At 65.6% G+C, this 54,483-nt stretch carries 60 protein-coding genes (2 of these 60 running past the window's edge); 7 read left to right on the plus strand and 53 right to left on the minus strand.

Translation table 11 applies throughout. The annotated features are described in order from the left end of the window. From AC1DLO_RS00505 to AC1DLO_RS00535, 7 genes are all read right to left on the minus strand, one after another. A protein-coding gene (locus tag AC1DLO_RS00505; RefSeq protein ID WP_476914374.1) for an AAA family ATPase crosses the window boundary here: on the minus strand, positions 1–623 show its 5' portion. 2,671 nt of this gene lie to the left of the window's left edge; only the first 623 of its 3,294 coding nucleotides appear in the window; it begins with the start codon at positions 621–623; its stop codon lies beyond the left edge, outside the window. A gap of 328 nt (positions 624–951) precedes the next feature. Further along, on the minus strand, positions 952–1,161 hold the full coding sequence (locus AC1DLO_RS00510; RefSeq protein WP_476888396.1) for a hypothetical protein: 210 nt from the start codon (positions 1,159–1,161) through the stop codon (positions 952–954). A gap of 106 nt (positions 1,162–1,267) precedes the next feature. Further along, complete coding sequence (locus AC1DLO_RS00515) at positions 1,268–3,202, minus strand: AAA family ATPase (RefSeq protein WP_476888397.1); 1,935 nt, start codon at positions 3,200–3,202, stop codon at positions 1,268–1,270. A gap of 149 nt (positions 3,203–3,351) precedes the next feature. Further along, complete coding sequence (locus AC1DLO_RS00520) at positions 3,352–5,043, minus strand: hypothetical protein (protein WP_476888398.1); 1,692 nt, start codon at positions 5,041–5,043, stop codon at positions 3,352–3,354. A 103-nt stretch (positions 5,044–5,146) separates the two neighbouring features. Beyond that, positions 5,147–6,391 (minus strand): AAA family ATPase, encoded by a 1,245-nt coding sequence (locus tag AC1DLO_RS00525; protein ID WP_476888399.1) that lies wholly within the window; start codon positions 6,389–6,391, stop codon positions 5,147–5,149. Positions 6,392–6,610: 219 nt separating this feature from the next. Continuing rightward, positions 6,611–7,642, minus strand: a complete 1,032-nt coding sequence (locus AC1DLO_RS00530; RefSeq protein ID WP_476888400.1) for a hypothetical protein — start codon at positions 7,640–7,642, stop codon at positions 6,611–6,613. Between the two features lie 137 nt (positions 7,643–7,779). Beyond that, positions 7,780–8,736 (minus strand): hypothetical protein, encoded by a 957-nt coding sequence (locus AC1DLO_RS00535; protein WP_476888401.1) that lies wholly within the window; start codon positions 8,734–8,736, stop codon positions 7,780–7,782. Positions 8,737–8,907: 171 nt separating this feature from the next. Here AC1DLO_RS00535 and AC1DLO_RS00540 point away from each other — a divergent pair, with 171 nt between their 5' ends. After that, complete coding sequence (locus AC1DLO_RS00540; RefSeq protein ID WP_197521577.1) at positions 8,908–9,465, plus strand: LysM peptidoglycan-binding domain-containing protein; 558 nt, start codon at positions 8,908–8,910, stop codon at positions 9,463–9,465. A gap of 70 nt (positions 9,466–9,535) precedes the next feature. Here AC1DLO_RS00540 and AC1DLO_RS00545 read toward each other — a convergent pair whose 3' ends face one another. The 7 genes from AC1DLO_RS00545 to AC1DLO_RS00575 form a co-directional block, all read right to left on the minus strand. Next, positions 9,536–9,877 (minus strand): hypothetical protein, encoded by a 342-nt coding sequence (locus AC1DLO_RS00545; protein WP_476888402.1) that lies wholly within the window; start codon positions 9,875–9,877, stop codon positions 9,536–9,538. Next, complete coding sequence (locus tag AC1DLO_RS00550; protein ID WP_476888403.1) at positions 9,870–10,172, minus strand: hypothetical protein; 303 nt, start codon at positions 10,170–10,172, stop codon at positions 9,870–9,872. The genes AC1DLO_RS00545 and AC1DLO_RS00550 overlap by 8 nt, the downstream gene beginning before the upstream one ends. Before the next feature lie 217 nt (positions 10,173–10,389). Next, positions 10,390–10,917, minus strand: a complete 528-nt coding sequence (locus AC1DLO_RS00555) for a hypothetical protein (protein WP_476888404.1) — start codon at positions 10,915–10,917, stop codon at positions 10,390–10,392. Between the two features lie 167 nt (positions 10,918–11,084). Further along, positions 11,085–11,492, minus strand: coding sequence for a hypothetical protein (locus AC1DLO_RS00560; RefSeq protein WP_142938874.1), 408 nt, complete (start codon positions 11,490–11,492; stop codon positions 11,085–11,087). A 140-nt stretch (positions 11,493–11,632) separates the two neighbouring features. Then, positions 11,633–12,271 (minus strand): hypothetical protein, encoded by a 639-nt coding sequence (locus tag AC1DLO_RS00565; protein WP_476888405.1) that lies wholly within the window; start codon positions 12,269–12,271, stop codon positions 11,633–11,635. After that, entirely contained in the window at positions 12,268–13,389 is a 1,122-nt protein-coding gene (locus AC1DLO_RS00570; RefSeq protein WP_476888406.1) for a hypothetical protein, read from the minus strand. Before AC1DLO_RS00570 ends, AC1DLO_RS00565 begins: the two co-directional genes overlap by 4 nt. Next, complete coding sequence (locus AC1DLO_RS00575) at positions 13,389–13,946, minus strand: hypothetical protein (protein ID WP_476888407.1); 558 nt, start codon at positions 13,944–13,946, stop codon at positions 13,389–13,391. Before AC1DLO_RS00575 ends, AC1DLO_RS00570 begins: the two co-directional genes overlap by 1 nt. Before the next feature lie 265 nt (positions 13,947–14,211). Here AC1DLO_RS00575 and AC1DLO_RS00580 point away from each other — a divergent pair, with 265 nt between their 5' ends. Together AC1DLO_RS00580 and AC1DLO_RS00585 are read left to right on the plus strand one after the other, a co-directional pair. Then, a complete protein-coding gene (locus tag AC1DLO_RS00580) occupies positions 14,212–14,760 on the plus strand; it encodes an SDR family oxidoreductase (RefSeq protein WP_476888408.1) in 549 nt (182 codons plus the stop codon). A 2-nt stretch (positions 14,761–14,762) separates the two neighbouring features. Beyond that, positions 14,763–15,848: a hypothetical protein gene (locus AC1DLO_RS00585; protein WP_142938871.1), complete on the plus strand. Its 1,086-nt coding sequence runs from the start codon at positions 14,763–14,765 to the stop codon at positions 15,846–15,848. On the opposite strand, the gene AC1DLO_RS00590 is transcribed toward AC1DLO_RS00585, so the two are convergent. From AC1DLO_RS00590 to AC1DLO_RS00730, 29 genes are all read right to left on the minus strand, one after another. Beyond that, entirely contained in the window at positions 15,845–16,534 is a 690-nt protein-coding gene (locus AC1DLO_RS00590) for a class I SAM-dependent methyltransferase (protein ID WP_476888409.1), read from the minus strand. The genes AC1DLO_RS00585 and AC1DLO_RS00590 overlap by 4 nt on opposite strands. A gap of 160 nt (positions 16,535–16,694) precedes the next feature. Next, a complete protein-coding gene (locus AC1DLO_RS00595) occupies positions 16,695–17,042 on the minus strand; it encodes a hypothetical protein (RefSeq protein ID WP_133830752.1) in 348 nt (115 codons plus the stop codon). Positions 17,043–17,070: 28 nt separating this feature from the next. Then, positions 17,071–17,439, minus strand: a complete 369-nt coding sequence (locus AC1DLO_RS00600; protein ID WP_476914375.1) for a hypothetical protein — start codon at positions 17,437–17,439, stop codon at positions 17,071–17,073. Positions 17,440–17,541: 102 nt separating this feature from the next. Continuing rightward, the gene (locus AC1DLO_RS00605; RefSeq protein ID WP_476888410.1) at positions 17,542–18,843 is read right to left on the minus strand and encodes a replication-associated recombination protein A; all 1,302 of its coding nucleotides are present in this window, start codon (positions 18,841–18,843) and stop codon (positions 17,542–17,544) included. Between the two features lie 3 nt (positions 18,844–18,846). Further along, positions 18,847–19,299, minus strand: a complete 453-nt coding sequence (locus tag AC1DLO_RS00610; protein ID WP_476888411.1) for a hypothetical protein — start codon at positions 19,297–19,299, stop codon at positions 18,847–18,849. A gap of 29 nt (positions 19,300–19,328) precedes the next feature. Continuing rightward, positions 19,329–19,643, minus strand: coding sequence for a hypothetical protein (locus AC1DLO_RS00615; protein ID WP_142938868.1), 315 nt, complete (start codon positions 19,641–19,643; stop codon positions 19,329–19,331). Positions 19,644–19,672: 29 nt separating this feature from the next. Beyond that, positions 19,673–20,083 (minus strand): WhiB family transcriptional regulator, encoded by a 411-nt coding sequence (locus tag AC1DLO_RS00620; protein ID WP_142133561.1) that lies wholly within the window; start codon positions 20,081–20,083, stop codon positions 19,673–19,675. A gap of 202 nt (positions 20,084–20,285) precedes the next feature. After that, positions 20,286–20,630, minus strand: a complete 345-nt coding sequence (locus AC1DLO_RS00625) for a hypothetical protein (RefSeq protein WP_476888412.1) — start codon at positions 20,628–20,630, stop codon at positions 20,286–20,288. Beyond that, the gene (locus AC1DLO_RS00630) at positions 20,627–21,157 is read right to left on the minus strand and encodes a hypothetical protein (RefSeq protein WP_156783997.1); all 531 of its coding nucleotides are present in this window, start codon (positions 21,155–21,157) and stop codon (positions 20,627–20,629) included. Before AC1DLO_RS00630 ends, AC1DLO_RS00625 begins: the two co-directional genes overlap by 4 nt. Continuing rightward, positions 21,112–21,453 (minus strand): glutaredoxin family protein, encoded by a 342-nt coding sequence (locus AC1DLO_RS00635; protein WP_476888413.1) that lies wholly within the window; start codon positions 21,451–21,453, stop codon positions 21,112–21,114. The genes AC1DLO_RS00630 and AC1DLO_RS00635 overlap by 46 nt, the downstream gene beginning before the upstream one ends. A 59-nt stretch (positions 21,454–21,512) precedes the next feature. Beyond that, positions 21,513–22,043: a hypothetical protein gene (locus tag AC1DLO_RS00640; RefSeq protein WP_476888414.1), complete on the minus strand. Its 531-nt coding sequence runs from the start codon at positions 22,041–22,043 to the stop codon at positions 21,513–21,515. A gap of 146 nt (positions 22,044–22,189) precedes the next feature. Beyond that, positions 22,190–22,459, minus strand: a complete 270-nt coding sequence (locus AC1DLO_RS00645; RefSeq protein ID WP_277798881.1) for a hypothetical protein — start codon at positions 22,457–22,459, stop codon at positions 22,190–22,192. Beyond that, positions 22,456–22,656 carry a hypothetical protein gene (locus AC1DLO_RS00650; RefSeq protein ID WP_056387535.1) on the minus strand — a complete coding sequence of 67 codons (201 nt, stop codon included), beginning with the start codon at positions 22,654–22,656 and terminating at the stop codon, positions 22,456–22,458. Before AC1DLO_RS00650 ends, AC1DLO_RS00645 begins: the two co-directional genes overlap by 4 nt. After that, positions 22,653–22,970: a hypothetical protein gene (locus AC1DLO_RS00655; protein ID WP_476888415.1), complete on the minus strand. Its 318-nt coding sequence runs from the start codon at positions 22,968–22,970 to the stop codon at positions 22,653–22,655. Before AC1DLO_RS00655 ends, AC1DLO_RS00650 begins: the two co-directional genes overlap by 4 nt. A gap of 104 nt (positions 22,971–23,074) precedes the next feature. After that, positions 23,075–23,593 (minus strand): hypothetical protein, encoded by a 519-nt coding sequence (locus AC1DLO_RS00660; protein ID WP_476888416.1) that lies wholly within the window; start codon positions 23,591–23,593, stop codon positions 23,075–23,077. Positions 23,594–23,682: 89 nt separating this feature from the next. Beyond that, positions 23,683–23,928 carry a hypothetical protein gene (locus AC1DLO_RS00665; RefSeq protein ID WP_476888417.1) on the minus strand — a complete coding sequence of 82 codons (246 nt, stop codon included), beginning with the start codon at positions 23,926–23,928 and terminating at the stop codon, positions 23,683–23,685. 49 nt (positions 23,929–23,977) lie between these two features. Further along, positions 23,978–24,151, minus strand: a complete 174-nt coding sequence (locus AC1DLO_RS00670; RefSeq protein ID WP_476888418.1) for a hypothetical protein — start codon at positions 24,149–24,151, stop codon at positions 23,978–23,980. 202 nt (positions 24,152–24,353) lie between these two features. Beyond that, the gene (locus tag AC1DLO_RS00675) at positions 24,354–25,430 is read right to left on the minus strand and encodes an HD domain-containing protein (RefSeq protein WP_476888419.1); all 1,077 of its coding nucleotides are present in this window, start codon (positions 25,428–25,430) and stop codon (positions 24,354–24,356) included. Positions 25,431–25,527: 97 nt separating this feature from the next. Then, positions 25,528–27,396 carry an SNF2-related protein gene (locus AC1DLO_RS00680; RefSeq protein ID WP_476888420.1) on the minus strand — a complete coding sequence of 623 codons (1,869 nt, stop codon included), beginning with the start codon at positions 27,394–27,396 and terminating at the stop codon, positions 25,528–25,530. Positions 27,397–27,435: 39 nt separating this feature from the next. Then, complete coding sequence (locus tag AC1DLO_RS00685) at positions 27,436–28,266, minus strand: hypothetical protein (protein WP_476914376.1); 831 nt, start codon at positions 28,264–28,266, stop codon at positions 27,436–27,438. Then, on the minus strand, positions 28,263–28,682 hold the full coding sequence (locus AC1DLO_RS00690; RefSeq protein WP_056387550.1) for a dATP/dGTP diphosphohydrolase domain-containing protein: 420 nt from the start codon (positions 28,680–28,682) through the stop codon (positions 28,263–28,265). Before AC1DLO_RS00690 ends, AC1DLO_RS00685 begins: the two co-directional genes overlap by 4 nt. After that, positions 28,679–29,008, minus strand: coding sequence for a VRR-NUC domain-containing protein (locus tag AC1DLO_RS00695; RefSeq protein WP_071416422.1), 330 nt, complete (start codon positions 29,006–29,008; stop codon positions 28,679–28,681). The genes AC1DLO_RS00690 and AC1DLO_RS00695 overlap by 4 nt, the downstream gene beginning before the upstream one ends. Positions 29,009–29,014: 6 nt before the next feature. Further along, a complete protein-coding gene (locus AC1DLO_RS00700; protein ID WP_476888422.1) occupies positions 29,015–29,464 on the minus strand; it encodes a hypothetical protein in 450 nt (149 codons plus the stop codon). 163 nt (positions 29,465–29,627) lie between these two features. Beyond that, the gene (locus AC1DLO_RS00705; RefSeq protein ID WP_476888423.1) at positions 29,628–32,852 is read right to left on the minus strand and encodes a hypothetical protein; all 3,225 of its coding nucleotides are present in this window, start codon (positions 32,850–32,852) and stop codon (positions 29,628–29,630) included. A gap of 297 nt (positions 32,853–33,149) precedes the next feature. Further along, positions 33,150–33,386 (minus strand): hypothetical protein, encoded by a 237-nt coding sequence (locus AC1DLO_RS00710; RefSeq protein ID WP_056387559.1) that lies wholly within the window; start codon positions 33,384–33,386, stop codon positions 33,150–33,152. A gap of 7 nt (positions 33,387–33,393) precedes the next feature. Then, complete coding sequence (locus AC1DLO_RS00715; RefSeq protein WP_476914377.1) at positions 33,394–35,322, minus strand: DNA primase family protein; 1,929 nt, start codon at positions 35,320–35,322, stop codon at positions 33,394–33,396. Positions 35,323–36,453: 1,131 nt separating this feature from the next. Next, on the minus strand, positions 36,454–36,864 hold the full coding sequence (locus tag AC1DLO_RS00720) for a hypothetical protein (RefSeq protein ID WP_142938857.1): 411 nt from the start codon (positions 36,862–36,864) through the stop codon (positions 36,454–36,456). Positions 36,865–37,035: 171 nt separating this feature from the next. Then, entirely contained in the window at positions 37,036–37,860 is an 825-nt protein-coding gene (locus tag AC1DLO_RS00725; protein ID WP_476888425.1) for a lysostaphin resistance A-like protein, read from the minus strand. A 19-nt stretch (positions 37,861–37,879) separates the two neighbouring features. After that, positions 37,880–39,805 carry a DHH family phosphoesterase gene (locus tag AC1DLO_RS00730; protein ID WP_476914378.1) on the minus strand — a complete coding sequence of 642 codons (1,926 nt, stop codon included), beginning with the start codon at positions 39,803–39,805 and terminating at the stop codon, positions 37,880–37,882. Between the two features lie 207 nt (positions 39,806–40,012). Here AC1DLO_RS00730 and AC1DLO_RS00735 point away from each other — a divergent pair, with 207 nt between their 5' ends. Then, positions 40,013–40,348, plus strand: coding sequence for a histone-like nucleoid-structuring protein Lsr2 (locus AC1DLO_RS00735; protein ID WP_476888427.1), 336 nt, complete (start codon positions 40,013–40,015; stop codon positions 40,346–40,348). Between the two features lie 124 nt (positions 40,349–40,472). On the opposite strand, the gene AC1DLO_RS00740 is transcribed toward AC1DLO_RS00735, so the two are convergent. Continuing rightward, positions 40,473–40,961: an SLOG family protein gene (locus AC1DLO_RS00740; RefSeq protein WP_476888428.1), complete on the minus strand. Its 489-nt coding sequence runs from the start codon at positions 40,959–40,961 to the stop codon at positions 40,473–40,475. Positions 40,962–41,129: 168 nt separating this feature from the next. Continuing rightward, positions 41,130–41,462, minus strand: a complete 333-nt coding sequence (locus AC1DLO_RS00745) for a hypothetical protein (protein ID WP_257370997.1) — start codon at positions 41,460–41,462, stop codon at positions 41,130–41,132. A gap of 2,121 nt (positions 41,463–43,583) precedes the next feature. Here AC1DLO_RS00745 and AC1DLO_RS00750 point away from each other — a divergent pair. From AC1DLO_RS00750 to AC1DLO_RS00760, 3 genes are read left to right on the plus strand one after another with little or no spacing between them, the layout of a single operon-like run. Further along, positions 43,584–44,051: a hypothetical protein gene (locus AC1DLO_RS00750; RefSeq protein WP_476888429.1), complete on the plus strand. Its 468-nt coding sequence runs from the start codon at positions 43,584–43,586 to the stop codon at positions 44,049–44,051. Positions 44,052–44,103: 52 nt separating this feature from the next. Continuing rightward, positions 44,104–45,417 (plus strand): hypothetical protein, encoded by a 1,314-nt coding sequence (locus AC1DLO_RS00755; protein ID WP_476888430.1) that lies wholly within the window; start codon positions 44,104–44,106, stop codon positions 45,415–45,417. Beyond that, positions 45,414–45,845: a hypothetical protein gene (locus tag AC1DLO_RS00760; RefSeq protein WP_476888431.1), complete on the plus strand. Its 432-nt coding sequence runs from the start codon at positions 45,414–45,416 to the stop codon at positions 45,843–45,845. The genes AC1DLO_RS00755 and AC1DLO_RS00760 overlap by 4 nt, the downstream gene beginning before the upstream one ends. Positions 45,846–46,254: 409 nt before the next feature. Here the strand turns inward: AC1DLO_RS00760 and AC1DLO_RS00765 are convergent, their stop codons facing one another. From AC1DLO_RS00765 to AC1DLO_RS00800, 8 genes are all read right to left on the minus strand, one after another. Beyond that, complete coding sequence (locus AC1DLO_RS00765; protein ID WP_476888432.1) at positions 46,255–47,928, minus strand: thiamine pyrophosphate-binding protein; 1,674 nt, start codon at positions 47,926–47,928, stop codon at positions 46,255–46,257. A gap of 226 nt (positions 47,929–48,154) precedes the next feature. Beyond that, entirely contained in the window at positions 48,155–48,628 is a 474-nt protein-coding gene (locus tag AC1DLO_RS00770) for a VOC family protein (RefSeq protein WP_476888433.1), read from the minus strand. A 3-nt stretch (positions 48,629–48,631) separates the two neighbouring features. Beyond that, the gene (locus AC1DLO_RS00775) at positions 48,632–50,038 is read right to left on the minus strand and encodes an FAD-binding oxidoreductase (protein WP_476888434.1); all 1,407 of its coding nucleotides are present in this window, start codon (positions 50,036–50,038) and stop codon (positions 48,632–48,634) included. Next, complete coding sequence (locus tag AC1DLO_RS00780) at positions 50,035–50,931, minus strand: fumarylacetoacetate hydrolase family protein (protein ID WP_476888435.1); 897 nt, start codon at positions 50,929–50,931, stop codon at positions 50,035–50,037. The genes AC1DLO_RS00775 and AC1DLO_RS00780 overlap by 4 nt, the downstream gene beginning before the upstream one ends. Before the next feature lie 108 nt (positions 50,932–51,039). Next, complete coding sequence (locus tag AC1DLO_RS00785; protein ID WP_476888436.1) at positions 51,040–51,870, minus strand: ABC transporter ATP-binding protein; 831 nt, start codon at positions 51,868–51,870, stop codon at positions 51,040–51,042. 41 nt (positions 51,871–51,911) lie between these two features. Next, the gene (locus AC1DLO_RS00790) at positions 51,912–52,781 is read right to left on the minus strand and encodes an ABC transporter permease (RefSeq protein WP_476888437.1); all 870 of its coding nucleotides are present in this window, start codon (positions 52,779–52,781) and stop codon (positions 51,912–51,914) included. Between the two features lie 10 nt (positions 52,782–52,791). Beyond that, positions 52,792–53,529, minus strand: coding sequence for an ABC transporter permease (locus AC1DLO_RS00795; protein ID WP_476888438.1), 738 nt, complete (start codon positions 53,527–53,529; stop codon positions 52,792–52,794). A gap of 96 nt (positions 53,530–53,625) precedes the next feature. Further along, positions 53,626–54,483, minus strand: partial view of an ABC transporter substrate-binding protein gene (locus AC1DLO_RS00800; RefSeq protein ID WP_476888756.1) — the 3' portion only. 111 nt of this gene lie beyond the right edge of the window; the window shows 858 of its 969 coding nt (coding positions 112–969); its start codon lies off the right edge, out of view — the gene reads right to left on this strand; its stop codon occupies positions 53,626–53,628.

Raw genomic sequence — 54,483 nt, forward strand, 5'->3', positions numbered from 1 at the left:
AGGTTGGTGGCACTCAACCCTGCGGCCGAGAGCACATCCTCGATGACGTCGCGGGCATTCTCTGCGGGGCTGGTGTCCCACTGCAGGAACACCGCCGCGTCGTGGTTGCCGTAGCCGATGGAGCGGGACACCGATACGGCGCGCTCGGGCTCGGCCAAGCCCTGCTTGAGGAAGTAGAGCTCCAGGCGGTACTGGATCACCAGGTCACGGCGGATCTTGTCGCCGGACTTGTCCTCGTACACGGTCAGGGCCTGGGGGGTCATGTCGAAGTGCACGTCCCAGGAGTTGGTCGGCGTGGCGATGTCGAGTTCGAAGCGGTCATCGACATGCGGTACCGGCAGCGTGAACGACCCGCCCGAGAGCAGGGAGCGGCGCGTGATCGGGGCCAGCGGCACCAGCGCGGTGGTGATGTCGTGGTGGGTCGAGCTCTGCTTGACCTCGATGTCGCGGTCAACCGCGTAGGCGGTGTTGGTCGCAGTGTTGATCGGCCGCAGGCTCTCATTGAGCAGGCCGGTCTTCTTGCCGGACCCGGTCAGGCGCGAGGAGAAGAACTTCGGGTCGACGGTCTTCTGGGCAGCGACGGCGGCTGCGGAAAGGTCGATGTCGTCAAGCAGAATAGGCATGGTGTCGTCTTTCTTCGAACGAATCAGTAGGCGGGTCGAGAGGATTTATCGAATGGAAGCCGTATAGACCATTCTTACAGGATGCGAATGGTCAGTCGAATGCTCGTAGACGAGCGCTTGGGTCACGGGAGCGGGCATGAGAGCGGGAGGGCTCGCCTCTGGCGACGAGCCCTCCCGCGCTCCTCTCAACCCACCCGTCAGGGGCCGTGAGGCCCCTGAATCCGGGCGCGGCGGCGTCAGCCCCGCGGACCCGGACACCGCGCGCTACCCAGGCGCGCGGCGGTCAATCGCAGGCTCACCTCTTGGGTAGGCCCGGCGGGAAGCACCTTCAGTCGGCGTTCCAGGGATTGGCCTTGGTGACGGACCCGGAGGGGTCCACCTCGACAAGGCCGAGCATGAGTGCGAGATCACGGCAGTCGGCCGCGTCCGCGGAGTGGGCGGAGACCAGCAGCCGTGCGTCGTCGCAGATCTGCTCGCTCCTGTCTTCGGGCTGTGCCGTACGGACCGTGCCGACGGCGGTGGTGGTCGTGGTGGTCATGGCAGTGACGTCCTTCTTCCTGTGTTCGAAAGCGGTGCGCGCACGCACGAGCGCCCCCACCCCGGGTATCCGGGACAGGGGCGCTCGAACGCAGTGTGGTGCCGGATCAATCGACGGCCAGCGCCTCCGGCTCGTCGGAAACGGCGGCTGCGGGTGGGATGAACGCAGCCGACGCAGCCTGGGCGGCGAGCAGCCGGTCCTCGATCCACACACGCACGGCCTTGCCGGCCGGACGCGCACCCTGGGAGTCGACGTAGGTTTCCTCGGCGACGGCACGCAGCTCGTCGTCGGGGATCGACGCGGGCAGCGTCTGGCCCAGGCGGGGCCTGGCGTCCAGGATCCGTTCGCGCTGGCGGGTGTACTCCGCCGCGAGGATCTCCCGGTAGGCCTGCTCGTCGACCGGGTTGAAACCCACGACGAGTGAGAACCGCCCGAGCAGCTCTGCGTCGAAGAACTGAGCCAGCTCCTTGGTCAGGGACCGGTGGGAGACCGCCGGCGGGGCCGAGCCGAAGCCGACCGGCTTGCGGTTCAGGGCTTCCCGCGCGGCGTTGGTCGTGCAGATCACCAGCGCCTTGGAGAAGTCCAGCACCTTGCCGTGGGCGTTGCGGATGTAGCCCTCGTCGAAGGCCGAGAGAAACAGCCGCTGCACGGCTTTGTCCGCCTTCTCGAACTCGTCGAGCAGGATCACCCGGTGGGGGTTGGACTCGAGCGTGTCGAACGGCAGCTCGCGGTTGGAGTCCGAGCCCACGTAGCCGGGAGGTGCCCCGACGATCTTCGCGGTGTCCGAGGGAGTGTGGAACTCCGTCATGTTTAGGATGATCGGCTCGGTGCCGGTCATCTGCTCCGCAATGATCTTCGCGGTCTCGGTCTTGCCCACGCCCGAGGCTCCGGCGAGCATCCAGGTTGTCGGGGTCGACGTCGGGAACAGGTCCAGCTCCTCACGGGCCAGGCGGTCCACGAGCTTCTCGAGCACGTCGTCCTGTCCGCGCAGGCGGCCCAGCAGGGTCGCCCGGAGGGTTGCGACGTCGAACTCCGGGCGCTGGGCGTTTCCGGTCATCAGACGCTTGGCCACGTCCAGGACGCGCTTCGTAGTCAGCGGCACCTGCGGGATCGACCGCAGGGTGTTCACGAGTGCAGTGTCTCCGGCTGCCTCGGCCTGGACGATGAGCTTCTTCTGCTCCAGCACACGGTCGGCCATCGCCCGGTCCAGCAGCGTGATGGCGCTGTCGGGCCGGTGCTGCCCGGCACGGGAGTTCTCCTCCGCGATCCGGACCGTCTCCGCCAGGACGTCGTCGGAGACCGCGATCTGGTGGCGGTAGTGCGCCACCAGGCCCGGACGGACGCTGCCGAGCACCGTGAGGGTTTGCTCGACGGTCAGTTCGTCGACGATGAGCGGGGTGAAGCGCCGCGCGAAGGCAGGGTCGTCGTCGAAGGCCCGGGACTCCGTGGAGGTGGTGGCACCGATGACGCGCATGTCGCCGCGGGCCAGGGCAGGCTTGAGCACCTGCGAGACCTTTCGCAGCACCGAGTCGGTGTGGGAGGTGGATCCACCGGTGATTTGGTGGATCTCGTCCATGAACAGGATGACCTTGTTCTTGGGGTCTGAGGCGAAGTCGATGACGGCCTGGACCTTCTCCTCCAACTGCCCGACGATGCCGGAGCCGGCGACGAGATTGGTGATGGGCAGCTCATAGACGGTGAAGCCCTTGAGCTGATCGGGGATGAGGGTGTCGCCCAGGGCGATCCGGCGGGCGATGTCCTCGACGATCCGGGTCTTACCAACGCCTGCGGAGCCCTTCAGGAGCACGTTCGGCTTGTTCCGGCTGATCAGGACGGAGAGGACCTGCTCGATGAGCGCGTCGCGGAACATCGTCGGGTCGGCGTTCTTGAACTTCTCGTTGTAGTCGACGAGGAGCCCCTTGACGGCGTCGTCGGACTGGCTGCCCTGGTTGGGCATAGCGCCCATGGGCGGGAAGCTCGGAGGCGTGCCGCCGCTGTTCGTGTCGTCGTCGGAGCCCGACGTGAAGTTGTTGAGGCCCATCGCGGGGTCCCTCCTTCGGTGGGGTTCGCCGGGCGGTGCGCTGGGTGGGCGCGCCGGGATGCCTGGCAGGGTTACGGGTAGGTCTGAGGGAGGAGGAGACGCCGGCCGGTTCGGCCGGTCGGCGTCTCCTCCATGGCTGGAGGGGAGGGTCAGAGGACCATGCCCAGCAGCTTCTGCCGGATGCTCGGGTCGATGTGCTGCATGCCGTTTGCGTACGCCTCGGCGGAGCGGACCATGTACTTCCAGTCCATGGCCGAGCACGGGGCGTAGTAGAGGTTCGCCGGGTGCTCCTCGCGCCTGGACGGCGGAGGCCACTCGAAGTCGGTGATCATCAGCGACAGCTGGCGCTTGCGCTTCGGCGAGGCGTTGATGTAGTCCCAGATCTGCTTGAACTCCGTGCCGCCGGTGACCTTGGGCACTTTCCGGAACTCATTCCAGATCTGCCGCGTCGACTTGTTCTCTACTTTCAGCAACGTTTCCTGGGAGAGGATGTGGCTGAACGAGTTGAAATACAGGTTGACGTTGAGCTTCTTGGCGATCTTGATCAGCATCAGCACCGCCTCCTGGTAGTTCTCCTCGGAGATCGAACCGGAGGTGTCGATGTAGATGTGCAGGTCTGGCATGTACTGCACCGAGGTGATCCGGCCGGGCTTGTTGAAGTCGTCCGGGTTGCGTCGGTTGGCCTTGAGGAAGGTCGTCTTCGTGGTCCGGTAGATGTTTTGCGACTTGTTGACCTTGCCCATGCGCTTGAGCACCCGGGTGATGTCCTTGAACAGGTCCAGCTTCGTGGGCGGGGCCTTGCGGAACTTTACCTGGGCCGAACGCGAGCCGGGCTGGCCCGGCTGCTGCCGTGCGCCCATGGCGGCAGCCCTGGCAGCTGCCCGCGGGAGCGAGGTCAGCTTGGACAGAGCGGCGTTGGAGACGACTTTCACGGGCGAGGCGAGGGACTGGTTGATGAGGTTCCACTCCCCCGTTACCTTCGTGGCGGTGGCGCGGGCGTGGGCCTCGACGTTGACCAGGACCACCGACCGCGGGCAGAACAGCTCCCCAACGGTAAACGGCATGATGCCGGTGTCGAGGGCGGCCGCGCCTGTTGAGGCGGCCTTGCGCTGCTGGTCGACGTAGGTCATCAGCATGCGGATGACCAGCCGGGCGAAGGAGAACTCGTCGTTGCCGTCGGAGTCGTCCTTGCGCAGAAGCAGCGACTCGGTCAGCCCCTTCAGCGAGAGGTTGGCGAAGTCGTTGAGCAGCCGGAGGGTGTCTGCGGGCATGGCGTTCGCGCCGGCCATCGCCTGCACCTGCTGGTTCAGCCAGATCTTGAAGCCGTCGAAGGCGGCAGAGGACTGGAACCAGAAGCCGAGGGTGTTCGGGTGGTAGGTGTAGGCGACGGAGGCGAAGAAGGCGCTTTCGTCGGCGGAGCCGGCGAGCAGGCCCTTGGCCGCGGGGATGACATCGTTCTGGGCTGAGTACAGGACCCGGGCTGACGGCGCGGGCCACTTGTTTTGCTGCCCGGCCTGGACGGCGAACAGCTCACCCACCGGCAGGGGCGTGCCCTGGTCATAGCTGACCAGGGTCTGTCCGAGCAGCTCCTTGGCGTTCTTTTCTGCGGCCGGGTCCATCGTTTCGCCGAGGCAGCGCATGACGATGTCCAGGACGTCGCCGGTGATGTCGTGGCCCGAGCCGTCGACGATGCTGGCCGGAGCGCTGGGGTTCAGCGGCTCCAGCAGCGGGTCGACCAGGACCTTCTGGATGGCCGGCATGGGGTCGTAGTCGCCCGTGCACGAGATCGTGTGCAGGGCGTCGAGCACCGCCGGCTTCTGGTTCGTGACGGTGATCGTCATCGTGGTCTCCTATTGCAGTCTGAGGCGACGGGTGTCGTGGGGTGGCGGGGAACGCTCCGGAACGGAGCCGGTGGCATCCCCCGCCGCCCGGTGCCGGGTCGGCTCAGAGGAAGGCCGACAGGGACGGCTTGACCGCGGCCACGATCGGCGAGTCGACCTCGAGGAACGCCTCCAGGTTCTGCCGGTCGAACTGCCCGGTGGTCACCAGCTCGAACAGGGTACGGGTGTGCTCCGGTTCGATCTGGACGGCCGCCTGGGCCAGCTGCTCGATGAGGCGGGAGTTGTCCTCCTTCTCCTTCATCGCGTAGAGCAGCGAGCCGGAGACCTCGTTCTGGGTCAGGCCCGAGATCTGCGCGGCGAGGTCGGTGACCGTGCCCGCGGACTTGAGGGTTGCGTAGCAATTCGGCTTGGGCACGTTGACGCGGTTGTGTGCCGGGCCGCCCGAGTTCGAGGCAAGGTCTTCGGCGATGACCGCCACGAGCTGGGTGGTGAACATGGTGTCGCCGGTGAATGCCTCGATGGCCTCGTTGAGCAGTGAGGTTTCGCGGCTGCCAATGTGGACCGGGGTCGCGAGGTGGCTCGCCAGTTCCTGGCGGTCGACCCTGTTCAGCCACCGTGAGAGGTGGTCGATGGTGCGCGGCGTGGTGAGCTGGTTCATCTCCTCGCCGCCGTCGAAGAGCTCGGCCATGGTGACGTTGCCGTCGTCATCGTCGTCGTCGCGGCCGTCGGCCACGATGGCGTTCGGCGTCGACTTCTGGAAGATGAGTCCGGGGTGCTGGGTGAGGACCTTCTTCACCCAGGGGTTCAGCGCGTCGCCGAGGACGGACATCAGGGTCGCTGCGTCGGGCTCGACGTGGAAGATCGCGAAGCGCGAGAGCGAGGCCTCATCGAGGGTCGTGACGTTGCCCTTGTCGTTGCCCGCCACGACGAGGCGGACGTTCTCCGGCAGTTCGATGTGGCCCATGCGTCGCAGGGTCACCAGGGTGAGCGCGCCGGAGGTCACGTCGGAGGTCGTGCGGTTGATCTCATCGAGGAAGAGGATCGGCCACTCGCGCGGATTCTCCAGCGCGTAGTCGATGCACTCCTGGATGACCTGGTGCGGGTAGAAAACCTGCTTGTAGGACTGTGTCCCGTCGCTCTTTTCGTAGGGCACCAGGCGCGCGCCGGTGAGGTCGGCCTTGTCGGCGAGCTGGTTGCAGGGCAGAACGAAGGCCTTGGTACCCATCGAGTAGGCGAGGGCCTCGACGAAGGAGGACTTGCCAATGCCGGGCTCGCCCATGAGCGCGGGCGTGGCCCCGACCTCGAGGGACTGCTGGATCAGGGTCGTCAGGGTGTCGTTGAACTTCATGGGAATGTCTTTCTGGTCGTGGGTGAGCTGTGAGCAGGTGAGACGGGAGACGGACCCACGGCAGGGCTGAGCGCCGTACGGGACATGTCGGAAGCAGGGCCACAAGGCCCGGTGACGGGGCGGTCGGGCTCAGAAGCCCACCGCCTCCCCATCCCCGATCGGGCTCCGCCCGATCCAGTCCTTGTTCCACCGCCAAACCGATGGGCAACCCCCGAAGGTTCACCCCGCCTCGGCGGAGGCTTCCCGTGCCGCCACCAGGGCAGCGGCACGGTCCAGCAGGAACGGCCTGCCGTTGCGCATCTGGGCGTGCTTGGGCCGAGGCTCGATCACCGCCAGCGAGGTCTTGTACAGCAGCCAGGCCTCGTCACCGGAGGAGAACTGCGCGCCGAAGGACCGGTAGGTGCGCAACGGCAGCTGCATGCCGGTGTAGAGGACACCCAGGACGGAGAACTCCCAGCGGGAGCGGTCGTTGTCGAAGTCCTCGGGCGTCTTCAGCCGGTCGCGGGAGCCGGCGAGTGTCTGCTCGACGATGGCCTCGGCGTACGGGATGTCGGGCATTTCGCCGTCGGTGCCGACGGCGGTCGAGGGGATGCTGATGCTTGGCTTGGCCTTGGCGGCGAGGTCTGCATACAGGTCCGCCACCGAAGAGAACCGGTCGGAGGCTGGTCGCGCCGCAACGTGTTCGACGATCCGCTGCGGCACCGGGTTGCGGGTGAACGTGCACCAATGGTCCAGGAGGATCTCGTACCAGCCGTGCTCCTCGCGCAGGACGCGCTTGTCAGCGGCGATCGGGAAGTCGTGGAGGTTGGCAGGCAGCGGGGCGACCAGGTGGAAGCCCCGGCCCGACATCGACAGCTCCGAGTACAGGATTCCGGGCACGCGCAGGATGTCTGCGGCCACGTCCGGCGGGCAACCGGGCTCGAGGTCGATCACGATCAGACCGTCGGAGGGGGCCTGCAGGTAGAAGGCAGCGTTCGCCGCGTTCGGCAGTGTGTCGGCCAGCTGGTCGAGGGTGAGCAGGCAGGTCGCGTCCAGGGCGAAAGCTCCGCGCAGGGGGCCTGCGTGGCGGCAGCCCGGATTGCAGCCGTCGAGCAGGTGCCGCACATCGATCGGTGCCTTGCGGCCGGAGTCCTCGTCGTCGAGCTCGCCGAGCCGGCCGGAGATGGTCCAGCGGCAGGCGGTCGCCAGGGCGCGAATCGCGGGGTTGTCATAGAAGCTGGGGAAGATCGCGCGGGGATCGACGGCGGTCACATCAATGCCTTCTTGTCGGGAGCGGATGAAAACAGGGCCGGGTTGCACTCTGGCCCTGAAAGACGAGACCCCCGTACGGCATGGATGCCTGCACGGGGGTCTCGTCTGGGGGTTCGGTCGGTCGGATCGGCCTTTGATCAGCCCTGGTAGGTGATTCCGGCCTGCTGGGCATCGCCGGAGCCGCCCCACGGGCCCTGGCCGGCAGGAGCACCCACGGCCGAACCCGCGTTCTTCAACTCGGCGTTCTCACGCTCGAGGCGGGCGAGCTTCTGCTCGGGCGTCTCCTGCTGCGGCTGCGCCGCGGGGACCGGGGCGGCAACCGGAGCCACGGCAGGGGCCGCCTGCGGAGTCACCGCGACCGGTTCGGTCAGGACCTGCGCGTGGGCCTGGGCGGGGACCGGACCCGCGACTGAAGCCGCGACGGCGGGCTGCGGGGCCGGGAAGGACAAGCCGTCCTCGACCTCGGTGGCGACCGGCTCCTCGCCGTTGCCGACGGCGGAGCCCGAGCCCGGCTGGGCCTGGACCGCGCGGGGCGGGGCATTGAAGACGATGCCGCGGGCCGCGAGCTCCCCGCTGGCGACGCCGCCGGCGTTGTAGTAGCGCGGGGTCTCGTGCACAATCACCTGGTCGAGCGACAGGCCGCGGTTGGCGAAGTTCTTCGGCTTGTAGACGCGGAGCACGAGCGTCACGTCCAGTCCCTGTGCCAGCTCCTGGCCGGAGGTGTCCTGGTCGTAGGTGCCATCACCCTTCTCGGACGGGATCGCGATGATCGGCAGGTTCGTGCCCTTGGAGTCGATCGAGTAGTTCGCGCCCGAGGCTGGGTTCTTCTTCGAGGTGTAGCGGCGCTCGGAGACGAACTGCTCCTCGACCGTGGGGTTCGCCGGGTCGGCGAACTGCACCTCGGCCTCGGTGATCGTCGCCGTGGTGTGCGGCTTGCCCACGGGGCTCATGCCGTTCTGGACCTTGCGCTGGTCGCTGGCGGCGAGGGCAGCGCCCTCGATGAGGCTGGTCAGCCGGGCGAAGGCGAGCTTGCCGCGGATGAAGACGCTGGTGCCCTCGGTGAGCTGGTTGGCGGAGATGGAGTAGTTGGCCATGGTGGTGGGTTCCTTCTGTTGAGTGATTCGGTGGTTCGTGGCGGCCCGTCGGACTGGTCTATGACTCGTCTATCCCTTCTCCTATTCTATCAAGATGCACTGGACTACGAGTAGAATGTGCATGAGGACTCGAATGGTCACAAATGGTGAGCTGGATAGAGAGGGACAGGGATGACGGATACGATGCACAGGCCCGAGGAGAAGGTCGCTGATGCGGCTCCCCCGGCCCGGGTGGCGGTGCAGCGGCGGGACCGGCTTGGGCCCCTGGGCTATGGCGGTGGACCGGTGCTGGCGGCCGGGATCATGGCCGGTGGCGCGCTGCTGTTCGCCGGCTGGGGCGCGACGCAGCTCCTCACTGCTGACCGGAGCCCGGCGAGCGATGCGGCGGCAGCTTCCCAGCACGAGGAGGGCACCGTGACGGTGACCTTGCCGGACCGGGACCGCAACGGGGTCCCGGACGCCTTCGAGGCCAAGGCCGGTAACGGCAACTCTGCGGACGGCCAGGGTTCGGGCACCTCGGCGTCGGGCAAGGGCGACGAGGACAAGCCGGCGCAGGTCCCCGAGCCGAAGCCACAGCCGCGGGTGTATGTGATCCAGTGGGGTGACACCCTCACGGAGATCTCGGCGGAGACCGGAGTGCCGATCGGGGCCCTGGTCGAGAAGAACCGGATCCAGGATCCGAATCTCATCTACGCCGGGGCCTCGCTGCTCATCCCGCCCACGGCGTGAGAGCAGGCCTGGGGCCCGGACTGCGCCGACCTTCAGCGCAGTCCGGGCCTCTTGCTGTGTCCGGAAACGGTCAGTCGGCGGGTCCTGCAAGCATCTGCTGCAGCGATCGCAGCCGCGCTAGCTCGGCCTGCATGCGGACGACGTCGTCCGGCGCGTAGTCCTGGGGGTAGTCGAGCTTGTACTCGGCGAGCAGCTCCATCTTGGCGGCGAGGAGGTCCGGCACGCCGAGTTCGTCGATCAGGGCCCGGGTGAAGGCCCGGAACGCGTCCTCGTGGGTGATCGCCGCGCCCTGGGCCCAGCCGAGGGCTGCGAGGGCGGACTCCCCGTCCTCATGGGTGAGGCCCCGGGAGGTGACGACAGCGGCTGCGGCCTTCTCGGTGAGGCTTGCCATCGTTCCGGTCGGGTCAGTCATCGGCACCGCCGCCTTGCCCTGCGGCGCTGTCGCCGGCCGGGGGCGACGGGGTCTGGATGCCCAGCCAGATCTGCATGGCCTCCAGGACATTCGAGACCCCGTCGCCTTCGTCGAGCGTGATCAGCTCCGTCCATCCCGACTGCGTGAGTGTCGAGACGGCGAACTCTTCCCTGGCCGCAGTCACCTGGTAGAGCCCGGAGCCGGCGACTTCGTAGATGGTCCGGCCGTGCCGGGCGGAGCCTTCGGCCCGTTCGTACTTGACGGGCAGCTGGGCTGCGCGGAGAGGGACGGTCATGGGCTACTCCTGTGGGTCGTGGCTCTCAAGAACAGACGATTCGGTAACGGTGGCCGCGCCGCGCACCGCGCGGCTGCGACCACCACGGAACGACCCCCGGGACCGGCGTGAGCCGGTCCACGGTCTTTTCCACCGGTTCCCCAGGGAAGCAAAAGACCCCGCCTCGGCCGAAGCCGGGCGGGGTCGATCGAGCGCCGGAAGAAGTGCTGCGCCGCGCTCAGGCGGCGTCGGTGTCGGCCTCACCGGGATCCTCGGCAGCGTCGTGCTTGTCAAACAGGAAACCCCGGGCCTGGCCGCTGGCCATCATGTCTCCGAGGTGCGCCAGGAGCACCGCGCGCTGCGTGGTCCGGCGGTCCTCCAGCGGGTCGTAGTCGCGCAGGGCATCCAGGTTGACCACCCAGCCGTTCTCGCGTTCGACGGCTTCCTCAAGTTCGGAGCCAGCGGCGACGGTCATACCGGTGAAGTCGTGGTCGAACTCGGGTGTGACGTCGAGCCGCTGTGTCGGGTCGTCGATGTAAAGCGTGTCGCCGAACAGCAGCCCGCCGGAGCGGTCGAAGGCGGCGAGAAAGACGCGGTCGGCGCGGGAGGTGTTCTCGACATGCACGGCGGCCACGGCGTCGTTGGCGAGAAAGTCCGTCTGGCTCAGACGGGCATAGGTGCGTGAGCGGGCTTCGTAGCACCACATGATCGACCGGGCCTCGTCGAATCCGCGGAACTCGTCGGAGGTGGGCTGCATATCGACCATCTGATGCTCCTTCACGGGCGTATCACCTTAGTCCGGCGGGACATCACGATGTACGGAATCGCCGGGCTGTGGTTCCCATCCTGCCACAGGAGTGGAAAAGATTCCACTCAAATACCAAACGCCGGCACGAGGAAGACTCCGCAGGGTGGTGGGACCCCGCGGCGGGATCAGTCTTGAGCGGAATCAGGGCTCTTGGGAGGGTCGTCGAGCTGCTCGCTCTTGCGCGCCAGTTCCACAATGGCCCGGATGCTGGCCAGTGCGCCGTCGCTGAGCCCGTGCACACGCAGGGCGATGGTGCGCTCCTGCGGGGTCAGCTCCTGCTCGGTGGCGCTGTCTGGCTCGTTCTCCTCCAGGAAGTAGGACAGGGGGACGTCGAAGGCGTCGGCCAGGGCTCGGAGGTGCTGCAGGCGGGGATTGTGGGCCTCCCCCTTGCGCAGTTGCTGCAGGTAGCTGAGCGACATCGAGGAGATGCCGCGCTGCTCCATTCTCTGGACGATTTCCTGCAGGGTGACGGGGCGACCGTGTGGTCCCGCCGTCTCCGCGAACAAGCGTTCTAGTCGCTGGGCGATGGTCACGGAGCTGGATCCTCCTCGTGATTTCAGACATGAAGTCATCGAGGCGAACGGTGCACGCGACGACACCTTCATACTAGTGGAAGATCTTCCAATGCGGTGGCATCGGCACATTTCCGGTTGCGCCGGAGCAGCGGGCAGTCCTAGCCGGCCGTGGGCATGTACGCACTGGCTCCGAGCATCACGGCGGCCGCCAGGCCGGATCCGAGTGTGAGCTCGAGGCGTGTGTGGTGCTTTAGCTTCAGCCGGGCGAAGGCGACCACGGGCAGCAGGGTTGGGAGGGCGAGCAGCCACCAGGGCGAGAGCAGCATCGCCGCGAGGACGACGAAGGAGGTGAAGCAGAACGCGTGCATGGAGACTTTCGGTCCCAGGAGGGTCACTCCCCCGGCAAGGACGAGCCCGGCAACCATCGTCGGCAGGATCCACAGCAGCGTGGGCGGTGCGTCCAGCAGCACCGCCGTTGCCATGCCTCCAAGCACAGACGCCACGCAGACCAGGAAGACCCACCAGCGTTGATCGCGCCGGGTGACGTGTCGGTCGGTGAGCTGCTCGCGCCGCACCGCGACATGGATGGTTGCTGTCGGGATCACTGCGCAGAAAGAGCCGATCAGGATGCCCCATCCGAGACCAACCCATGTATGCGGGTGGCCTGTGACGCCGCAGAGGACGCAGATGAGGAATACGGACACAGCGGGCGCGAACACGTCACTGAGGATCCGGGCGGCCCGGGTCGCAGGATCGCCGGCCGCGGGGATGCGGATTTTCGTTCCGTTCCCGGTCATCGCCCGTCCGTCCCATTCATGGCACTCATCGCCACTCGGATCTCGTAGAGGCTCTGCACAGAGGCGGCCAGGGTTTCGTCGGCTTTCAGCTTGAGCGTGCGGAGCCGGCTCAGGGCGAGTGTGAACCACCCGAGGCTGGGAACGGCGTTCTCGCCGCTGAGATGGCGCACCAGCCCCGCCGACAGGTGCGGATCCTCGGGGTGCTGCCTGTGCAGGGGTTCCAGTGCGGGGTCGTGGTCCTCGCGGATGAGTCTGAGCGCGTCGTGGGTTTCGATGGTGAGCCTCGAGAGCGTCATCAGCTGATCGAACCCCTGCCTGTCTTCGGGCGGAAGCTTTACGTCGGGATGAAGAGTGGTGGTCGTTCGCCACAGAGGTACGACGACCTCGTGCGCGAGGCGGAGCGCGAGCCTCATCTGCGTTTCTATGCTGATGCGGCGGATGACCCCTGTTGCGAGTCCCAGGAAGAAGAAGCTGACAACGGTGACGAGGAGTTGTGTCCTCAGTTCAGTTCCGCCGACGACCGGACTGCCAAAGAGGTCCAGGAGTGATGAGCCGATGAACAGGGCAGATCCGATGGCCCCCGTAAAGACGAATGCAACCGGAAGGCGGGCGGAGAAGGGTTGGTTCTTCTGCGTCATGGTCCGCCAACAGCCGACGGCAACTACGGCAGTGGCCGCGGCGAATGCAGAGAGGTACAGGAAGTTGTAGGAGATCAGCGCCCAGGCCTGGCCGCGGGCAAGGGCGGCGTCGATGTCGACCCGGTCGTAGATGGTGCCGTCGGCATGGACGGGGATGAACCACACCAGCACGGCCTCGCCCAGGGCGATGATCCCGGCGAAGAGGTAGATGAACCGGGTTGCACGTCGTGAAAGCGGAGTCGCGCGGAACGTGAGGATGAGCAGCGCCACGGATACCTGGGCGGTCAGGATGGCAAGGCGCTTGAGGAGGTCGACGGCAGGTCCGTCTAAGGGCGGCTCCACGCCACGGCAGACCGTGGCCACGAAGAGGGCGGCACAGGTGACCCTGAGAAGGTTAACCCGGCGTCGGCGTCCTTGATACAGGGCAGAGACGATGATGATCAGGCCCATGGTGATACCGACAATGATGATCTCAGTCATCAGATCTGCCCGTCCTCGTTTGATCCGGACAGGAAGGCGAGGACCTCGCTGCGTTCTTCCGATGGCCGCCGCTTCCGGTGCAGAGCATCCATCAGCCGCATGCCGGTGGTCTCGGCGCGCTTCTCCACCGGATCGTCGAACATGCTGCGCAGATGGGTGCAGTCGGTGTCGGCCCGGACGTCGCCGTGCAGGATATGGGCGAACTCGTGGAGGATTGTCTGCTCAATGTTGAGGGGCGGGAGCTCAGGGTCGTAGAAGACGTGGGCCACTCGTCCGATCACAGTGGTGAGGCCGCTGACCTCATGATGGCGCATCTCATCCGGGATGGGCCGTATCACGATCTCGAGGCCGCAAGCTGAGGCGATGGCTTTCCCGAGTGCTTCGAGGCTCAACTCGTTCGGCCAGTCGAAGAGGTCGAGCTGAGCGGGCTTCGGGGTGCAGCTGGTGGGACCGACCTTGGCAGCGCCTTTGCGCATCAGTCGGGCGAACAGGGGGTGACGGGGCTGGCCGTTCCGAGGCGTATTGGCGGTCGCAGCGGATGGAATGAAGGCAGGCATCAGCGTTCCTCAAAATAGCGAGAAGAGCGGACACCGCCTGTCGTTTGTCAACGAAGGGGTACAGGTCCAGTAAAGTTCCGTGTCACAACTTTACAACCTGGGAGGGTAAGAAAAAAATGAGCGACATGGGGAGAACTGCCCTGGTGATCGGTGCAACCCGTGGGATCGGGGCGGCCACGGCTCGAGCCCTGCTCTCCGCCGGCTACCGGACGGCGGGTACGCATCGTACCGGGGGGACCGTGCCCGAGGGGGTGCCCCCCTCGAGATGGATGTGCGTGACGGTAATTCGATCGCAGCTGGCGTCAAGGCGGCTGCCGCCGACCTAGGTGGTCTGGATGTGCTCGTCGTCGCAGCAGGGATCACCCGCGACAAGCTGCTCATGCGGATGAGCGAGGAGGACCTGAGCGAGGTCATGCAGGTCAATGCGATCGGGCCGATGCTGGCCTGCAAGGCGGCCCTGGGGCCGATGCTGCGGCAGCGTGGCGGATCGATCGTGCTGGTTTCATCCATGTCCGTGAAGTACGGCGTTGTCGGCCAGTGCAATTACACTGCATCCAAGGGGGCATTGGAAGCGTTTGCACGATCGATGGCCAGGGAGTACGCAGCCCGGAACATCCGGGTGAACGTTGTTGCTCCCGGCGCAACTGATACGGACATGATGGCTGATGTTGCTGAGGAGGCACGGATGGCAATGCTGGAAGGAATCCCGCTGGGTCGGTTCGGGACGGCAGATGAAGTCGCTTCGGCGATCATTCACACCGCGGAGAATACCTACATGTCGGGGGCCACTGTGCAGGTCTCAGGCGGTATTTGATCATGCAGGTCCAGCTGGATGTAGGTTCCTGGGGCCTTTTCTGCGGAAGCGACGGCAAGCAGCTGGTTCTGGTGGACGATAAGCCCTGTGGTCCGGTCTCCGCTCGGAAGCCCACGCGTGCAATTCCCAGGCGTCTTCTACTTGATGAGAACCGCATCGCCCAGGTGATGCGCAGTGGCAATGTAATTTCCGAGACAGTCCCCCATGCGGACGAGCAGTGGGCAGTTGAGGTACGGCCCGTCTTCTCTCCACGTACCTCCACGGTGATCGGTGTCCTCGCCGGCGTGGCCAAAGCGGCTGATCCGCTTCCGGAACCACCGCTGGTCGGTGGCTGGGAATGGGAGATCGAGCGTGACGCCGACGGTCAACCAACACTGCGCCGGCGCACGTACTGGGACCGGAACCTGTTTCGTATCTATAACGTCGACACAAGCGTCGCCCAGCAGCGCAGTGGCTATTGGGAAGCCGGGGAATGGGCGAGCGAGCTCATCGACCAGTCCGACCGGATGCGCGTGAACAGCCTCATCCGCGACGGCATCCAGGACGGGCTGATGGGCGTAACGGGCAAGGTCCGGTGCCTGACCTACAACATCGTCACAGGTTACGGCACGGCTTCACAGGACCGTCGGCACATGCGCCTGGTCGGCGTGATTCCGCCGATCGAGCCCGATCACGACAAGATCTATCTGCAGGGCTTCAGTTACGAGGCCCCGGAGACTTTTCACGATATGGCCTTCGAGCAAGACGCCAATGCGGGGCGGGTGGACGACGTGCTTCGCGGAGTCATGGCCCTGGCCAAGGAACCGATGGCCGTCGTCGACTCTGCAACGCTGGATGTTCTTATGACGTCGCCATCGTGGCGTCGGGAAGACTTCGGGTATGTCGGCGGCCTTGGTGAATTTGCCATTGACGCTTCAGGTGAGTTGCACAGGTTCATCGCGGCTGCGGCGAGGGATACCGCTCGTTCTCAATCGATGGGTCTGGCGCTTCGCCGGGTCGACGGTTCCGTGCAGAATGTGCGCATCACCGCCACCGGAGTCAGGTCTGGGGCTGAAGGGCGGGATGCAGTCATCAGGCTCGACTTTTAGTCGAGTCCACCTGCCCCGCCGTTTCGCAACGGGTTTCGTGCACTGAACACCGCCACGGTACCGATGACGTCGACCTTCACTTGGTCGAAGCTTCGCCGCAGTGCAGCCTCAAGTCCTGCGGCGTCGTCTTCGCCGTTGTGAAAGATGCCCAGGCGGTTGTACAGGGCCATGAAGCCGCGGCCGATGAGGTTGTGGCTCACGCCACTGCCCAGGATGGTACTGCCGAACAGCACACCGTCAGCAGCGAGCCGCTCCCCTAGGTGTTTGAAAGCTACGCCCTTGTCCGCCCAGGAGCCGGGAACGCAGTGGAAGACGTAGTTCGCCGCGATGGAATCGAATTGGCCGAGAGCCTCGGGGATCGGTTCGAGGACGTTCGCGGTCACACCTCTGGTGCTTACGTGGGTGTGGGCGAGTCTGGACGCTGCGTGCTCCACGCTGTTTTCGTTGAGGTCCATGAGTGTGATCTCAGCAGATTCGGGGAGGTCGGCATTGGCGAGGTACCAACCAGTGCCGGGACCGACATCGAGATGGCGGGTGCCGATGCAACGGTTGTACTGGTCTAGCATGAGCTGGCTGGGGCATCGCCAGGCCAGCGAATTGGAGAACTTCACGACGAGCAGGTCGTAGAAGCCCAGCACCGGCTTGCTGTAGATACCTGCGCCGCGGCGCACTTCCTGGTCGTTCATGTGATCGGAGCCTATCGGTCGAGGTCGGCGAAGTGAGGGTGAGCAGGGTGGTTTCACGAAGGAGCAAGGACGGCTGTGCTGGGGTCCGTGTCCACTGGGCAGCTCTGAGATTGCATCCTAGTGGAAGTAGTTCCACTGGTGAAGTCGGGCCGGTGCGGCGTCAGCCGAAGACCAGCTCGCCGTAGCAAGCGGTCTGAAGGATGATGTCAAGGTCTTGGACGCAGCCGAATCCGAGCTGTTCGGACTCGATGGCGGCAGAGCAGCAGAGGTGGTACCCCTTCTGCTTGGCCTTTCGAAAGGCTTCCTTGATTTGGGCGGCCGACAGCTCGTAGTCCTTGGTTTTGGACTCGTCATCAGACTCTGGATCGTCAAGTGTGATGCTCACGTGCAAGCCGTCCTCTGTCAGCTTGCTCCCGTGGTACCAGGGAAGCGCGCCACCGAAGTAGAACTCTTCGACGTCCTGCAGGACTGAAGCTGCTGATTGGGTGAAGATACCGGTGTTGGTCATGTTTCCATTCCTTCGCGATTCCGTGCGATCAGGGCAAAATGACTTCGCGGGAGGCGAGGTCGGAGAGAACGGCCGGATCCGGGACCCATGCATCGACGCTGTCCTCCTCACAGAGGGCATCGATCAAAGGGTGGCCTTCCAGCGCGCTGCGGGCTTCTGTGGGAGATGCGAAGACGACAGCTGTGCGGGGATGGAACTCCCGGTCGATGAGCACGTAGCCTAGTTCGCCGGGCTCGCGGCGCTGCATGCGCAGCAGGTCGAGATGCAACCGTGCCTGCGCTTCGACGGCGGCGACGTCGATACCAAGATCTGCTGAGAGTCGGTCGTCCACAGTCCTGGGCTTGTCGGACTCCGGGGTCTGCCTCGCGCGTTCAGTGTTGTCGTTGATCATGCTCATCCCGTCTCGTAGGTCTTGTGGAAGCCGACGACTTTGCTGGTGATTTTCCATGCAGCGACGATCCAGGATGATGCGGTCACGGTTCTACCTCTGGTCCGCGATCTAGTCGAGGGGGTTCCTGTCCTCCACGGTCATCTGATCGATCGCAGCCAACCGTCTGGCGATGGTTTGTTCGAAGCCATTGCCGGTAGGACGGTAATACTGTGTGCCGCGGACGGCATCGGGTAGATATTGCTGCAAGACAACTCCGTGTTCGAAGTCGTGAGGGTAGAAGTAGCCTTCTCCGTGCCCGAGGCCCTTCGCGCCCGGGTAGTGCGCGTCGCGCAGGTGCACTGGCACGCTCCCGGTCCGGCCGCGCCGGACGTCTTCCAGCGCTTGGTCGATGCCGCGGATGACGGCCGGCGACTTGGGGGCCGTGGCGATTGCGACCGTTGCCTGAGCGAGGTTGAGCCGCGCCTCGGGCATACCGATCAGCTGGACTGCCTGGGCGGCGGCCACTGCGATGCCCAGCACCGAGGGGTCGGCCATGCCGACGTCCTCGGAGGCGTGCACCACCAAGCGCCGTGCGATGAACCTCGGGTCCTCCCCCGCCTCGATCATCCGGGCCAGCCAGTGCAGGGCCGCATCCGGGTCGCTGCCTCTCATGCTCTTGATGAATGCGCTGACGACGTCGTAGTGCTGGTCGCCATCGCGGTCGTAACGCTGCAGCGCAGCGCCGGTGACCTGCTCCAGCACCTCGCGGTCGACGACGCTCTTGCCTGCGGCCTGCGCAGTTGCGACAGCGGTCTCCAGCCGGTTCAGTGCCTGGCGGACGTCGCCGCTGGACAGCCCTGCAATGATCTGCAACGCGGGGTCGGCGAACCCGATCCCGGTGGCTGAGAGGACCGGGTCCTCCTCTAGGGCACGCGAGAGCAGGGTCACGACCTCGCCGTCCTCCACAGGGCGTAGGACCAGCAGGATTGAGCGCGAGACCAGTGCCGAGTTGACCGAGAAGCTCGGGTTCTCGGTGGTCGCGCCGATGAGCGAGATGACCCCGGCCTCCACGGCGGGCAGGAGGACGTCCTGCTGCGCCTTGGAGAAGCGGTGGATCTCGTCAATGAAAACGAGCGTCTGGAGGTCGTCGTCGAGGGCCTTCTGGGCTCCGGCGAGCGCTTTGCGGACATCGGCTACGCCGGCGCTGGTCGCAGAGAGCTCGACGAAGCGGCGGCTGGTTTGGCGGGCGATCACCGAGGCGATGGTGGTCTTGCCGACGCCGGGCGGACCCCAGAGCAGGACCGAGGTCGCACCCTCGCCCTGGGCGAGCAGCTCGAGCGGCGAGCCGGGAAAGACCAGGTGCTCCTGGCCCACGATCTGGTCGAGGGAGGTGGGCCGCATGCGGGCGGCCAGGGGTTGGATGGCACTCATGGTCTACTCCTTGTTTGGTTCGAGGCGGGCGATCTCGGCCTCGACCCGGGCTTCTTCGCTCTGTGCCGCGGCGGTGCGCGCCCTGGCCTCGGCGAGCCGGGCACGCGCCTCGCGCAGCGCCTGCGCGTCCGACATGGCCTCGACGGCGTGGATCGCTTCGAGCACCGGTGCGGCTGCGTACGAGGGCACCCGGACGCTGATCTGCAAGTAGAAGTCGTCACCGTCAGATGCGTGACCGACGCTGGGCGGCCGGCCGAACGCTGTCGTGCACTCCTCGTTCTTGCGCGTGTGGATCCGGCCGGCGAAGACCTGGGCGGCGGTCACGCTGCAGTCCGCGACGGCGGCGTGGATGGCCCGGAGCACCGGCTCGACGAGCTGGGTGTCGGTGCGCTGCTGTGGATTGACGGTCGGCAGAAGTCCGGTGTCGAGGTGGCTGTCTTCGATGCGGGGGTGCATGGTTGCTCCTTTTGCGGCGGGGGTGGCCATCAGCTCTCGATGCGCGTGAACGGGCCGGAGTTGTGGACGAACAAGGCGATGATCGGCGCGTACCGGGCGTCGCGGTGTACGCCGCCGGCGTCGGTCCAGCCGCCTTGGGCGTCGAGCGTCCAGCGGTCGCCCGTTGCGTCGAAGTACTCTCCCGGCTCGGCCGGGAGCCGATGCTGTTTCACCATCCGGTGGAGCTTGCGGTCAATGGCGGCGCGTTTCCTGGCCGGCATGGGCGCGCCTGTAGTCCGTTCAGGGGGATAGGCGTCCCCGGGCAGCAGGTTCTGCTGCCTGAAGCGGCGCGGGAACAGTGGCATGGCGGTCCTTCCAATTGACGGTGCTGCGCTCAGGCGGAGACGGCGTCCTCCCGCTCCTTGTGCCGGGCGAGCACCCGGTAGACGGTGCGGTCGGTGACCTCGGCCATGTCGGCGATGGTCCGGGGGTCGATCCCTCTGCCGGCCATCGCGACGATGAGGGTGTCGCGTTCCTGCTTTTGCGCCTGGGCGGCGCTACGGTGTGCCACCGGTGAAGTCTTGATAAGGCGGTCGCGTTCGGCGGTGCTGAGTCCGCCCCAGATGCCGAAGCGCTCGTCGGCGCTCAACGCGTAATCCAGGCACTGTGCGCGCACCCCGCACTGGGCACAGACCTTCTTGGCGTCGGTGGTGTTGCCGCCCTTCTCCGGGAAGAACGCGTCGGGGTCTGTTTCTGCGCACAGGGCATCCCTGCGCCACTTCTCGTCGGGGTCCTCACCGCTCATGACGGTGCGGCCGGGAGGCGGGTGTTCTGCTGTGCGTGCACCGTGGCTCCTCCTAGAAGTTGTCGTGCGTGTGTCGGTACTTCGTTCTCGGGGTGTGCGGGCACAGAGCCCCGGAGGATCCCATTCCTCCGGGGCTCTGTGCGCGAGGCTTCCGTCCTGTACTCCGGGGCGGCTGCGCCGCGCGCTGCTCCCGCTGTTCCTTTTAGTCACTGAAAAGGTGCGCGAAGTGTTCGTCGCTGAGGTCAATCTCGACACGCTGGCCCTCACGAGAGACCGTGAAGACGCAGCCCTCGTCAGCACTGGGCTGCCATGGTCCGCGCTGGAAGACCTCCCGCCAGACCTTGCTGGCGGCCTCAGCGGGCGATGCAGCATCCTGGTCGATCGTCCATCCGACGAGGTACTCCTCGCTGCCGGTGCCCTCAAACGGGTCGAGCTGATCCCGGGGGAAGACCTGGTCGAGCGCACGCTCGAAGTCTTCCCGGGTGGTGTCGCCGCCGGACACAGCTCCGCGGACGAGGTCGGCAAGGCTGTCGATGTTCAGGCTCATGGGGTTGCTCCCTGGGTTTTGGTTCGGGTGGGGTCTGCTGCGACCAGCGCGGCGATGAGCTCGAGGTCGTCTCCGGTGTCGGGGTCGATGAGGGTCCCGGCGGATCCGATGTCGGCCAGCGGCTGCTCGTGCGTCTTGCCTGCCGTGTCCCGATAGACGAGCGTCACGCCGGACAGGTCCACGGCCGTGGTGCTTACCGGGGAGGACTCGGAGGCCTCGAACGCCGGCCGGATCGCCTCGATGAGCGCGATGAGGTGCTGTACCTCTGCTTTCCGTTCGAGCAGCGCCTTGCGCTGGAGTGCGCGCTGCTCGAACCGGGCCAGGTGCGCGTCGCAGCAGGTGTCGGTCTTGTCGGGTTCGTCCTTGGGATAGGACAGCAGGTAGTGGTCCGTCTCGACGGATTTGTCGACGAGCGTATCGAGCAGGATGTCGGCCTGCCGGGCGGTGATGCTGAGGCCGAGGCGCTGCTGCGCCGCTGCCATCAGGACGCCGCCTTCCGGTCCTCCGGGACGATGCCCTTGGTGCACAGCCGGACGAGGGCGGTGAGCATGTCCTGGCGGTGCCCGCCCCAGTGGACGGTGCGGCCGGAGGCCAGCTTGACGACGATCACGGGTGCCTGGGCATATCCGAGGTCTTCGGTGATGTGGCGGTGGTTTTCATCGCCCTGCTCGATGTCGATTTTGGTGTACTGCATCGCGGGCTGCTGCCGATCGAACAGGCTCTTGGCCTTGTCGCAGTTGGGGCACTCCGCCGGCCCGTAGATGGTGACTTTCGGCGCGGTGTGGGCGGTCCGGGGCAGGTCGCCGATCGTGGTGGGGGTCATGGGACTTGGTTTCCTTCTCTTCCCTGCTGGGGGTCGTTGTGGTGTGGAGGCCCTGGCTCTCAGACGTCGGGCTCCAGGTCAAACAGCCCGGGCTGGGCCACACGCTCGCGCAGCTGCCGGGCGGGTTCCTCGCCGAGGCGCTCGACGGCCTTGTCCAGGTCGCGGTAGGCCTCGGACTCGCCGAGTCCACCCATGGCCTCGATCTGGAAGTACAGCTCGGCGAGCTCCCGCTCGCTCAGGCGGTGGCCGAGCACCTCGGGGGCAGCGAGGTCGGTGTACGAGGCGCTGTAGCCCAGCTCCCAGTCGGACTCGGTCTGCTGCTCGGCTGTAAAGGCCACGAGGATGCCGTGGTCGGGCACGAGCGCGCCGACGAGCAGGTCCGCCAGCTGGTCCGGTGTCGGGCTCCACGGCTGCGCCTGCTGGAGGACTGCGCGGACCTTGGTCCGCAGCACTGAGTCGGCGTACAGCCCGGGCTTCCCGCACGGGCAGGTGCCCGCGAGGGGGCCGCGATCGATGGGCACCCAGAGCCCTTTGTCGTGCTCGAGGTGTTGGTCGGCGTCGTGCCGGGCGATGGCTGCTGGTGTCGACATGACCGTGCTGTGCTGCCAGCTGCACCCGATGCACGCCATGCCGTCTGCGCGCTGCTGGCCGTAGACGTAGACCTCGTGCTTGCCGGCGTGCTTGGCGCGCTTGCCGTCCGGCGTCGCGTCGACCCACCAGTCGGGCAGGGGCGCGTTCACGGCTCCACGTCCTTGGCTGTGCTGTGCATCTCGGCGAGATGGGCGATGGTGCGCCGGCGGAGCCCGTCGTAAAGCGCCCAGAAGGCGTCGTCGCGCGCGGCGAGCTCGTGTATCCAGCTGTTGATCTGTCCGTCCGGGAGCGCTGCGATCTCCGCCGCCTGCTCCGGATCGAGGCCGTGGGCCTCCGGGGCCTCCCGCAGCTCGGCGCGCAGTGACTCTGCGTCGAGCGCGATTCCGGTTGCGGGCCCTCGGTTGTTGTCGGTCATGGGTGGTCTCCTCGGTGTCGCTGCTGGTCGCGGATCGCCTGTCGCTCCCGCTCGCGGCGGGTGCCCTTGCGGGGCTTGGGGGTGTGCCGCTGCGTCGCACTGGACTTGCGGAGTTCCCGCATCCAGTGCGCCTGTTCGGGATTCGCCGACGGCCGGAAGCCCTCGGTGGAGTAGTGCTGCCTGCGCTTTCGGCTCATGGGTTCTTCTCCTCCGCCACGCGGGCGATGTGGCGGGCGCAGCTAGCCGCCCACGTGCGGGCATCGGCGGTCTGCGCGGCGGCCACCGCCTTCGCGGCGCGGTCGGCGTCGATGGGCAGCCGATGCCGGATGAGCAGCGCCAGGGTGACGTCGAGCATCACGGTGCGCTCGTGGTCGCTCAGCTCCGTCTGCTCGGAGTGCTCGTGCACCCCATGGCGTTCGTGCAGGGCACGGTCCGCCCGCGAATCGAGCAGGGTCTGCTCGATCTCAGGGACGAGCTCTTCTGCGGTGGTCGTGGTGGTCTGGGGCGTCATGCGGTTCTTTCCGCCGGGCCGCTTGGCCCGGGATCGAGGAGCCCCGTCGCGCCGCCGTCCCACGGGGACCCGGCCGCGGCGAGGCTGCGGTCGTGTGGTCTGGGTCAGTCCTTCGAGCCGTCGCGGAACTGGAGGTACTCCCGCAGGGTCGGCGCGTCCGCGCTGGGAAGCGAGATCCGGTCGAGGGCTCCGTACAGGTCCTCGTCTCCGATCAGCTCGCCCTCGTGGGCGACGACGGCTTGCGCCAGGCGGACCAGCAGGACCTTCATCTCCTCGGCGCGCTCCTCGTCGGCGGTCCCCAGGCGCTTGATGTCGATGAGGCGCTTCTCGCAGAGGCTCTTGAGGTAGAGCGCGCCCTTGCGCCACTCGAGGAACTCGATCAGCTGTGTGCTGTGATCCAGCGGGGACAGCCGCCAGATCTCGGCGTCCTCCTGGCGGAATGAGAGCTGCTGGTCGATGCTTGAGGCGGTGGTCTTCAGCCAGTGCTCGGTTTGGTTGAGGCCGGCCGGCGTGGTGGTGACCTCGGCCCAGACTGCGTCATCGCGCAGGCAGCTGCGCATCACGGCGTCGAGCGGGTCCTGCAGACGTGGAGGTGCGGGGCGGGCGGTGGTCGTCATGGTCATGGCGGATGTCCTCGTCGGTCGTGTCGTTGATGGTCTGCGGAGCGTCGGCCCCGACAGCGCGCCCGTGGCGCTGGTTGTGGAATTAGGTCTCAGTTCCTGGTGCCGAAGCGCAGGTCGGGCCAGATGGGCTCGACCGAGACGCGCAGCAGCTGGATACGGGGGTCGCGGTCCTTGGCGCGTTTCCAGGCGCGGCGAACGGCTGCGGCCTTGTTCCGCGCCTTCTTCTGGTCGTCGAACGGCCCAATCAGGTGCGAGTAGGTCTGGGGGCTGGCGGACTTCAGGCTCTCGGCCTGCATCATCACCACGACGCCGTAGCCGTTGGCCTCCTCGGCCACCAGGTCCTCCCAGGAATCGTAGGTGCGTTCGGTCTGCGTGCTGTACCCTTCATGGCGAGACCTCCTGGTCGTCGTGACGGATGTCGATGGGCCGCTCCCAGAGCGGCGTCCCGTCCTCGCCGGTCTCGGCCGAGAACTCGAGGCGGACCTCCGGCTGGTCTATGTGTGCGCCGAAGTCCGACCAGCCCGCAGGCGGGAGCCGGTAGATGGGCTGCTCAGCCATGGGACTCGCTCCTTCTCGTTGTGGTGTCGTGGCAATGAGGGGGGACCGGGCCGGGACCCGACCCCCGACATCACTGCCCCGGCACCCGGGTCGGCCCTGCCGACCCCGACGCTGTGCCCTCAGGTGACCAGCACCCGCAGGGTGCCGGTCACCGGTCGGTCATGAACCAGCTGCGATGCGTTCCGTCCCGGTCATCCTGGTCTCAGCCATGGGGCTGTTCTCCTGCGTTTCCGGGTTGGGTCTGCCGACGTTCGGCGGCCCAGGGGAGGCGGGAGTCCTGGTCAGCGGAGCACCAGAGCCCGCCAAGCGAGGCGCTGCGGTGGGTGTGGGGCAGGTGGTCCTCCCGGTCTCCGCACAGCCCGACGGGCAGACCGGCCGGGTCTCCAGTCAGCTCGGCGAAGCGCAGGCGGTACTCGAGCTCGGCAGCATCCGGGCTCCAGGCCTGGATCTCGATCCCGAAGGGCTGACCTGGAACCTCCCAGTCCCCCGCCGGCTCGCCCAGCAGCGCCGCGCGCTCGTCGAGCAGGATCCGCGAGTCGGCGTGCTTCACCTCGGCGGGCATGGCGGGGTCGATGTTGAACTTCTGGGCGATGGCGACCATGACACCGTCCTCGACGGCCCGGTACTCCGGCATGTGAAGCTTCAGCGGGCGGACCATGTCGCCCACGTATGCCTCTGTCGCGTCGTGCAGCAACGCCCAGAGCGCATGCTCCGGGGCGACGAGTCGCGAGAGCAGTACGCAGTGCTCGGCGACGGACATGAACCGGCGGACGTGGCCGTTGTAGCGGCACTGCATGGACAGCGCGTGTGCGATGTCGGCGATGTCCACGTCCTCGGGCCGCGGGTCCAGCGGGTAGAACCGGCGACCCGTGTAGGTCTGCATCCAGTTGCCGCGCGGGACTACGGTCGTGGCGGGCCGGGCTCCGGCTGTGGCCATCCCTGCCCCGTGATGGCGAGTGACGCTCCTTGTCCTCCGGGCGGGGTCGAAGCTGGCCGGCAGCTCGCGGTCGAAGAGGTCCTCGAGCAGCGCGACGTCGGGGTCGACGGGTTCGTGCTCTGCGCTCTGGAGCCAGAGCACGCCGTAGCGTTCCCTGGTCTCGCGCAGCACGACGTCGTGCAGGCCGTCGTCAGTGTTGTCGATCGTGTAGTCCGTGTTCGGCCCGAGGGCCGGTGCGCGCAGCGGCTTCGTTCCGGGCCGCGCCTGCATGGCTTCCCTGGCCTCGGCGGTGAAGCGCACGCGCGCTCCGTCGGGCCAGGCCTGGTGCTTCGGGTCATTCATGGATCGGTCCTCCTCGGGCCGGGTGGCACTGGGTCGGGGTGGTGCGCCGCGGAGCGCCGGCGTGTGGCTGGCGCTCCGCGGCGTCGGAATGGGTTGGTCAGACCCGTTCGGAGACCCACAGGTCGTTGAGGTCGTCCTGGATCTCCTCCTCGAGGGCGACGAGGATCGCCTCCTCGCCGGACACAGCCGAGATGAGGTCGTCCTGGACCTGCTGCTTCTCTGCCAGGACTCCGGGCATCCGCTCGTCCTGAGTGCCCTTGGTGATAATCCGGTGGATCAACACGGGCTTGGTCTGCCCCGTGCGGTAGAGACGGCCGTTGGTCTGCAGGTAGTGCTCGAGCGAGAACGGCAGCGTGTACCAGATCATCGTCGAGCCGCCGTCCTGCAGGTTCAGGCCGTGGCCGGCCGCCGCGGGGTGCAGCAGCATCACCTGGATCTGCTTGGCGTTCCACCGGCGGACCATCTCCCGCGAGCCGTCAAAGACCTGCGCGTCGATGCCCGCCTTCTTGAAGCGCGCCATCAGCTGCTCCAGGTCAGAGCGGAAGTGGTACGCGACCAGCACGGGGTCTCCCCCGCTGTTGCGCACCAGGTACTCGGCCATTTCGAGCTTCTTGTCGTGGATAACCTCGTACTGGCCCTTGGTCGCCGGGTCCTCCGGGTCGGCCGTGTAGAGCGTCCCCGAGGCGAACTGCATCAGTTTGCTGGTGAGGACCGCCTGGTTCTCGGCGACGATCGACTCAACGCTCTGGGTGAGCTTGCCGTCCTCGTCCTGGTAGGTCTTCACGACGTCGAGCACGAGGTCGCGCCTGAACTCCTTGTAGGCCTGCATGAGGTCCGGCGGGAGGGTGACGTTGGCGTCCTGGATCGTCAGGCCCGGCAGGTTGAGGTTGGTGTTCTGCGCGCTCATCACCAGGTGCCTGATGGCCTCATGGATCTCGGCCTCGGCTTTCGGGGTCGGGATCCACTTCGCCGGGGTGGTGGTGCCAGGCACCATCTTCGGGATGAACCACCGGTTGCGGAACTCCGTGATGGTCCGGCCCAGGGCCTCGCCCTGGTCGAGCAGGTAGATCTGGCTCCACAGGTCGTGCAGCCCGTTCGGGCTCGGCGTGCCGGTCAGCTCGATGAGGCGCGTGATGGCCGGGCGGACCGCCTTCAAGGCCTTGAACCGGGCGCTGCTGTGGGATTTGAAGCCCTGCGACTCGTCGATGATCACCGTCTGAAACGGCCAGATGAGGGTGTCCTGTCCGTTGATGGACTGGATCGGCATCTGGTCGACCAGGCCGTAGCGGCACTGCGCGCAGCCGTCGCCGCCGCAGCTGCGACAGTCGTGGCACTCGCGCTCCAGCGCGCCGCGGGTGACGAGCTCGCTGATCGCCTCCTTGACCGCGGTCTTGGTGGGGGCTTTGGTTCCGGACTGCCCGGCAGCCAGCTGCAGGAGGTGTCCGATCAGCTGCTCCTGGGCCATTGGTCCGATCGTCTCGATGAGCCCGCGCAGCCGCACGGCCTCCGGTGAGATCCCGGCGGCGATGGCATCGCCGGTGGGGTCGCCGGTCAGCTGGAGCAGACGCGCACCCTGGGAGGGCTGGGTCAGCAACTCCTGGTTGACGAAGTACATCGTCGGCGGGTCGGAGAAGACTTCCCGAAAGCGTTCCAGTCGCTTCTCCTTGGGCAGCTTCCGGTCGTTCTCGTTGACGATGAGCGACTTGGTTCGGATCGGGAATCCCCATTTGTCGATCTCGTCTAGCCAGGTCGAGCGAGCGATCGCGATCGGTGCGACGACGAGGATGTGGCCCATCGGCCGGACTGTCTGCAGGACGCTGAGGGTCGAAAGCGTCTTCCCGGCTCCGACACCAAGCCAGGCTCCGGCGAAGGGGCGGCTGACGAGGAAGTCGTGGATCTGCTGCTGGTAGGGCTTGAGCACGATGGGCGCGGGTGACGGCTGCGGTGGTGCGATGGTCGTGGTCATGGTGTGCGGCCTCCTCTCGTGGGTTGTCGGTAGTCGGGATCAGGCATGGAATGCCTCGCGGATAAGGCCCAGGCGGACCTCGGCGTCATCGGCCCGGCGTGTCTGGGCGGCGAGCTCTGCCTCCAGCCCGACGATCCTGCGCTGCAGGGCGGTGACACGCGGGTCCTCACCCAGCGCGGTGCGTACGCGCTCAAGCACCGCTTCGGCAGAGGCATCCCCGACGGCCGCATCGGGTATGGGCGTCGCAAACGGCAAATCTTCCTTGGCCTCGGCGGTCATGTCGTCCTCTGCTTCCTGCCCGGGCTCGGGCGCGATCATCAGGTGTCCCCGGCGGCGGGTGGGCCGGGCCGTCGCGGGCTCCGGCTGGTCTTGTTCCGGTGCATCGGGCTGTGCGGGCGCGTCGACGGGCACGGCCTGGAAGGCCGGCTCCCCGGCCCCGTCGAACGAGACCTCGATGAGCTGGTCCGCAGGCAGGCCCTCGGGCTGGGCGTCGAACCAGCGGGAGAAGGCGGCTGGGTGCTCCACGAAGGCCACCGCGACGGTCATCTGCCGTTTCCCGCGTAGCCTGCGGTCTGCGGCGGATACTGCATGATCGGCCCGGTGCCCGCCCAGCAGCCGTTTCATGTCGGCACGGGCGTTCTGCGCCGTGCGGTTGGGTGAGGTCATGTTGCGCGGCACCGAGACGGATCCGCCGGCATTGTTGCGCAGGATGGCGTGGCCCCGGGACGAGACACGCCCAACGCAGCCGGCCTGCATCGCTTCGAGCACGAGCTCCGTGGCCTCGCGATCGAAGGTGCCCAGGTCGGCCCGGGTGAGCTGGCGGAAGGCCGAGGTGGCCTGGCCGTTGCCCTTGGTGACGCGGCCGCTCATCGGGCGGCCTCCGGGGTTCCGGCGTCACCGCGGGCGATCACCGTCCGGGTGCTTTCCGCGGCCAGGAGGTTGAACACCACGGCAGCCGCGTGGTCCTCATCGTCTTCGCCGCACATCCACTGCATGAAGTGGCGGAAGGCGCTGGCGCGGAACTCCTCCATCTCTGCGGCAGTGCTGGCCTGCTCCCAGTCCCGCGAGTCGTACTTGCGCGCTCCACGCTCCACGAGCGCGGCCGTCCTTGTGAGCAGCTGGTCCTGGTAGGGCACCTGAAGCGGTACGAGCAGGTCGAAGCGGGGCTGGCCTGTCTTCACCTCGCGCTGCATGCCGGAGGCGGTGACCCTGCGTGATCCCGAGTCTTTCGTTTCGTAGTCGCGGGCGGCTGTCTCCGGGCCCGCGGCCGTGGCTGTTGCGGTCATGATGCTGCTTTCTGCTGGCTCTCGATCCGGCGGTAACCGAGCACGTGGGTGATGAAGGCGTCGACGGCCTGCTCGTCATCCACGACGTGGATCTCGGCACCAAAACGGCGCATCTTGGCGTGCATGACGCGCTGGCGCTTCTCGAGATCTCCGCCGGGTCGCTTGACCTCGACGAAGACCGTGCCGGTGGGCGTGAGGACGATTCGGTCGGGGACGCCCCCGCGGGCCGGGGACACGAACTTCAGGCAGAACAGACCGTGCCGGCGGCACTGCGTGAGCAGGTACTGCTCGACGGCCTTCTCCCGCTGGTTCTTCTTCCTCGGCATGGGGCCTCAGTCCTCGTCGGTCCCGGCAGCGTCGGAGGCGTCGCCGTCAAGGAAGTGCCCGAAGCCGACGATGTCCTCGTCGTCGATGTAGGCAGCGATGGCGTCCGGGTCGTAGACGAAGCTCGGGTCGTCAGGGTCGACTACGACCCAGCGCTTGGCCGCATTGCCGTAGTTGGAGAAGCCGTCGATGTCGGCGACGGTCACCAGGCCCTGGTGGGCGAGCTCCTTGAGCCGGGTGCGGATGCCGGAGTCCGAGAAGCGCGGCACCTCGCCGAGGCTGGTGACGACGCGGTCGTGGTAAGCGGCGATGAGCTCGTCGTGGGTGAGCGGGCCCTTCTCGCGGACGATGTCGAGCACGATGGGACGGACGCGGGATGCGCCGAGCGCGGCCTTCACGGCGGCGGCGTAGGAGGTCTCCGGGTCAGTGGAGCGGACAGGGGGTGTTGACTGGGACATGATGGCCTCTCGTGGTCGTGTCGTGTCGAGCCTGAATTGCCTTTCGTACTCAATTATGACTCGAAGTGAATGATCTGTGCGGAACCATTCGCAATGGTGCACAGAGTTGAACAAGGGGGCCGCGGCGTGCGCGGCCCCCTTGTGCGGGCTGTGGTCGATCGGCTCAGGCGGCCTCGTTCATCCAGTTCTTGGTGAACGTCTCCTCGAGCATCCGGACGTAGGTGTCCAGGTCCAGCGAGGCGATGAGCCGCTCGATCCGGTCGGCCGGCAGCTGGTGCAGGTCGTCGTTGACGACGACCATCGACCAGGTTGGGCCGATGGCGTTAATGCGCCGCACCACGACGTCCTGGTCGTCTGGGAGCACGGCGAGCCCGTCCGACATGCTGGCCTCGGCGCGGGAGCGGGCCCAGCCGTGATGGCGCAGCACCTCCAGCGCGACCGGGTCGCGCTTGGTCCGGCCGATGTCCTCCTCGCGGCGCTTGGCCTGGCTGGCCGCGGTGACCTTCCAGGCACCGGCGTTGAGCAGGCTCCGGGCGTTCTCAGTGCCCTCGCGGACGATGAACACCCGGTTGACCATCTGCAGCACCTGCGGGTCGCGGACGTTGGTCACGTGACCCTGCTCGCTGTACTTCACACCCACGGCGGGGTCGATGGGTGCAGCCGAGAAGGGGTAGGTGATCGAGCCGCGGGAGGCCGCGATGACGTTCTGGAACAACAGGAGCGACCGGATCGGGTCGTCCTCCAGGACCGCCTCCTCGATCACCTTCCGGCCCAGCATCAGGTCGAAGGGCTCCGCGATCGCCGACTCTCCCCTGCTCGCCACCGTCTGCAGGTAGCGGGCCAGGGCGAAGTCGATCACGGCCGGGTGGGCCAGCGACTTCGTCGGAGTCGGGCCCGCGTGGCAGGCCAGCGTGCCGCCACCGGCGGCGATGATCGGACTGTCTGCCACGGACCGCCCCGGCTCCGGGGCCTCCAGCTCCAGGCGGTTGTTCGAGTCCTTGCTGATGAGGAACATCAGCTCAGGTTCGATGTCGACGCCGATGGCCTCCTGCTGCTCGGCGAGCACCCGGTTGTTGGTCGCTTCGTCGAATCCGTTCTCGCCGCCGACGACCGAGTAGAGGCCGTCGGTGTTGGTGGAGATGATCCGCGCCCCGGCCAGGGTCTGGGCCTGTCCGATCCGCCAGCTGAACAGCTGTCCAAGGATGCGCATCGAGATGATGCGGTTGTTCATCCGGATCGGCGTCCGGTGACTTGCGTCGCCTGCGCCCGAGGCCGAGTTGAGGATCAGCTTCGTGCCGTTGCGCAGCACGCCGAGCCCGGCGATCTGAGCCTTCAGCCGCGCAGCTTCAGGGCTGTCGCCCGGAAGCTGCGCCAGCTGCTTCTTCAGCCCCTTGATCTCCTGGCCGTAGCGCTCCTTGTCGAAGAAGATCTTCGCGTAGCGGTCCTCACCCAGCTCGGGGTTCCAGAACGCCCGCATGTTGCGCAGCAGGTTCGGGTAGTAGCTGGTGAAGTCCTCGTGGATCACCAGGCCAGCCGAGGTGCGTGCGAACTTCGGGTGCAGCTTGTCGGAGCCGTCTTCCTTGGCGATGAACAGCTCCGGCTTCTTCTTGGCCGGCTCATCGCGGTAGGCGGCATTGGTGGCCGTGCTGTTGGCGAGTACCACCTTGCCTTCCAGGACACCGCCGTCGGGCAGGACGACATTCAGCGCCTCCGCCTCGGGCCGCTGGGTGGTCAACAGGTCCGCCGGGTCAGGCACCTGGGCCTGGGCGCGGGCGAGCTGCCCGGCCTGGTCAGGGTCGTCCTTTTTCGACTTGCGGTACTTGACCTTCTCCGGGTCCGAACCCAGCAGGACCAGCCGCTTGTCGACGAAGGTGCCGTCGGGCAGGCGGAGCATGGCGTGCTGACGCTTGGCCTCGGCCACGAAGTCCTTTGCGTCCGGGAAGGCCTGCGCTGCCCGGACGAGCATCATGGTCTGATCGTTGTGCTCGACCTTCTCGGCGTTGAACACTGACAGGTCGGCTTCGGCCCCATGGATGCCGCCGGTGGAGAACGTGGCGAAGCAGGACGACGGCGAGGCGTCCGCCCGGAAATACGGCACGTTGTTCGGGGTCTTGGGCACATCGCGCAGAGACCGGGCCGGAAGGCTGAACTTGTCGCGGTACTCCTCGGAGTCGTTGAAGTTCTGCCCCTCGATCGAGCGGTAGTACGCCACGACTTGCAGGAACTGCCGGTGGGCCTCGCGCTGGGCTGCAGTCACTTCGGAGTGGGTGGCCGGGTCGGGCGCGACGTTCTCCTCGAAGAAGCGCACGCACTCGTCGAGCACGTTGACCGGCTCGATCCCGCGTTCTTTAGCGACCTCGGGGTGCGGATATACGAAGGACACCGCCTCGATGTCATCCAGTGAGGCGTAGGGTGCGAGGATGCGGCCCACGAACTTTGCCGATGAGGAGTCGACTGCCAGCCGGTCCTTGCGCACCGCACCGTTCTTGGTGACCACCGTTTCGGTGAACTGGGCGAGCAGAGCGGCCTTGAGATCGAAGTTGCTCGCGTACGCCGGGTGCCGGAACAGCTGGGCCAGACCAAGGCAGTCCGAGACGTTGTAGGCCAGCAGCTCATAGAGATCCTCTACCGCCTCGATGCTCGTGTCATGGCTGAGCTTCTCGGATTCCTTGATCTGGCGGCCGAGCATCCCGAGCAGGCGCTTGAGGCTGACCTTGGACTGCAGTTCGTTCAGCCGGGCCACGTCCAGGTGCCGGCCCGAGTGAAGCATGGCGCGGCGGATCTTCGCAGCCGCCCCGTCCCAGCCGAGGTAGCCAGGCATGTACTCGATGTGCTGGGACGAGAAGAGCTGGTCGTTGTGGTCGCGCAGAGTACGGGCCGTGGTCGGCTGAAACGGCCGACCGCTGCCCGGGGCCGGAAACGCCTCGTTGAGGTAGAGCGCGACCATGGTCGTGTCATAGTTCATTGAGTTGTAGCCAGCAAGGAACGGATGCAGTGCCGGGTCGTACTCGGGGTCTGTGTCGCAGACCGGACGCAGCGCCGCGGGGTACCCGCCTGGGTCGGAGTGGTTGCACACCTGGTCGGCGTTCGAGAGGCCCATCAGTTCGGCGAGCCGGAGGCTGCCCCGTTCGCCGCCGAGGTTCCAAAGCTGGACGCTGACCGCGGGCAGCCCCGGGTTGGAGCGGATCACGGTGTCGTAGAGGGCCTGGGGGTCGACGGAGGCGACCAGCGCCGGGTCGTCGGCCAGGAAGAAGATCTCCAGGTCGTGGACGGCGCGGCCCGGCCGCGGGGTGTAGGCGCACAGCGTGAAGACGTTCGACAGCGATTCGATGTCGTAGAACGTGAAGAGCGCGGTCTCAGCTGTGACGGGGGTGCGCTGGGTGGTCATGTGTCTGGCCTTTCGGTCGTCACCGGCCGTCACGGCCGGGGTATGCAGTTATCTGGTCGGGGTGCCGGGCGCTGCCGCGGATGGCCTTAGGCGGCGTTCTTCCTTGTGACGGGCGCGGGGACCGGCCGGGCACCGCGGGCCCATCGACCTCCCACCAGGGAGTAGCCGAAGTGCTCACGCTGGCCGGTGCAGTCGGCGCATTCCTTTCCGGCTGAGACTCCCTCTCCTGCACATCCGTCTTTCCAGTTCGGTTCGTTCGGGTGCGGCTGCGTCATGTCCTGTTTTCCGTTCTTGTCTTCAGTCGATCGGGTTGTGTGGAGAGCGGCGGCGCGGGGCGTCCATCCGGCTGGAGGCCTCAGCCACGAGCCGCCGCTTCTCCTCCGGGTCGGCACTGATCTGCGACCGGACGATCAGGTTGGTGATCCGCTGTTCGCGGGCGACATCGGCCAGCGCGGTGCTCGCCCTGCCTTGTTGCTTGGCGAGGTCGGTCACCGCCCGGGCGAGCTCGGTGATGGCCCTGGCGATTGTGGGCATGGTCGGATCAGTCCTCTCCTGTAGTGTCCTCGTCGTCGGCGTCCACCTGGGCGGCGGGACCTGTGTGCCGGAGCAGGCCGCGGTAGTTGGCCTGAAGGACCGGCTGCGACTTCTTTTTCGGGTCCGAGCCGCTGTAGTGCGGGTTCATCCACTTCTTCAGCTCGTACTCGGCGATGGTCGTCTCGGGGGTGGCCATCATCTGGCCGGGGCGGATCTTCTTGTTCTTGTCCGGGCAGTGCCACAGCGGGTCAGGCCGCACGATCGCAACCAGGTCCGTGATGAACTGCTTGTTGCTCACCGGCGACCCCGAGGGCGAGACGTCTGCGAGCCAGGCCTTGTAGAGGTCATAAGTGAAGGTGAAAGGCACCAGGTCCCACACCAGCCGCTCGCGGAACTCTTCCCAGAAGGCGCGCACGGGGTCGTTGGCCTCCTTGTACTCGGCCAGGACGTCCATGGTCGCCACCGGCTCGGAGAGCTGGTAGTAGTTGCCCGGGTCGGCTGCGCCGGCGCGGTTGAGCACGTACCAGAGGGCGTACTCCAGGACCTCGCGGCGCTGGAGGTAGTCGTCCTTGATGTACTTGCGCTCCATGCCGGTGAAGCTCTTGTTGAACGGTACGAACAGCTGCCGGCGGTAGAAGCTTTCGGACTTGTCCTTCACGCGCGGGAACTCGTTGAGGCATTGGACCATGAAGCCGAAGAACTGGTAGGCGATCGGCATCCGGTACTTCCGGTTGATCTGGATGACGTCGTTGGTGACGATCGCCTTCAGGTTGGCCGCTTTGTCGATGAAGGTGCCCACGTCGTTCTCGTCGACGATGATCGCGTTGGCGCGCACGAGCGGCTCGAGCGCGAAGTCCTTCCCGAAGTCGCTCAGCGGGATCGAGGTGTGCGAGCGCGGCCCGCACAGGTTGCGCATGAGCGAGCACAGCGTGCCCTTGCCGTTGTTGCCCTGTTCTGAATAGAACCAGGCAGTCTTGCCCCAGCTGACGTGCGGCCGGATGATCGCGCCGATGACCTCCCAGAGCAGCTCGGGGATACCCTCCTCGTCGGAGAGCTCGCGGATCCAGGACTCGATGTCCCAGACCGAGCCGTCGACAGGGTGGACGATCACCGGGTTGTCCGGGTCTTCGACGTAGTCGATGTGGCACTTGGCCAGGAACACCAGTGCCGGGTCGAAGGGTACGAGCGACTTGGGTTCGAAGTGGAAGGCCTTGCCGCCCTCATGGATGTCCCGGGCCTCGCGGCCGTAGTGGAACACGCCGTTGTTCACGGCGATGAGGTCTCTGTGGCTGCACTGGTGCCGGCGCGGGCTGTCCTCGCGGAGTACTGCAAGGACCTCGGCGAATTCCTTGAGTGTCAGCTGCGTGTTGTAACGGCGTGCCGTGGTGCGGATGTCGTCCTCGCTGGTGGTGTACGTGCCGCGGCCCGGGCCGGTGGCCTGGTACATCGCCAGCAGGTCGTACTCGCGGTCAGTGTCCTTGGCGCTGGGGGCGATGCGGATCACGTGGTGCAGGCTCAACAGGATTTGCGCCACTTGCCAGTAGGTCAGGTGCCGGGCCAGGGGCAGCTTCTCGGCAGCCACCTTGGTCTTGCTGTTCTCGGCCTTGGAGACGCCGTTCACGATCGCGAGCAGCTGCTTCTCGAGCAGGCGCGGTGCCGGCGGGTCCGACGGGTCGATCAGCTGGAGGTAGACCTCGGTCGCGCGCGTGACTATTTCGTTTTGCGGGGCGATGTCGCCGCCGTCGGCGAAGTACGTCATGACCTCGGTGAAGGCGTCGGCGACAGGGTTGGTCGAGGGGGTGTCGAAGTCCTCGTCGAAGACGGGCGTTGGGTCGTCATGAGTCGTCATGCTGCTGTCTTTCTCGATCGCGTCGAGTACCTGCCGGCAGTGAGTGGGAAGCCGATTGGTCTCGTAATCGAATAGGAACGTGCTCACGACTCTATGCCATCCGAATGGTCTTTCGCAACGAGTCGACTGATAGCCAACTCATGGTCCGACATAGGTCCCGGGTGGTACCCGGGTGGTACCCGGGTGGGGCTCGGAGGGGTCGCGCGCGAGACCCGGAGGCCACGGCGACACGACGAGAGCGTGCGGTCTGGAATGAGAAACAGCGGCTCCGGGGGCGTATGCCCCACGGAGCCGCTGGCTTCTCGTGCTCGAGCACTCCCCCGCGGGCGGCGTGAGCCGCCCGACCCCCTGGTCGGGGTTCGGGGAGTTCTTCTGACCGGCCGGCCGGGAACCTCCAGAGCTGGGATCCGGCTGCAACAGCGAGTCGGTATACCCCCTGTGGGTATCGGAAGGTGTACCACTTGACGTGGTACACCTGTTTCCCTTGGTCAGTCGGGGATTTCAGGACTTCTCCAAACGGGGTGTACCACATGGAGATTTGCACGTGGTACAGGCGTTTACCCTGGTCAGACGGGCTTTATATACCCCCTGTACCACTTGTACCACTAAATAAAGACTAGATATACGCGCATGGGGATAAGAGCTCTTACTGGCTGGATGACCGATCGGAGGCGTCCTTCGCGCACATATGTAAACGCTCGGAATCTGGTGGTACTCGTGGTACACCTGCCGAAAACGCTGATCTACCAAGGCAAAACGGCGTACCACGTCCGCTCGGGCACGTGGTACAGACTCCCTCGGCCGCGTTCGCCTGACCCGCCGTTTGAGCAGGCCAGCACTGGGATCGGGAGGTGTACCACGACACGTGGTACACCTCGGCGCTGCGTCCTCCCGTGCAGCGGAGCATCAGGCCCTCACGGCCCTGACGGGAGCGATCGCGATGGGTCCGGCGTCCTGGTCGACCGGGCTTCCGAGTGATTCCGAGTGATTCCGAGACAGACCTTCGAATGGTCGACGGAATGGGATGCCAACTGCATTGCACATGATGAATCGACACTGATAGAGTGGGCATTGGTGTTAGGGCCAGGAACCGTCACCAGGCGTTGTTGTCACAGGAACGTGAAAACAGAAAGGCCGGAGAAGCATCCCCGTGGGAAGGGAGCTCTCCGGCCTTTCTGCGCGTTCACGCTGGTGCGAGGCCCAGGGTGCGCCGGCCGCCTAGAAGGCGGCCGCGCTGCGGCCTCGCCGGTATCCCGCATTGGGGGACTCGGGTATGTGGGCACGGACCCGGTGGCCGTCCTCGACGGCGTACAGGATCTCGTAGGTGATGGAGACGTTGCGGTTGCAGGGCATCACACCCTGCCTCCGGCGCATCTCGAGCTTGCGGAAGCCAGCGACGGACTCGGCGCGTTCGAAGAAGCGGGCGAGCATCTCGCGGGCGCGTTCGTGCGCCTGCTCCGCCGTGCGGCCGCTGGTGCTCATGGTGAAGAAGTGCATGGACCCTCGATCGAAGGTCGGCCTCTCACCGGTGTCGAAGTCGCTGGCGAACCGCGCGCGGCGCACTTCGCTGCCGCTGGGGCGCACGAGCCGGCCTTGCGCGTCATACGTGCACTTGTTGACGACTGCCATGGTGGATCCACCTCCTCTCAGGTCTGGCTGACGAAAATCCTTCAGCCAATCCCCCGGTGACCGGATCACCCCGGTCACCCGAGAGCAGGCCCTCCGGAGCGACCGTCGGCCCACGGCCGAAAGGTCGCCCGGAGGGCACCAGCGTCAGTCCTTGCACATTGAGCCCGGCCGCTATGCAGCCTGTGGCTCGTTTTCCCTGCCTTCTTCCCCGCCGGCTTCCCTGTCGTCTTGTGCAGGCCCGGGCGCGGGTGCCGCCATGCGGTACACCGCCAGGGCGCACGCGAGGAACGCCGCGGTCATCAGCAGTGCTGAGACGGGGTTCGCCAGTGCGCCCAGCAGCTGGGCGGGGACAAGGACGGCCGTGAGGTTGAAGGCCAGGTGGAGCAGCACGCACGGCCACAGGACGCGGGTGCGTTCGTAGACCAGCGCCAGCAGCACCGCCAGGGGCAGCGTGGCAGCAAACTGGACGACGTTGGCGTGCAGCAGGCTGAAGCCCGCGGCGGTGACGAGCACCGCCGCGACGATGCCGACCCTGAACCGCAGCAGCGGATAGAGCAGGCCGCGGAAAAGCATCTCCTCGGCCACCGGCGCTGCCACCAGTGCGAGCAGGAGGGCCACGACGGGACCGGCGTCCGTCCTGGCTCGGGTCGATTCATCGAATCCCGCCGAGCCGCCCAGGGTATAGAGCCACAGGGCCAGGGACTGGCCGGCGAAGAACGCCAGAGCCAGGCACCCAAGCACCGTTCGGGTAAAGCGCGGTGTTCCGGACATCGGTCGGACCGTTGGCGCGTTGGCGAACCACCGGGGCCGGAAGAGCCTGGCAGCGCCGACGAGCAGCGCCACCAGGCCTCCGAGCACCGCCGTACCCAGGACGGGCTCGCCGACCACGGAAACTACGGCAAGGCCAAGTCCCAGGTAGGCGGCGAGCACGCCGAGGGGCACGAGGACACACCACGCGATGGAGACGAGCCGGGACTTGATGGGTGGAGCGGGCATCCCCGCCTCCTTTCCGTGGTCAGACAGACGCGGGGATCTGCTCTTCGATGACGGCCTGGACGCGGGTCTCGCCGCGGAAGGTGTTCAGCTGCAGCTTCGCGATGAAACGCAGCGTTCCGACCTCGGTGCGGCTGGCCGACCGCGTCAGAGCCGAAATCTCCGGCTCCTTCTCCTCGGCGACGTTCCACCACAGGCAGGACAGCCCCGACCTGGTGACCAGCCGCAGGTGCTTCTTGCACAGGCGGCACACGCGGTAGCCGCGGGCGTTGGTCATCAGGTTGGCGTCGGTGCGCTCATGGCCGCAGTCAGTATCGGAACCGATCCGGTCCACCCGCAGCCCGAGGGGCTCGACAGCGATTTCGACCACCGGCTCGACGAAGCCGTGGCCGAAGGGCCGCAGCGCTTCCACACGCCGGACGAAGCCGACCAGAGGCTCCAGGTCGTCCAGGCCGGCATCGCAGTCCCGGTCCGGGCCCAGGACCAGGTCGGCCCGGCGCTCATCCTGGACGACAGCCACCAGGGCAACCTGCGTGGCCTCCCGCAATGCTTCGACCAGACCGTCGAGCAGTTCCGCCCGGTCGACCTTGACGCCGCAGGCCTGCTGGTGGCCGATGGCGCACATGCCGTCCTGGTGTTCGAGCGTGTCGATGATGCCGAACCACGACGGTGCCCGGCCGGAGCCTCCGACGTAGTCATCCGGCCAGGCGGGACGGTTGAGCACGACGACCGGGTGGCCGTGGCGCTCCATCAGCCGGTTGGCGAGCAGACCGTACATGCCCGGGTAGGCCTCGGAGAAGTAGACCCAGGGGGCCAGCGGCTGATCACCCTCCTCGAGCTCCCGGGTGTGGACCTCGACAAGCTCCTTGCGGCTCTCGTTGGTCGCGATGACCTGGTGTGCCGCCTCGAGCATCAAGTCCTGGTCAGGCGCGGTGAACACGCCGAAGCACGGTGCGAGCGGGTCGCCCGTGCGGCGCGGGGAGTTCATCGCCGGCGCGAGGTAGAACCCGTAGAAGCCCTCGTCGATGCTGTCGATGTCTCGGACCTTGCCTGCCTGGCCGAAAGCCTTCAGCAGGACCGCGAAGCCCTCGAAGGCCCGGACGAAGGCCGGGTGGTGCGGGTCGACGCGCAGCAGCTGCATCAGCGTCGACTGCCCGACGTCGATCGCCTCGGGGTCCGGGTCGAAGCCCCAGGGGGTCGGGACCGTGCGCGGCGCGGGCGCGTACAGCAGCCGTGCGATGGACAGCGAGTCGCGCACCAGCTGCCGGTTCTCGTACAGCACGGGCATGACGTCGGAGACGGTGCCTAGGCCGGCGAACAGGCGCAGCAGGCGGATCTCCCAGAGCTTCTCCGGCCGGTGGACGCGGGCATAGGCCTCCAACACCTGGTAGAGCACGTGCGCGCCGCAGATGCCGGTGTTGGCGTAGGTCTCGTCCATCCGACAGGGGTCGACGGTGACGTCGGCGCTCGAACCGGGTTCGAGCTCCTCGTGGTGGTCGGTGACCAGGGTCTTCCATCCCAGAGCCCGGGCGGCGGCGATCCCGCGGTGGGAGTTCACTCCCCCGTCGCAGGTCAGCAGGACCTTGGTGTCCGGCCACGTCGCGGCGATCTCTGCGATGTCCTCGGGCGTGAGGTCGTGGCCGCGGCGGTAGTCGGGCACGTGCAGCTCGACGTCGAAGCCGAGCTCTGACAGTCCGGCGTAGCCGAGCACACCGGAGGAGATCCCGTCCATGTCGAAGTCAGGGGCGATGGTGACCTTGTGGCCGGCGGCCCGGGCGTCTTCCAGGGCCTCGACCATCTCGGCCAGGCCCAGGAGCTCGTCGTGTTCAGCTGATTCGATCTCGCGGAGGTACTCGTCGGTCCAGCCGCGGCGCTGGCACATCAGGGCGAACAGGTCGACGCCGTCGTCCGTCAGTGGATGGTCGTCGACGGTCTGGAGAATGGTCATGGTGGGGGGCCTCTCGATCGTGTCGAATGGTCGGTTTACAGGGGTGGGGAAAGGCACCCGCTGGCAGTGTGATTTTAGCAGTGTGGCAGGTGGATTATGCTGGTATTGCAGTGTTTTCGGCCTATGATGGAGGCATTCGAAAGATCTGTCGTTCTGGCGCGCCCAAAGACTTCTCTAAGGTGGTTCGGATCGTCTACCATTCAAGACATGGCTATTCGAAATATTGTGGAGTCGGACATCAGTGGCAAGCCGGATGCTGCCACAGTCACCTTCGGACTGGGCGACACCTGGTTCGAGATAGACCTGACCTACGAAGAGCGCAAAGAGCTTGAGAAGAATCTCAAGGAATACATCAGTAAGGGTCGAAAGGCCACTAAGAAGGGCGAGAAGAAGCGACTCGTGCCCGAGACGACGCCCGAGGAACGCGAGGAGATCCGTAAGTGGGCGCGCGAGAACGGTCATGAAGTGCCCGAGTTTGGTCGCATTCCGAAAGCTGTCATGAAGGCCCACGATGAGGCACACGGCATCGAGCGGACTCTCTAGCCCCACCCTTTCCGCAGTCTTTCGGGCCATACCGGAGAGATTTCCGGCCACCTATTCGAATCAAGGATCAACAGCCCTGCAGCACCAGCTGCAGGGCTGTTGTCATGTCCGGGGTGTGCACTTGTCAGAACGGAGGCAGGCGCGGGTGGATGATGTCTTCGACCTCGATGCTTGCAGCCAGGGCGCGGGAGCGGGCGTGCACGGTGCCATGTGAGAAGTGCCCTGGCGTTCCGGGCATCAGCTGCTGCTGGCCGGTGCGTTGGTCGCACTTGCTGCAAAGGTCCAGGAAGACGGCGACGCGGACCTGCGTTCCCCCGGCGCGCATGGCGACGAGGGCATCGACCATCCGTTGGTTCCGGGTGAAGCCCGCCGCCTTGGGCTCAGCGCTCCAGTCGGCCGGGAACTCAATTACTTCGAAGCCAGCAGCCCGCCACAGCCGCTCGGCCATGGCGTCAGCACCCTTGGGACAGTGCCCTGACAGGAGCACGGGTCGGGCGACCGCGGACGGCCCCCAGGCTCTCCATGCCTCGTTCAAAGCCGCCTTCATGGCCTCCGCGGCGTCCCAGGTTCGGGAACCGGTCGCGAGCAGGGCATGGCTGAATCCACTGGTCATCGTGATGCCTCCCGGCTGGTCATCTTGGTCATCGGCATAGATCCCGCCGAGGCCGCCGCGGTGGCAGGCCGGATTGTGATACTCGTCTGTCGCTGCATCATTCGCGTCCTCTTTCGCCGCAATGTTTTCCGGAATGATTCCCGGTGTTCCTTCTCAGTCGGCAGGTCACTACGCGGCAGCTGCCGACGCCTGGGCACCGTTGACCCTGGCAACGCCGCGTTCGTAATGGATTGCCACCCGGACCTTCCGGTCCTCGCTGAGCGGTGCGACGTGGAGGGTGTATCCTCCGTCCATGTCGCGCTCGAGGTAGGCGACGCAGACCGTGCCGCTCTCTTCATCGTCGAAGTCGACCTTGCCAAAGCTCTCCGCCGGATTCGCCGCAGTGACTCGCTCTCCGTAGGGGATCCACGGCTTGGCCTCGCACCTGGCTCCGGTGTCGTAGGGCGAGAGCTGCGGCTGTGGCCGGCGTGCGGACCTGGATGCCTTCCGGGCGTGTGTCATGACGATGCCTCTTCTGTTTCTCGGGATGCAGGTGTCGGGCATCGAGTGCAGGTCCCGCCAGGGGTCCGCGGAGACTCGATGTACGGTCCAGCTCCCGCGCCAGCTCCGCTGGCCTGACGGCCCACTGGTGAACCGTGTCGGGAACTGCTCCGACTGGGCCGCGCAGCGGGCCGGCCGACGGGCCGTCCTCCTCGGACAAACCTGGTGCGCAGCGCCAGGTGATCCACCGCCTGGCTGCACCCTTTGCCGCGTCGTCCACCTGTGGACAAATGCGGCGGGGCAGGCGGGGGCGTCCTCCCCCTCAAGCGCAGCGCTGGGCATAGCCGGAGGGAGCGCAGCGACTGACGGACCGGCGAGCGAAGCGAGCGGTGGAACCTGTCGGCTATGCCGACCAACAGCGTCTCGAAGCGCAGCGAGAGACCGGAGCGAAGCGGAGGGTCCGCAGGACCGCTGTTGCCAGGTTCCCTTATGCCCTTTTCCTCTCTTGCCGCCATTTCGCCATTCCACGGCTGGAGCGTTAGCGGAAGCCTGGAATATCAGGGGAAACGACCCGTACACCCTTGACCCGTACACCCCCTCTCCATCCCCGCAGCGGGTGTACGGGTCACGTCGTTTCCGCTGGATTTACGGGCTTTTGGGTGTACAGCCCTTTTGCCGTCCGCTGCAACGCCGTACGGGTGCATCGTCCGCATCACCGCGAGGCACGAGCGGGTACCCGTACGGGTCCTCACACATAGCGTCAGCGACGTCGGGCGCAGCCCGGTCCGCACCCTTGGTGCATCCTGCTGCCGCAGGCGCATCAGACGCCGCGCGCAGCAGTCCACCACTCCCCGCGACCTGTCGCGTCAGGCTGTGGAAACCTCTGGAGTGACAGCACTGCACTGATCTGTTGGTGCGCTCGTCGCACCGGCCTGCGGGGGTCGTTCCCACTGTGTTTCACCGTCGCGCCAGCACCTGTCGCACCGCGTCCGAGGCGGGCCCACAGCGCTCCTTTGCCGGGGCCTGTACAGGCCTGAATGCCGCTCCCCCTGGTGGCAGCTGCACGAATGGACGAGCGCCGGCGAGTCCTCGACGTCCACCGCCCGGCCGGTCCCTCGTGGACGCATCAGAAGAGGAGCTTGCCCGGGAAGCATGAAGCTTCCCTGGATCCACCGGAGCCTCTGGTTCCGCAGCGTCGCCGAGCCGTCCGGGTCTCCCACCAGGTGTAGCTTCCTGGAGAGGCTCACGGGTTCTCACCTTCTGGACTGCCACCGTCCGTGAGGCACGGATGGATGCGGAGTTTTTGCCCTTTCGCTCCATGCGGGGCCCTACTACCCAGTTCGCCTTTTCCCTCTGCTCTCCCTGCGGCCCCCGGGCGGGTCGGTGACGCCATCCCGCAGCCACAGCTGCTCCACCATGTTCCGACAGCTCTGCCGCTCGCTCCAGGACTGTCGCCGGCGGGTGTTCCAGGTACCGGTCCATGCCGCATCGCTGGACTCCTTCTGGTCCCGGTGTGGACACATCATGTCCCAGCATGGCCAGACAGGAACACAGACAAGACCCATACAAGACCCGAGAGGGTCCAGAAAGGCCAGTCGAACCCCATTGAGTGCCGGATGGCGCGCATCGGGGCTGCTTCAGGCGCACGTCTGGTCCCTTGGTGGTCTTTTGCGGGTCTGCCATGGCACGGCTCATGGCGGTGGACTGTTGCTGGTCCCTTCGAGGGCTTGCCTGTGTCCCAGCCGGGACCACTGAGCTCCCGCCGATGCGCGGTGGCCTGATCGAGGTCTCTTGGTGGTCCGCAGCGGACCGCGTGCCGGTCCCGGGTGGGCCCTTGAAGAGTCCAGTGTCGCCTGACTCCGTGGCTGCCCCATGGCCTTCTGCGGGTCCCGCCGGTGGCTCCCACGGGTCCCGCCGTGGCCATGGGTCATTCCGCACGATCCAGGCTCAATTCACTGGTGGCCTTTTGCGGGTCTCGACGTGGTCCTTGCAGAGACCATTGAAAGACCAGTAGAATGATGACTGATAAATGAGTCGAAAGGTCCCCGACTGGCAGTAGCGCCTCGGGGACCGCGCATGAGAGGGGGCCGCGATGACCGAGGACAGTGTCCATCAGCACGAGGGCGCAAGGGGGTGCCCGCGATGACCGATAAGGCCGAGCCGCGCCGTCTGCGCTGGAGCGTCCCGCGGGCCGACGAGTCGACGAACCGGTGGCTCGACGAGCAGTACGACATCTCGAGGTCGCTCCAGCTGTTGATCCGCGAGTCCATCCAGCGCGACGGCTACATCGACGTGGTCAACCGTCCCGTCGAGCAGCTTCCCCGGCGCGGCCGCCCGCCGCAGGGCGAGCAGGACCCTGGGCGCAGCGAGGCCCATGAAGGAGAGGAACGTGGCGATGACGGCCGTGACGGGAGTGAAAGCCAGCACGAGAGTCGCGAGAGTCGTGACGAGGCTGCCGTGCCTGTTGCTGCTCCTTCAAAGCCCGTGCAGCGCGTCGAGGCAGCCCAGGCTGTTCAGCCGCCGCCCGCGCCTCCTGTCCGCGAGCCCCACCCCGTTCCCGCCGATGAGCCTTCGGTCCCTTCGGGGCTGGATGCCTTCCTCACCCGCTGATCCGCACCGTACTTCCTGAGACACCGACTTCCTGACCGAGAGGGACACAACCATGAGCAACACCCGCACCGCCGAGAAGACCATCCAGCTCACTGGCGGCATCGACGTCGGCAACGGATACGTCAAGGGCGTCATCCGCGGCGAGGTCCACGGCAAGGAGGTCTTCGACACGATCGACCTTCCTTCGGCCGTCGTGAGCACCTCGCGCTCCACGCCGAAGGTGCCCGAAGCTGACACCGATGCCTTCAAGATCGTGGTGGAGGACGACTTCTACAACCGCGTCGCCGCCTCGTTCACCACCCCCCTGATCGGGCACTCGGACCTGCGCACCTTCGGCCGCGCGGCGCTGAGCACCCCGGGGTCGAAGTTCACGCAGTTCGAGGTCGTCGGATCCCGTTCGAAGGCCGACCAGGAACTGAGCTCGGTGCTCGTCCTGGGCGTCTTCGCCGCCAAGGCCCTGCGCGACTACGTCCGCGAACACGGCGCGCTGCCGGACCGCGAGCTGCGTGCCACGGTGCGCGCAGGCCTGGCCCTGCCGATCGCCGAGTACGTGCAGCGCCGCAGCGCCTACGCTGCGCAGTTCGTCGGACTCCTGGGCGCGGCTGACCCCACGGTGCACCTGGTGACCGTGAAGAACTTCTCCACGCCGGTCACCGTGCGCCTGCAGTTTGAGGATGTGCAGGTCCTGCCCGAGGGCGCGTCCGCGCAGTTCGCGATCACCGACAAGGGCGCGCCGCTGGCGCAGGCTCTGCTGGACGATCTTCGGGCCTCGGACCCCGAGGCGGCCGCGCGCCTGCAGGGTGTCACCGCGGAGCTGCTGGTCGGTGTGCGCAACACCGTCGGCGTCGACGTCGGCGAGGGCACCGTAAACTTCCCCGTCTTCACCGACGGCGGATTCAACTCCGAGGCGGCCAGCACGCTGGACCAGGGCTACGGCACCGCACTGACGAACGCGCTGGACCGCATGAGCACGAGCGGCGACAAGGACCTGCGGTTCAAGAACCGCAAGGCGCTGGCAGACTTCCTGCAGCAGGAGCCCAGCGTCTTCCTCCAGGGCAGGTTTGATCGCGCCGCCGGCTACGTCTCCGAGGAGGCCGAGTACCTGGCCGAGGAGATCGGCGCACGCTTCGAGGACGTCCTCGCCGAGGTCGGCGGCACCACCGAAGTGGTGTACGTCTACGGCGGCGGCTCCGGCCCGATCAAGGAGATCCTGCGCCCTGTCCTGCAGAAGGCCGCCGGCGGCATCCCGGTGCTCTACCTCGACGCCGCGTACTCGCGCCACCTGAACCGCGAGGGCCTGTACCTGGCGGCGAAGGCCGTCGAGGTCCAGAAGCCCGAGGGCAAGCGCAGCAAGGCCGCGGCTTGATAGTTGCGCCTGGCCCCTCCGTGGCCGTGACCGAGCTGCTGGCCTTGCAGGACGAGCAGGGTCAGCTCCTCGGTCGGCTGGCTGAGCTCGATGCGCGCCGCGCCGAGCTTCTCGGCTCGCTGGCCGGGGCTCCGGCCCCGGCCGCCGGGACCCACGCCGCTGACTGTGACGACGAGGCGGAACAGTCGCCGGAGGTCCTCATGCACAAGGGCGTCGAACTCGGCGGCCGCGTGATGCTCGATGAGGACGTCTGCGAAGGCGTGCACGCGCCGCCGCGGGTCTACGTCTTCGAGGAGTATGACTCGGAGGCGACCACCGGGTCGAACTGCACGCTCGTCAATGTGGCGAGCGGCGGCTGGACGGTCCGTGGCATTGGCGAGCTGGTGCCCGTCGACGACGCCGCCGTGGACGACGACCAGGAGAGCTGAGCCGTGGCTGCGCCGTTCAACTACACGACGAAAAGCGCGCAGAGTGGACCATCCGGGCCCAGGCTGAGCGTGTTGCCTGGCGCGTGATGAAGACCTGGCTCGAGGCGCAGCTCGCGCTTGTGGCCGCCGGGATGATCGACGTCGACCAGGCGCTGCTGGCGTTCCTGCAGGTCGACGCGGCGGGTCGGACGCTCTACGAGGTCTAGCTGTACTTCAGGTCCACTCTTGCCCCGGAAAGCTGCCTTCGACCCTGTTCCATACCGCGCACTGATCGGGGCCCACGTAGGCCGTGGCGTGCGACTTCTTTCAGAGGCCTTTGCTGTGGGTCATGAGTACAGCCTTCGCAGCCGCGTACGCCAGCGTTGTCTCCCATAAGGTGCCCGGGCGGTTTGCTTGCCGGTCCCTTTGCCTATACGTCCTGTTTTACTGCGAGGGAGGCCGACATCCATTCGACGATGACTTCACGGGATATGGCCACGTCAAGTACGAACACGCCTTTGTCGTTTTTGGCGAGCCAGTCCTGGAGGATCTTCAGGTCTTCGAGCGTCGTTGCCTTGTGGCCGGCTGCGCCGAGGGCGCGGCCGATGGCGGAAAAGTCTACTTCGTCGATGAGCATGGCGGTCGGGTCGAGGCCTTTGGAGGCGTACTGGTGGAGTTCGGCGCCGTAGGCGGCGTCGTTGAGGGCGATGACGACGCCTCTGCGGGTGGTCCGGAGGAAGGTTTCGAAGTCTGCCAGTCCCATGAGGCCCCCACCGTCGCCGGTGATGAAGACGGTGGTCCGTTCGGGGTGGGCGATGGAGACGCCCGGTGCGGAACTGAAGCCTAGGCCGATTGACTGGAAGGCGGTTCCGACCAGGACCATCGCCTGCGGATCAGGCACAGAGAGGTACATAGGGGCCCATCCCATGAAGTGTCCGCCGTCCATGACGATTGACCTCTGCGCGGGGAGGATCTGCTCCAGGGCGGCGACGACGGTGCGCGGGTTGAGGCGCCCGTCGGGGCCGAACTCTTTCGGGTCCTCGTAAGGCCCGATCGAGCGAAACTCATCCTCCGCCACCTCGGCCGCTGCATGCCGCCATGTCCGGTGCTCGTCGACGGTGGGTATGCGGCCTGTGAGTGCTTCGAGAAAGGGTGCGAGGTCGGCCCGGATGTACTTGTCGACGTGCGGGTGGTCGCTGGGTGGCTCGTTGTCAATGCGGATGACCCTGGCATCGGGCCCGAAGAGGGTGCCGTAGCGGTGCTGGAAGGAATTCATGGAGGCTCCGGCTACGAGCACGACGTCGGCTTGCCGGGCGAGGTCGAGGCGGTGCTCGCGGGCGAAGCCGCCGGCGATACCAAGGTTCCATGGGCTGTCGACGAGGTTCGTGGCCATGACGGAGGTCATGAACATGGCCCCCAACCGGTCGCCGAGTTCCTTGAAGGGCCCTGTGGCGTCTCCGAGCAGCACCCCTCGTCCGGCGAGCAGGAGCGGACGCTGGGCGTTGCGCAGGATACCGGCGACCCGGTCGAGGTCCTTGCCGGACGCATTCCAGACGGGTTTGGCGGGCATGGGTTCGAGGTCAGACTGCCCGTCCAAGGGCTCGGTGGCCAGGTCGTAGGGGATGGCGAGGACGACGGGTTGGACGGTGCGCAGCGCGAGGTCGAAAGCCCGATGGGCAATCGCTACCGCGTTGGCGCGGTGTGCTACGAGTGTGACGACTCCTATCGCTTCTGCGGATGCGGTCTGGTTGATGTCGAACGGCCGCGGTCCGGTGCTTGGGGCGTCCCCGACGATGAGCACCAGGGGCACCCTGGCGAGCCTTGACTCGGCCAGAGCCGTGTACGCGTTGGTAAAGCCGGCCCCGTAGGTAGTGGTCGCGGCCGCAATTCGCCCGCAGGCCCGGTAGTAAGCGTCAGCCATCGCGACCGCGGCGGCCTCGTGCCGCCCGGAGGTGAAAGGGAATCCATGGCTGGTGAGGTGGCTGATGAGGTGGGCGTTGCCGTTACCCATGAGGCCGAAGAGGTGGCTCGCGCGCCCGGCCAGCACGTCCGCGATTGCGGTGGATACGGTTGGGCTGGTGGCAGGCGGGAGGTGCGTCGGCATTCCGGTTTTCCTTTGGTTTTCGTGTTCTGGTGGGAGAAGGGGGGGGATGGTTGAAGCAGGGCAGTCGCAGTTGGCCGGCGGAGGAGTGTGGGTGTTGGAGTTAGCGGTGAAGCGGTAGGTTAGCAGGGTGCCGGGTATGACCTTGCCTGGCCAAGGACCGTGCAGGTGTAGAGCAATCCGCTCCTCTCCGCGGGGCAGCGGACACGGAGAGGAACGGGGCAGCTGCTCAGTCGGGGTAGACCACCCAAGGTGAATCCATGTCTGATCCTTCGGCGTCGAATTCGTGGGTTTCCAGCGTGTAGAAACGGATTGCGAGGCCGTCGGGATCATGGCAGACGAGCAGCCAGCCCACGATACCGCGAAGAATGGAGGAGTTTGGGACTCCATGCTGGCTCAAGTGCTGTTCCCACAGTTCAAGGTCCTGGAGCGTCGCAACGCTTAGGACTGTTGGATCGAACCCTCTGATGCGCTCGGCGACTTTGGGCGCCAGGCGAAGTTCAACGTATGTGTCAATTCCCGGGATCGTGACGATATACGCAAAAAGCTTCCCATGCCGGTCGAAGTGATCAAATTCCGGGCATCGCTCGGCTCCCAGAGTCTCTTCGTACCATTTCAGGCTCGCTTGGAGGTTGGTGACGGGGATTTTCAGGTGATGAATCCCAGCGAGAGCTACTTTTGGTGCTGCGGCGTTTCTTTCCATGATTCACCTGGTTCCTGTGGTCGTGGCAAGAGGGCTTTCCGCCGGGGGGATTGGCACCATCGGTTGAAACACGTGGCCGGGATCGTATTGTGCCTTGACATCGCGGAGCCGGGCATATTTGGCTGCCCCGAATATGCTTGACAGGTCGGCAACTTCGTCGGCACCGAGAAAGTTTATGTAGGCACCTTCGGCCGCCAGACGGTTGAGGGACTGGTGTGCCATGCGACACCAGGAGACATGTTCCTGGTCCAGTGGTTCACTTTCCCAGCCGGCTGTGACGTTGTAGGCGAAGCGTGCTGACCGCTTGGGGTAGGCTGCTTCGCCTTCAGCCACGTCGTCAATGGCGCCCCCGAGCAGGAGAACCTCAATTTGGGCGTCCTCAGCGGGCATTGTTTCCACTGCCTGGAGCATGGCGTCCACAACTTCTCCCGTCAGCGCGTTGAAGTGGCCAGGCTTAAGGAAGTACCTGAAGCCGTGCGGATACCGGTGGTCCTGGTAGCTTTGAACTTCCGCGAACCGTTGGGTGGATACCTGGGCGGACCCGAAGTGCTCCAACCCGAGCGATTCCTGTGCTGCCTGCGCGTCAGCCTGATTGCCGGACCATATCCACTCGAAGGTGACCACTGGTTCACCTCGCCGATGGTTTGGACCTGACTGGCTTTCGGCTTTCTGTACCTTGACCATGACCTGGAGTTCACGGGGAAGCGTGGGGGCCCGGACGCCATATTCAATGAGCGCTGCTCGCGCCTGCTGCATATGTACGGTCCGCGTCCCAAACGTTACCCACCCGATGGGGGCGGCTTCATAGGTGAACTCCGTAACGACACCGAAGTTCCCGCCACCTCCCCTGATGGCCCAGAAGAGGTCCGAATTCTCGGTGCTGCTGGCGAACCTCTCCCGGCCTGTACCGTCAATGATGCGCGCTGAGACCAGCCGATCGCAGGTGAGTCCCCTGCTGCGCGAGAGCCATCCAATGCCCCCGCCCAGGGTCAGTCCTCCCACTCCAGTGTGGGAGACAACGCCTGCCGGAACGGCGAGACCATACCGGGATACGGCCCTGTCGAGGTCGCCCAGCAGTGCGCCTCCACCCACTGACACGGTGGAACTCTGCTTGTCCACGTTCACTGAACGCATGCCGCTGAGGTCAAGAACGATGCCATCTTCCACAAGGGCACCACCGGCGATCTGATGTCCTCCGGCGAGAACTGAAATTGGCACCCCTGCTGCCACGGATTCGGTCAGGGCGATTGATACGTCTCGTCCATCGGCGCATTTGACGAGACCAAGGGGCCGTTTCTGGATCATGCCGTTCCACACTTTTCGCGCGGAGTCGTAGCGCCGGTCCTCCTGTGTCAGGAAGCGTTCACCGAAATACTCTGAAAGGCTTGCTGTCAGGTGTCGTGTTGTCATGCTGGAAGTCCTTCTGCTTTCTGGTGCTGGGCCCGGTTATCATTTTCTTGGAGCCATGCAGCGGTCAGGGGGTTCGTAAGTTCTCCGATTTGTTCTACGGCGACAGTGACAGTGTCTCCGGGAGACATGAATTCAGGTGGGTTGCGGAAAGCGCCAGCTCCGCCGGGTGTTCCCGTTGTCACGACATCACCAGGTTGCAGGGTGACGCTCTGGGTCAGGAATTCGAGGAGCTCGGAGATTTTCACGAGCATGGTGCCGGTGGTCGAATCCTGTTTGATGACGCCGTTGACCGTAGTGGTGATCCTGAGCCCGTAAATATCGGAAATTTCGTCACGGCTTACTATTTCCGGGCCAATTGGACAAAACGTGTCCGGGCTCTTGCAGAGCATGATTTGCATGGCTTCGCGTTGCATGACGTCCCGCGCGCTCACATCGTTGACCAGGGTGTAGCCATACACGTAGTCCCATGCGTCAGATGCCTTGACTTTGCTGGCGGTCTTCGAGATGACAAACGCGAGTTCAGCTTCGTAGTCGACGGCGCTCTTCGGTTCCGGGATGACGATAGGGTCACCAGGACCTATGACGGACGACCAAAGACCAGGGAAGAAGACTGGTTCCTTGGGGGTTATAAGGTGCGCGACTTCCTCGAGGTGGCTGGCGTAGTTGCCGCCGGTGTAGATGATCTGGCAGCGTTCGGCCACTGGTGCAAGGAGTTTCTCCGGACGCACAGGTTGGCTATGGCTGGCGGCCTTACTGATGATGTCGGACCTATCGGCAGGAGGAGCTTCCAGGAATTGTCTCAGGTCAGAGAATCCACTGTCGGTGACGAGTCCATCGCCGGCTCTAATGCCGAGGCGTATGTGGTTGTTATGCAGGTACTTGACCAGCCTCATGGGAGATACACACACTCTTTCTCTATATTCGTAAGGCTTTGGTCAGCCAAGCGGCGCCGGGCATCTTCGCCAGCCGGGCATGTTTGCTAAGTTATGCTGCACAGCCTTTTAGGTCCCGATGAGCTTGTGCACTTGCGCCCGGAGTTCAGCGAACTCGGGCCGTGCCTTGGTCTGAAGCTGGCTACGGGAGGAGCCCAGCGGAACCGGAAGGTTGGCGCGGACACTCGCAGGTCGGCCACCCAGGACAATCACCCTGTCGGCGAGGTAGATCGCTTCGTCAATGTCATGGGTGATCAGTACAACGGATTGCCCTTGGTCTTCTCTGATCCGAAGCACCAGGTCTTCAAGGGTTTCTCTTGTTTGTGCGTCCACCGAGGCAAAGGGTTCATCCATGAGCATGACTCGGGGTTCGCATACAAGGGCGCGGGCGATCGCTACCCGCTGTTGCATTCCTCCCGAGAGCTGCCAGGGATAGCGACCTGAGGCCTCCTGGAGTCCGACTTCCTGCAGCGCTTTTTCCGCTCTTGCCAGCCGTTCACGCTTGGAGACGCGCCCTTTCAACGGCAGCATCACGTTATCGAGGACGCTCAGCCAAGGCAGCAGGGACCGGCTGTAGTCCTGGAAGACCAAGCTGATCGCTGTCGTTGGGCCAGTAAGCGAATTGCCGTCAACCGCCACGTGTCCGGCAGTTGGTCGCTGGAGCCCGGAAAGGCAGCGCAAGAGAGTGGTTTTGCCTACCCCTGATGGGCCAACGATGCAGATAAATTCCCCCGGGGCCACCGAGAACTCGATGGAACCAAGGATTTCCGCGCTACCCGCGGACGTTTGGTATGAATGCCCAAGGTTGACCGCTTCGATCACGGCGTTGACGCTATCTGTGCTTTCAGTTTCCGCAGCTATGATTTTGGCGGCAGCATTGGTGCTGTGTGGTGTAGTCACGGCTTCAAATCCCGTTCGGTCTGATTTAGGTTTTGTCTGGTTCACAGGGGAACAGCTCCTGAGGTGGCCTGCCGTCCAGGTGCCGCAACTTTCGGTGCCGCGGCTTTCCCCTGTGACTGGTTTTGTGTTCGATAGCTGGGGTGCCAGTGCAACAGGCGGGATTCAAGAACTCGGAAGCCAAGATTCAGCAGGTAGCCCAGGATCCCAAGGACCAGCATGCCGGTCCACATTTCGGTGATGGCGTAGTTGCGCTGGGCTGCCAGAATGAAGTACCCAATGCCGCGGTGCGCCCCGGTCATCTCGCTGACGACGATCAGGACCACGGCTATCGAGAGCGCTGTTCGCACCCCCGCCAGAATTTGCGGAGCGGCCCACGGAAGGCGGACGACGAACAGCCGCGTCGATGGGGACAGCGAGAATGCTGTGCTCATGTCTTTTACTACCGGGTCGAGAGCTCGGATGCCCGCGATGGTGTTGAGCAGGACCGGCCACACGGCCCCGAAGGCGATGACAGCGATTCTCATGTCGTCGCCGAGGCCCATGGCTATGATCGCGATCGGCAGTATTGCCACCGCGGGGACAGCCCGCAGAAATTCCAACTCGGGTTCTACCGCTTCCAGAACGGTGGGCAGCAGTCCCAAAGCTGTGCCTATCACAACTCCTGCGAGAACCGCGATCCCAAAGCCGATCAGGAGATTCAAAAGGCTGGGGAGCAGATCAGTTGTGAGGCGTGTGTCTGTGATCCAGACTTTCACTGCCTTCGCGAGGATCGTCTGCAGCGGTGGGAAGAAGGGCGACTTGCTGGAAGCACTTAGTGCCAGCCAGAGGGCCACTGCTATCACCGGCAGCCATAGCTCAAGCAACAGGCCCTTCAACGCTCTGAGAAAACCTCGTCGTGTCCTGTTAGTCATGATGGTTCTCTCACCTTCCACGTACTGAGGGATGCCAAAACAGAGCCTTCCGCTGACCAAAGGCTGTTCCCAGATTGACCGCGACCCCAAGAAGCGCGGCGACCACGACGTATGCGTAAGCCGCAGGTACTTGCGCGCTCATTTGCGCCAAAGTGATCTCGCGCCCGATTCCAGGTGCATTCCCGATGAGTTCGGCGGCCACCGCCAGCAACAGCGCGATCGTGCTGGCGATTCGAAACCCCGTCAACAAAAAGGGCGCCGAACTGGGCAGCAGAACGTTCAACCACAGGAACCGCTTCCGCAGGCGGGAAGCGTAAGCGAAATCGCGAAGAACGGGCTCAACTTCACGAATGGCATACGTAGCCTGTACAAAGAGGGGCCATACGCAACCGAAAACGATGAGGACAATCTTCATCCACGTGCTTGGACCGTAGAGGAGGACGATCAGGGGAATAAGCGTGACCGGCGGGATTGTCCGGAGGAAATCCACGGAAAGCCGTGTACTGGCCCCCAGAAAGGAGCTGCCGCCAACCAACAGCCCGAGGGGGACTGCCAGGACCGCAGCGATAGCCAGTCCAATAAGCAAGCCGCTGATCGTCGCCCACATCGCCGCCCAGAAAGCCTGCTGGGGCAGGAGCTGTAGCAACGCGGCAGCGACGACTGCTGGGGAAGGAACAATATCCTGCCCGAACCGCAAGGCCTGTACCTCCCAGAGACCTATGAAGACCACGAAAGCGACAGCTCTCAAGATCACCTTTTTCCGATCGCGGCCCCGGCCGTGTCCAGGGGACATCGATGACTTCGCTGTAGTGGAATCGTTCTGAACCATGTCTCGCCTCCGGCCCTACTTGCCGCCGAGCAGCAGGGAGTCAAGGTCTGGCTGATTATCAAGAAGCTTGTACTTGTTCATCAGCTCTGCGAGCGTCCGCATACCCGAGGTGTCGGCGGCATCTTCCGCGTATATAGGCAGCGTTATGACGTTCAGGAGTTCCGGCGCGATTTTCGTGTACGTCGCCGTGATCCGGCGAGTGCCGGCGGCATCAGCATTCGCGCGTTTCGATGCCTTGCTCATCGCCGTCTGAAATTTCTTAACCACGTCGGGATTGCCCGAAGCGAACTGCGATGATGAGACGAAGATCGTCGACGGCAGGTTCGCGACTGCATAGGCCTGGGGCGCTATCACCGTGTGAAGACCCTTGGCCTTAGCTCCGGACAAGAAGGGCTCAACCAGGAGTGCCGCGTTGACTTTCCCTGACGCCACCGCGTCGGTCATCTGCGGAAATGGCAACTCAACAAACTGGACAGCTGCCGAGTTCCCGCCCCGGTTATCTATCGCAGCACGGGCTGTGAGCTCGGAAATGCCTTTTAGCTGGTTCACCGCCACCGTTTTTCCTTCAAGGGCCTTTACGTCGGTGATCGCAGGGTCTGCAGCGATGATGCCTGAATAGTCCTTGTTCGGATCCGAAGGCGAAGTTGTAGCAACACCGGACGCCACTATGCCTACTCCGTTCGCCGCTGCTGTCATGGTGCCGGCGGCGTCACCCAGCGCGAAGGCCAACTCCCCGTTCAGGAGGCGGGGAATCGCCTCCGCTCCGGACTGGATCGTGGCCATTTTTACATCGAGGCCCTGCTCCTTGAATTCCTGCTCAGCTGCCAGATAGACGGCTGCCGAAGCTGTGGATGGGCTGACCCCTACGGTTAT

It is taken from the genome of Arthrobacter sp. 01T419 (assembly GCF_056398865.1).

Coding starts and splice junctions, on each gene's coding strand:
- AC1DLO_RS00510 (WP_476888396.1), bottom strand. CDS start 1,161: ATGACCACCACGACCACCACCGCCGTCGGCACGGTCCGTACGGCACAG.
- AC1DLO_RS00515 (WP_476888397.1), bottom strand. CDS start 3,202: ATGGGCCTCAACAACTTCACGTCGGGCTCCGACGACGACACGAACAGC.
- AC1DLO_RS00520 (WP_476888398.1), bottom strand. CDS start 5,043: ATGACGATCACCGTCACGAACCAGAAGCCGGCGGTGCTCGACGCCCTG.
- AC1DLO_RS00525 (WP_476888399.1), bottom strand. CDS start 6,391: ATGAAGTTCAACGACACCCTGACGACCCTGATCCAGCAGTCCCTCGAG.
- AC1DLO_RS00535 (WP_476888401.1), bottom strand. CDS start 8,736: ATGGCCAACTACTCCATCTCCGCCAACCAGCTCACCGAGGGCACCAGC.
- AC1DLO_RS00540 (WP_197521577.1), top strand. CDS start 8,908: ATGACGGATACGATGCACAGGCCCGAGGAGAAGGTCGCTGATGCGGCT.
- AC1DLO_RS00545 (WP_476888402.1), bottom strand. CDS start 9,877: ATGACTGACCCGACCGGAACGATGGCAAGCCTCACCGAGAAGGCCGCA.
- AC1DLO_RS00550 (WP_476888403.1), bottom strand. CDS start 10,172: ATGACCGTCCCTCTCCGCGCAGCCCAGCTGCCCGTCAAGTACGAACGG.
- AC1DLO_RS00555 (WP_476888404.1), bottom strand. CDS start 10,917: ATGGTCGATATGCAGCCCACCTCCGACGAGTTCCGCGGATTCGACGAG.
- AC1DLO_RS00565 (WP_476888405.1), bottom strand. CDS start 12,271: ATGACCGGGAACGGAACGAAAATCCGCATCCCCGCGGCCGGCGATCCT.
- AC1DLO_RS00570 (WP_476888406.1), bottom strand. CDS start 13,389: ATGACTGAGATCATCATTGTCGGTATCACCATGGGCCTGATCATCATC.
- AC1DLO_RS00575 (WP_476888407.1), bottom strand. CDS start 13,946: ATGCCTGCCTTCATTCCATCCGCTGCGACCGCCAATACGCCTCGGAAC.
- AC1DLO_RS00580 (WP_476888408.1), top strand. CDS start 14,212: ATGGATGTGCGTGACGGTAATTCGATCGCAGCTGGCGTCAAGGCGGCT.
- AC1DLO_RS00585 (WP_142938871.1), top strand. CDS start 14,763: ATGCAGGTCCAGCTGGATGTAGGTTCCTGGGGCCTTTTCTGCGGAAGC.
- AC1DLO_RS00590 (WP_476888409.1), bottom strand. CDS start 16,534: ATGAACGACCAGGAAGTGCGCCGCGGCGCAGGTATCTACAGCAAGCCG.
- AC1DLO_RS00595 (WP_133830752.1), bottom strand. CDS start 17,042: ATGACCAACACCGGTATCTTCACCCAATCAGCAGCTTCAGTCCTGCAG.
- AC1DLO_RS00600 (WP_476914375.1), bottom strand. CDS start 17,439: ATGAGCATGATCAACGACAACACTGAACGCGCGAGGCAGACCCCGGAG.
- AC1DLO_RS00605 (WP_476888410.1), bottom strand. CDS start 18,843: ATGAGTGCCATCCAACCCCTGGCCGCCCGCATGCGGCCCACCTCCCTC.
- AC1DLO_RS00610 (WP_476888411.1), bottom strand. CDS start 19,299: ATGCACCCCCGCATCGAAGACAGCCACCTCGACACCGGACTTCTGCCG.
- AC1DLO_RS00615 (WP_142938868.1), bottom strand. CDS start 19,643: ATGCCACTGTTCCCGCGCCGCTTCAGGCAGCAGAACCTGCTGCCCGGG.
- AC1DLO_RS00620 (WP_142133561.1), bottom strand. CDS start 20,083: ATGAGCGGTGAGGACCCCGACGAGAAGTGGCGCAGGGATGCCCTGTGC.
- AC1DLO_RS00625 (WP_476888412.1), bottom strand. CDS start 20,630: ATGAGCCTGAACATCGACAGCCTTGCCGACCTCGTCCGCGGAGCTGTG.
- AC1DLO_RS00635 (WP_476888413.1), bottom strand. CDS start 21,453: ATGACCCCCACCACGATCGGCGACCTGCCCCGGACCGCCCACACCGCG.
- AC1DLO_RS00640 (WP_476888414.1), bottom strand. CDS start 22,043: ATGTCGACACCAGCAGCCATCGCCCGGCACGACGCCGACCAACACCTC.
- AC1DLO_RS00645 (WP_277798881.1), bottom strand. CDS start 22,459: ATGACCGACAACAACCGAGGGCCCGCAACCGGAATCGCGCTCGACGCA.
- AC1DLO_RS00650 (WP_056387535.1), bottom strand. CDS start 22,656: ATGAGCCGAAAGCGCAGGCAGCACTACTCCACCGAGGGCTTCCGGCCG.
- AC1DLO_RS00655 (WP_476888415.1), bottom strand. CDS start 22,970: ATGACGCCCCAGACCACCACGACCACCGCAGAAGAGCTCGTCCCTGAG.
- AC1DLO_RS00660 (WP_476888416.1), bottom strand. CDS start 23,593: ATGACCATGACGACCACCGCCCGCCCCGCACCTCCACGTCTGCAGGAC.
- AC1DLO_RS00670 (WP_476888418.1), bottom strand. CDS start 24,151: ATGGCTGAGCAGCCCATCTACCGGCTCCCGCCTGCGGGCTGGTCGGAC.
- AC1DLO_RS00675 (WP_476888419.1), bottom strand. CDS start 25,430: ATGAATGACCCGAAGCACCAGGCCTGGCCCGACGGAGCGCGCGTGCGC.
- AC1DLO_RS00680 (WP_476888420.1), bottom strand. CDS start 27,396: ATGACCACGACCATCGCACCACCGCAGCCGTCACCCGCGCCCATCGTG.
- AC1DLO_RS00685 (WP_476914376.1), bottom strand. CDS start 28,266: ATGAGCGGCCGCGTCACCAAGGGCAACGGCCAGGCCACCTCGGCCTTC.
- AC1DLO_RS00690 (WP_056387550.1), bottom strand. CDS start 28,682: ATGACCGCAACAGCCACGGCCGCGGGCCCGGAGACAGCCGCCCGCGAC.
- AC1DLO_RS00695 (WP_071416422.1), bottom strand. CDS start 29,008: ATGCCGAGGAAGAAGAACCAGCGGGAGAAGGCCGTCGAGCAGTACCTG.
- AC1DLO_RS00700 (WP_476888422.1), bottom strand. CDS start 29,464: ATGTCCCAGTCAACACCCCCTGTCCGCTCCACTGACCCGGAGACCTCC.
- AC1DLO_RS00705 (WP_476888423.1), bottom strand. CDS start 32,852: ATGACCACCCAGCGCACCCCCGTCACAGCTGAGACCGCGCTCTTCACG.
- AC1DLO_RS00710 (WP_056387559.1), bottom strand. CDS start 33,386: ATGCCCACAATCGCCAGGGCCATCACCGAGCTCGCCCGGGCGGTGACC.
- AC1DLO_RS00720 (WP_142938857.1), bottom strand. CDS start 36,864: ATGGCAGTCGTCAACAAGTGCACGTATGACGCGCAAGGCCGGCTCGTG.
- AC1DLO_RS00725 (WP_476888425.1), bottom strand. CDS start 37,860: ATGCCCGCTCCACCCATCAAGTCCCGGCTCGTCTCCATCGCGTGGTGT.
- AC1DLO_RS00730 (WP_476914378.1), bottom strand. CDS start 39,805: ATGACCATTCTCCAGACCGTCGACGACCATCCACTGACGGACGACGGC.
- AC1DLO_RS00735 (WP_476888427.1), top strand. CDS start 40,013: ATGGCTATTCGAAATATTGTGGAGTCGGACATCAGTGGCAAGCCGGAT.
- AC1DLO_RS00740 (WP_476888428.1), bottom strand. CDS start 40,961: ATGACCAGTGGATTCAGCCATGCCCTGCTCGCGACCGGTTCCCGAACC.
- AC1DLO_RS00745 (WP_257370997.1), bottom strand. CDS start 41,462: ATGACACACGCCCGGAAGGCATCCAGGTCCGCACGCCGGCCACAGCCG.
- AC1DLO_RS00750 (WP_476888429.1), top strand. CDS start 43,584: ATGACCGATAAGGCCGAGCCGCGCCGTCTGCGCTGGAGCGTCCCGCGG.
- AC1DLO_RS00755 (WP_476888430.1), top strand. CDS start 44,104: ATGAGCAACACCCGCACCGCCGAGAAGACCATCCAGCTCACTGGCGGC.
- AC1DLO_RS00765 (WP_476888432.1), bottom strand. CDS start 47,928: ATGCCGACGCACCTCCCGCCTGCCACCAGCCCAACCGTATCCACCGCA.
- AC1DLO_RS00770 (WP_476888433.1), bottom strand. CDS start 48,628: ATGGAAAGAAACGCCGCAGCACCAAAAGTAGCTCTCGCTGGGATTCAT.
- AC1DLO_RS00775 (WP_476888434.1), bottom strand. CDS start 50,038: ATGACAACACGACACCTGACAGCAAGCCTTTCAGAGTATTTCGGTGAA.
- AC1DLO_RS00780 (WP_476888435.1), bottom strand. CDS start 50,931: ATGAGGCTGGTCAAGTACCTGCATAACAACCACATACGCCTCGGCATT.
- AC1DLO_RS00790 (WP_476888437.1), bottom strand. CDS start 52,781: ATGACTAACAGGACACGACGAGGTTTTCTCAGAGCGTTGAAGGGCCTG.